This window comes from Serratia sarumanii (assembly GCF_029962605.1).
Classification (GTDB): domain Bacteria; phylum Pseudomonadota; class Gammaproteobacteria; order Enterobacterales; family Enterobacteriaceae; genus Serratia; species Serratia sarumanii.
The window spans coordinates 2,445,716-2,502,547 of sequence record NZ_CP124750.1; the positions used below are offsets into that span (position 1 = coordinate 2,445,716).

Here is a 56,832-nt window from a genome sequence, read left to right on the forward strand (position 1 = left end):
CCGCGTCGCCGTTCGCCGCCAGCTGCGCCGGACGGTAGCGGAACAGCACGCTGGCCAGCTGCGGCTGCATCACCAGTTCCAGCGATTCCTGATCGGCGATGTAACGCGCCACCTGCTGCGCCAGCGTCACGCCATGATCGATGATCTCGGCGTATTGCTTCTGCCCCAGCGCTTCCAGCCCCATCCACAGCTTCAACGCATCGAAGCGGCGGGTGGTCTGCAGCGATTTGGACACCAGGTTCGGAACGCCTTGCGCTTCGTCGAACTCGGAGTTCAGGTAGGCCGCCTGATAGCGCATCAGCTCATAGTGGCGCTCGTCTTTCAGCAAGAAGGCCCCGCAGCTGATGGTCTGGAAGAACTGCTTGTGGAAGTCCAGGGTAATGGAGTCCACCAGTTCCAGGCCGTCCAGGTAGTCGCGGTACTGCTCGGAAAGCAGCAGCGCGCCGCCCCAGGCCGCATCCACGTGTACCCAAATCTGCTGCTGCGCCGCCAGCCGCGCGATGTCGCGCAGCGGGTCAATGGCACCGGCGTCGGTGGTGCCGGCGGTGGCGACAATCGCCATCACCTGCTCGCCGTTGGCCTTGGCCTGTGCCAGTTTTTCCGCCAGGTCGTTCACGTCCATACGGGCGAAGCGATCGGTTTTCACCAGGGTGACGGACTGATAGCCGAGGCCCATCAGCGCCATGTTCTTCTGCACCGAGAAGTGGGCGTTTTCAGAACAGAACACCTTCAGCTTGCGCAGATCGCCCACCAGGCCGTCCTGCTGCACGGAGTGGCCCTGACGCGCGAAGAACGCATCGCGCGCCAGCATCAGCCCCATCAGGTTGCTCTGGGTGCCGCCGCTGGTGAACACCCCGGCGTCGCCAGGCTGGTAACCGACCTGGGCACGCAGCCACTCGATCAGCTTCATTTCGATCAGCGTGGCCGACGGGCTTTGATCCCAGGAATCCATGCTCTGGTTGGTGGCGTTGATCAGCACTTCGGCGGCCTGGCTAATTACCAGGCTCGGGCAGTGCAGGTGCGCCACGCACTGCGGGTGGTGCACCGACAGGCTGTCTTTCAAAAAGTACTCGATGGCGCGATCGATCGCCGCCTGGTTGCCCAGGCCTTGCGGGGTGAAGTCGAGCTTGATGCGCTCGCGCAGTTCGGCCACGCTTTTGCCCTGATACATCTCGGGCTGTTGCAGCCACTGCACGACGGCTTCACTGCTCTGCGCGATCGCCTGGCGGTAAGCCTCGGCGCTGTGCGCCGAGGAAGCCAGAATCGGGTTTAACTTGGACATCGCGGTCATTCGCTCCAATCAGACTGGCTTGACGCCGGCGGCCAACAGCGCCTGCTCAAATTTATCGAGGAAAATACCCAGCTCATCGTTGGTGATCAGCAGGGAAGGCAGCAGACGCAGCACGCAGCCATTGCGCCCGCCGCGCTCCAGGATCAGACCGGATTCGAAGCACTTTTTCTGCAGCAACGCGGACAGCTCGCCATCGGCCGGGTAGCAGCCCATGTGATCCTGCGCTTCGTTCGGCTTGACGATCTCGATGCCGATCATCAGGCCCAGGCCGCGGACGTGACCGATCACCGGATACCGTTTCTGCAGCTCGGCCAGTTTGCCTTTCAGCCATTCGCCCTGCGCGGCCACTTTGTCGGCGACCTGGTGCTCTTTCAGGTATTGCAGGGTGGTCAGGCCGGTGGCCATCGCCAGCTGGTTGCCGCGGAAGGTGCCGGTGTGGTGACCCGGTTCCCAGGCGTCGAACTCTTTCTTGATGCCCAGCACCGCGAGCGGCAAGCCGCCGCCGACCGCTTTCGACATCACGATGATGTCCGGCTCGATGCCCGCGTGTTCGAAGGCGAACAGCTTGCCCGTACGGGCGAAACCGGCCTGAACTTCGTCGATGATCAGCAGAATGCCATGCTCCTGCGTCACTTTGCGGATGCGCTGCAGCCACTCGGCCGGCGCCGGGTTAACGCCGCCTTCGCCCTGAACGGCTTCCAGGATCACCGCCGCCGGTTTGCGCACGCCGCTTTCCACGTCGTTGATCAGGTTGTCGAAGTAGTAGGTCAGCGCCTTGACGCCGGCTTCGCCGCCGATGCCCAGCGGGCAGCGGTATTCATGCGGGTAAGGCATGAACTGCACTTCCGGCATCATGCCGTTGATCGCCGCCTTCGGCGACAGGTTGCCGGTGACCGACAGCGCGCCGTGGGTCATGCCGTGATAGCCGCCGGAGAAGCTGATCACGCCAGAACGGCCGGTGTGCTTTTTCGCCAGCTTCAGCGCGGCTTCCACCGCATCGGCGCCGGACGGGCCGCAGAACTGCAGGCAATATTCTTTGCCTTCGCCCGGCAACAGAGAGAGCAGGTAATCGGAGAAACGATCTTTTAACGGGGTCGTGAGATCGAGAGTATGTAACGGCAAGCCGCTGGTAATGACATTTTGGATGCTTTGCAGGACGTCGGGGTGATTATGTCCAAGAGCCAACGTTCCCGCCCCGGCCAGGCAATCAAGATATTGATTATTCTCAACATCAGTGATCCAAACGCCCTGGGCTTTCGCAATTGCCAACGGCAATTTGCGCGGATAACTCCTAACATTCGACTCAAATTCGGCTTGGCGCGCCAAATAGGTTTCATTGTTTCCGTTTAATGAGTTTGCAACTAAAGTATCAATACGGACTTTATCCGTCATCATATCTCTCCTACAACCGAAGGTCTCAAGACGCAACGATTGAATTAATGAATTAGAAAAGTAACTGCCTTGTGAAAAGCGCGACCAATATATGGCTTTTTCGCCTGGGACTCAATAGCCGATTTTGTTTTGAATTGTTTAGTTTTTTCTTAGGCTCATCAATATGTTGTTGATTTGTTGACCGTTGGTTTTGCCGGCAAAAAACAACATTTCTTTAACATTGCGTAAAAATGCTTTTCTGCTTTCCTTTGGCTGCTTCTTTAATGCATTTATTATTAAGGTGAATTTCCGATTAATAACATAAATAGAAAATAGCGGCTTATTTTCATCTATTCACCACCTTAAGTCCTAAAGCGGTTATATACACAAAATTTGTGATGAATATAAGCAGCCGAGCGTTAAAAGCGCAGTATCCAGAGCGGTGATTTCTTGCAGATTTTACGTAGCGCGATCAAAAAAGCGGGATTTTTGTGCGGCCGCCGGCGTGTCTGCCGGCGCCGCGGTCATTAACGTTGCCGTAACCAGGCGTGGTAACGCTGCAGGATACGGCGGGTACGCCACTGATCGACGACCAGCGTGAACAGCGGCGAGTAGCGCACATTGCGCGGCCGATCGTCACTCAACGCGCGCATCCGGCGCTTGACCAACGCCATGCGGGCGAGCGACGCCATCACCTTGCTGCGCCAGGTGATCGGGGCAGGCAGCGCATGGGGGGCCGCACCGGTTTGCCAGCGCCGCGGCAGATCGGGCACTTCCGCCATGGCGGTAGCGATGCCGACGACCGCGACGCCGCTGTCCAGCACCCGCTGCGCCACCGACGGGCGGGCGATGCCGCCGGTGGTCATCACCGGCATGCGCGCGACGGCGGCAAGATCGCGGGCGAAGGACAGAAAATAGGCTTCTCGCGCCAGGGTGCGGCCGTCCGCCGTTTCGCCTTGCATCGCCGGGCTTTCGTAGCTGCCGCCCGACAGTTCGATCAGATCGACCGGCAGATCGTTCAGCATCAGCACCACCTGGCGGGCATCGTCCGATGAAAAACCGCCGCGCTGAAAATCGGCGGAGTTCAGTTTGACCGCCACGCAAAAGCCCGGCGAGACGCGCTCGCGCACCGCACGCACCACCTCCAGCAGCAGGCGGGCGCGGTTCGCCAACTCGCCGCCCCAACGATCGTTGCGTTGGTTGGTCAGCGGTGAGAGAAACTGGGAAAGCAGATAGCCGTGCGCCGCGTGGATCTCCACGCCGGTAAAACCGGCCCGTTCGGCGGCGTGCGCGCTGGCGGCGAAGCGCGCGATAACCTCGGCGATCTGCGCTTCATCCATCGCCTGCGGCTGGGCGAACAGCTTGCTGTGCTTGCCCATCGCCAGCGGGATGGCGGAGGGCGCCCATGCGTTGCCGCCCATGTTCGCCATCACCTGCCGGCCCGGGTGGTTAAGCTGCATCCACACCTGCGCGCCACCCTGGCGTGCGGCTTTGGCCCAGGTTTCGAACGGGGCGAGCGGCGTGTCTTGTTCCAGCACCACGCCGCCGGGGCCGGTCATGGCGCGGCCGTCGATCATCACGTTACCGGTGATAATCAAGCCGGCGCCGCCTTCGGCCCAATAGCGGTATAAGCGCCACAGCGCCGGGCCGGGCAGTTGGCCCGGGGCGGCCAGATTTTCTTCCATCGCCGCCTTGGCCAGACGGTTGGTCAGGCGGCTGCCGTTGGGCAGTGTCAGTGGGGTAAACATCGGTTTTGCGCTCCTGTCGTAAGGGGAATGGCGCTATACTAAGTTTAAAGTTAACTTTAAGGTCAATAGGGCATGAAGATCGGAGAATTGGCGCAGCGCGCCGGCGTGGCTGCCTCGGCGATACGCTACTACGAGCAGCTGGGGTTGCTGCCGAAACCGGTGCGTGGCGTCAACGGCTATCGGGTCTACAGCGATAGCGCGCTGGAGCGATTGCACCTGATCCAAATCGGCCAAAATCTGGGTTTTTCGCTGCAGGCGATCCAACGGGTGCTGGCGCTGCAGGGCAGCGCTTATCAGGATGGGTTGATACGCGGCGTCGATGAACGGCTGGCGGAGATCGAGCTGATGATGGCCACGCTGAATGAACAACGAGAAACCTTGTTGACGACCCGGCTGACCTTATTGGAGTCCGGTGTCGCCGGCCTGTGTCAAGCCAAGGGCGAAAAACAGGCCGACGCATCGCCGGCCCGGCCGGCAAAGCTTAGCGGCGTTTAAAGGCGGAACGCCCGGCATACACCGCCGAGGCGCCCAACTGATCTTCGATGCGCATCAGCTGATTGTATTTTTCGATGCGCTCGCCGCGGCTCGGCGCGCCGGTTTTCAGATGGCCGGCTCGCATCGCGACCGTCATGTCGGCGATAAAGCTGTCGACGGTTTCACCGCTGCGGTGCGAGATAAAGGTGCCCCAGCCGTTCGCCTGGCAGAGCTGTACGGCGGCGAAGGTTTCGCTCAGCGTGCCGATCTGGTTCAGCTTGATCAGCGCCGCATTGGCCAACCGTTCATCAATCCCGCGCTGGATGTATTTCACGTTGGTGACGAACAGATCGTCGCCGACCAGCTCCACCTGGTCGCCCAGGGCGTCGCTCAGAATACGCCAGCCGGCCCCGTCGTCCTCGGCCAAGCCGTCTTCAATCAGCACGATGGGGAAATCCTGCACCAGCCGTTGGTAATAGGCCGTCATCTGGGCTGCGTCCAACTCGAGGTTCTCGCTGCGCAGGCGGTACTTGCCGTCGGCGTAGAATTCGCTCGAGGCCGGATCCATGCAGATCGCGATATCTTCTCCCGGCCGGTAGCCGGCTTTCTCTATCGCCTGCACGATCAGCTCGAGCGGCTGGCGGTTTGAAGCGACCGCCGGCGCAAAACCGCCTTCGTCACCGACGCCGACCGACAGGCCTTTTTCCAACAGGATTTGGCGCAGCGCCTGATAAACTTCACTGCCCCAGCGCACGGCCTCGCGCAACGACGGTGCGCCCAGGGGGGCTATCATAAACTCCTGAAAGTCCGCCCCTTGCCAGCGGGCGTGCACGCCGCCGTTGATGATATTCATGCAGGGCACCGGCAGCAGATTGGCGCCGATGCCGCCCAGATAACGATACAGCGGCAGCTGCGACAATTGCGCCGCGAGGCGGGCGGCGGCCAGAGACACGCCGAGCAGGGCGTTGGCCCCCAATCGGCTTTTGTTCTCGCTGCCGTCCAGCGCGATCAGCCGGCGGTCTATCTCCGCCTGTTGGCGCACATCCACTCCGCGCAACGCCTCGTTGATCGCCGTTTTGACGCTGTGCACCGCCTCCAGTACGCCTTTGCCGCCGAAACGGCGCGGATCGCCGTCGCGGTGCTCCACCGCCTCGCGCGATCCGGTGCTGGCTCCCGAAGGCACCGAAGCCCGGGCCACGACGCCCGTCGCGCTCATGTCGACTTCGACGGTCGGGTTGCCGCGCGAATCCAGGATCTCTCTGGCGGTTACGCTTTCAATCTCATAGCTCATGGGGGTGTCACCTCGTTCTAGGGAGTGGGAACGTGTTTTATCAGCACGTCGATGGATAAATGGTTGATGAATTCGAAACCGAAGGAGGCAAAGACGCCAAACGGACGGTTCTGATGGCCGAGCAACAAAAGATCGACGCCTTCACGGGCAATCAGGGCTTCGACGTCTTTGAAGCGATGGATGCTGACGATTGCGCGCACCTCCAGGGGGATTGAGCAGTCTTCCACCAGGCGGCTGAGCATGGCTTTGGCGGCGATCACCTCGCTGGACTGGCGATCTTTGGTTTGCGCATCGCTGAGGTAGTCCAGCTCGGCATAGTCGGCGCTGATGTGCGCCACGGTAATGCGCGTATTCATCTGCTGATTGAGGCGTTCGGCATGGCGCAACAGCAGCCGGCCGTCGCGTTCATCCTGTACCAGCAGTAAAGCATGTTGATAGAGCGGCATGACTTATCTCCCTGCGTTAGCGATCTGGAGGGTTAACCACGGTAAAACCTCTTTTTTTCGGCTCGTCATACCGGGCAGCGATACCTGACGAATGCCGAGCACCCGGTTCGACGAGAAATACAGGGTGGAGCGGCGGCGGGTGATATCGGTGACCAATAGTGCAGCCATCTCCAGCCCGGCTTCCTGCTTCGCTTGTTCAAGCGCCTGTTGCAGTGCGGGCAACAGCGGATCGATGTCGCTCATGGCCCGCACTTCTATCTGCGACAGCAGCAGCGAGACGCTATGGATGCGGTAATCCTTGGCGTCGCGGTGCAGCAACTGCGCGGCGGATTGCCCCGAGAGATCGGTTTTGGCGGCTAGCAGCCCGGCGGTGAAGGCGTCATAGTCGACGTGAGAGATTGCGCGTAACCGGGTGACCGCCAGCCGATCCTGTTCCGTGGTGGTTGGCGCACTGAGCGCGACGGTATCGCTCAGGATGGCGCCCAGCAGCAGCGTGGCCTGGGCGGCGTTAAGTGGCATTGGCTTTTCTGTCGTCAGGATCTGCAGGATCACGGTGGCGCAACAGCCGACGGCGCGCACCCAGACATCGGGCGGGTTGCGGGTGACTAACGTGCCCAGCCGGTGATGGTCGATAACGCCGACCACGTCGCTGTCGAGCAATGAGGCCGGGCCTTGTTCGATATCGGTAAAGTCGACCAGCCAGACTTTGCGGTCACGAAGATCGCCTTTCAGCAGCGCAGGCGCCTGTACGCCGGCGGCAGCCAGTATGTAGCGGGTTTCCGGCGTCAGGTCGCCGAGGCGGAAAGCCACGGCCGGTTTGCCGAGGTGATTGAGCCAGTCCGCGACCACCAGCGCGCTGCAGATGCTGTCGCTGTCGGGATTTTTATGGCCGAAAACGTACAGGGGCATTTCCCGCGCGACGGCATCGGGCTGGAACGGAAAAGGGGTAAGACGTGAGATTTCATTCATAGCGACTCCTGACATACCTGCCTAAAAAATAAAGCGAAGTTGTATATCAGGCGTCATCATCCGGTTCGAGTGAACGCGGCGGTTGGGAAAGGTGGAACACCATCACCTTGTGAACGACTGTAGCGCAGCGCGGGGGTAAACGCAACGGCCGGCAAAGCTGGCGAGAATGCGCAATCGGATTGATACTGAGTGAGTCTATGATGGACAAGGATATTTGTCGCTGACCGACGGATAGGGCGAACGGACTCACGCCGGCTGGCTGCGCCGGATCCGTGGGTGACACAATGGGAGACAACATGCTCGAACCCTGCTTCCCCGAAAACGAAGCCGAACGCCTGTCGGTATTGAATTCGCTGAACGTGCTGGATTCAAACTCGGTGGAAAAACTGGATCGCATCACGCGGCTGGCGGCGAAATACTTCGGCGTGACCATTGCGCTGGTGTCGCTGATCGACCGGGATCGCCAATGGTTTTTATCGCGCTACGGTCTGGATGCCCGGGAAACGCCGCGCAATATCTCGTTTTGCGGCCATGCGATCTTGCAACGCGAAGCGCTGGTGGTGCCCGATACCGCCAACGACCCGCGATTTTTCGATAATCCGCTGGTGATCGGCGGGCCGCGGATCGGTTTTTACGTCGGGCAGCCGCTGTTGTCGCTCGACGGGTTGCCGCTCGGCACCCTGTGCATTATCGACAGCCACCCGCAGCCGTTTTCCCCGGAACAACTGGCCGATCTGCATGATTTCGCCGCCGTGGTGGAGGAGTATCTGCAAAGTATTGAGCGCCACGTCTATACCGAAAACCTGAAGTCCGACCTGCAGCGCACGGAGGCCCTGTTCGAACAGACCTTCGCCCAGGCGGCGGTAGGGATGGCGCTGGTTTCGCTGCAGGGGTATTGGCTGCGGGTGAACCCGCGCATCTGCGAAATGCTGCACTATTCCGAGCGCGAACTGATGGATCGCACCTTCCAGGACATTACCTATCCGCTCGATCTCAATACCGACCTGGAAAAGCTGCAGCAGCTGTTGAAAAATGAAATCAGCACCTACTCGATGGAAAAACGCTATTTCCGCGCCGACGGCTCGATCGTTTGGGTGCAGCTGACGGTGGCGCTCAATCGGTTGCCGAACGGCAAACCGGACCATTTCATCTCGGTTATCGTCGATATCAGCGAGCGCAAGGCGGCCGAGGCCGATCTGTTCGCGTTGCAGCATGAGCTGGAGGAACGCGTCGAAACCCGCACGCGGGAGCTGAACGTGGTGGTCAAAAAACTCAACGAAGAGATTGAAACCCGCGTGCTCGCCGAATATCAGCTCAGTGCGGAGAAGGAGCGTCTGCGCGCCATTACCGACAACATGCCGGCCTTAATCAGCCAGATCGACGGCAATGAACGCTACCTGTTCGCCAACAGCGCCTACAAAACCTGGTTCGGTCTGGAGGAGTCCAGCCTCAGGGGGATGACGGTGCGTGATTTCATGGGGGAAAGCGTTTATCGGATAGCAAAACCGATGATCGAACGGGCCCTCGCGGGCGAAATGGTGAGTTTTGAGAATGAGCTGCAGACCCGGCAGGGGCTGCTGATGATCCACACCACGCTGGTGCCGTGCGAAGCGCAGGGCTTTTACATTCTCGCCATGGACATCACCGAACTGAAGCGGCTGCAGCAGCGGCTGGAATATGACGCGACCCACGACATGCTGACCGGATTGACCAACCGCCGTGCGTTTCTGCGCCGGTTGTCGGGCACGCTGCAGGCTTGTTGCCATCAGCGGCAGATGGCGCTGCTGTTTATCGATCTCGACGGCTTCAAAACCCTTAACGACAGCTATGGCCATGATTTCGGCGACGCGATCCTGAAAACCTTCGCCACGTTGCTCAGCGCCTGCGCCGGCGAGCGCCACAGCGTCTCGCGTCTTGCCGGTGACGAGTTCACGGTGATCCTGTGGCCGTTGACGGATCCGCGGCGCGAGGTCAGCGAGTTTTGCGAAAACGTGTTGGCGCAACTGGCCACAATTACGCAGATCGGGCCGCAGAAGGTACGGCTTTCCGCCAGCATCGGCGCGGCCATTTCCCCACGCGGCGATGTGACGGAGGAGATGCTGCTGACCCGCGCCGACGGCGCGATGTATCAGGCGAAATCGGCCGGGAAGGGCACTTACGCCATCTGCGAGCTGTGAGCGTGCAACGGTGGCGGTCTCAGGGTAAGCGGTTTTTCTTTTCCTGTGAGCAGAACTCCGGACTGATTGCATGGCGTCAAATCATCAACATAAAGACTGGCTCGAACTGCGACGCGATGAGGAAACCGGTATTGAGAGCGTCAATGCCCACTTTCAGGGACATGCCTACGATCCTCACGATCATGATGAAATGCTGGTGGGTGTCACGCAGCAGGGTTTACAGCGTTTCCATTGCCACCGCTCGCTGCATACCAGCCGGCCGGGGCGCGCCATGCTGATCGAGCTGGGCGCGGTGCACGATGGCCATGCGCCGCAGGCCGAGGGGTTTACATGCGATGCTCTATTTGCCCCAGCATTGGGTATCCGTCGCTATGCACCGCCGTGGAATGGGGGACGCCTCCGTGCTGGAAGGTGCCTTCCACAGCACGTTGACCGACGATCCAATGCTGGCGGCCGCGATACAGCAGGCCTTTTTCTCGTTGCATCATAGAGAGGGGCGACTGGCGCGCGATCAAAGCCTGGACCATCTGCTGACGCTTTTGGCACGGCATATTCGCGTTCGGCCAACTTCCCAAAGCGATGACGCTTTAATTGAGATGAATCGCTTGCGGGACTACTTGCACGAGCACATGGCGGATAATCCCAGCCTGGATGAACTTGCTCTTCAGTGCGGCCTGGATCGTTTCCGCCTGACTCGCCAGTTCACCCGGGCTTTCGGCCAGTCGCCGCACGCTTATTTAGTTCGGTTGAGGCTGCGGGCTGCACGCTTGCTGTTGGCGCAGGGGGAAGAACCGGCGCAGGTCGCCATGCAGGTGGGTTTTGCCGATCAGAGCCATTTGGGCCGCTGGTTCCAGCGCGCCTACCGATTATCGCCGGCGGCCTATCAACGCCAGTGCACAAACGTTCTATACCGTTGACTTGCCATCTCCGATGATGCGCGTTTAACAGCACAACGGAGTAGAGCGAAATATGTTTGATACCAAGATAGCATTTATCGTGCGTGACGATCTGCCAACCTGGCAGCGGCTGAACGTGGTGGCCTTTCTGGCGACGGGCATCGCCGCCGCGGCCCCGGAAATCATCGGCGAGCGTTACGTGGATGCGCAGGGCAGACGCTACGGCGCCATTTCCGGGCAGCCGATGCTGATTTTCGCCGCGGATCTGCCGGGCCTGCAAAATGTGCATCGCAAAGGATTGGAGCGGGAATTAACGCTGATCCCCTATGTGCACGCCATGTTCGCGACCGGGCACGATGAAGCCAACCGCCAGGTTTTTCGCGCTGAAGACGCGGACAATCTGGATTTGGTCGGCCTGGCGCTGCGCGGGCCGAAGAAAGCGGTGGATAAGGCGATAAAAGGCCTGGCGCTCCACGGCTAGGGCTGGAAAGTGCGCCGCCCGGCGGCGAAAGCAGGGGGCCCGTCCCATGCCGTCTGAATGGCGGCATGGGGGTTTTGGTGGCAACACTTGAATGAGGTTCGGGCATCATTAAATGATAAGAACCGCGGTTTTTTGCGCCGTCGGCGAGGCTCTTATATATTTAGTAGCATGCCTGAGGCAGGTTAGGCATGAAACGGCGGTCGGTCGGGCCGCTGCAAGTACGACAGTTAATCCGTTCGCCAAGAGGCTGCGAGCCTGTGCTTTCGGTAGGGACAGCCGCCAATCGTTTTTACGGCGACCGAAGGCGGAGCAGCTACTCACAGGTCACGAGGACACTTACCATGCATAAGAGAACACTGGCGTCACTGCATTACGAAAACATGCCTTACGATGGGGTACACTTTCATATTTTGAAACGGGAAACGCCTGGCCATACGGCGTTGCTGAAGCTGGATGCGGGCAGCCGGCAACCGGCGCGTTTTCATCCGGGCTGGGTGAAACTGATGGTGCTGAGCGGTGAACTGAAGGTTGACGATCAGACGTTGCAACCCCATGAGATGTTAATCATTCCTGCCAATACCGCCTATACGGTACAGGCCATTACGGAAGTGATTTGTCTGGCGATTTCCGAGCTGGACGGTGCCGAGCTGGCCCGTTGATGAAATAACAACTCTGGATGGAGGAGAGCCTAGGCGCTCTCCCTATCCCTTCAGCATTAAGCCGCCCCCCCGGGCTGAGCTGCCTGCTGATTGATGCGTATACCTCCTGATTATGCCACCGCGCTTTCCCTATCCATCACTTTCGGCCACGTCGCCCCCGCAACGAGCCGCCATTGCGCAGCGCATGCGCAACGCCTGCGTTTTACGCAGAACGATGAAATTTTGGTGTAAATAGTGAGTTTCTTCGCATAAGGCCCCTGGTGTGGCTTGCGACAGCGTCACTATATGGAGGATCATGCGACTCCTCTATCAAATAAAAGACATTCGCGTTATCAAAAGGGACAAACGGCCATGGGATTCGAAGTCGACAATGCCGAAACGAAACGCATCGACCTCAGCAGCCACGAAAACTCCTCGTTCGAGGTGACGGGGCTGGTGAAACACTATCCGGCGGGCTTCGTCATTCCTTACCACTCGCATAGGCGCTGCCACTTGCTCTATTCGCAGCAGGGCGTTATGGCGGTCGAGGCGAGCAGCGGGCGCTGGATCGTTCCGCCCACCACCGCAGTTTGGTTGCGGCCGGGGGTAGAGCATCAGATCGTCATGCAGAGCAACATCTGCGTTTACGGGATTTTGGTCGATGAAATCACCGCCGCGCGTTTGCCGCTGCGCGATGGCGTCTTGCAGGTCTCACCGCTGTTGCGAGAACTGATCGCTCAGCTGGCGACGCTGGCGCCCGAAGGGGCGGAGACCCAACGCAATGCGCTGCTCAGAGCGTTGTTCCTTGAGGAGTTGAGCCTGCAGCCGCAGCTGGCGCTGCACCTGCCTTGGCCGGCAGAGGCGAGAATGGCCGAAATTTGCCGGCGGTTGGTCATCACGCCGGCCGACGATCGCGGCATTGAGGCCTGGGCCGATTCACTGTCGATCAGCGTAAAGACCTTTCAACGCCATTTCAGCCAACAAACCGGCATTACCTTCGGCCAGTGGAAACAGCGCCTGCGGCTGCTGTCGTCCATTCCGCTGCTGCTGGCCGGCCACTCGATCATCCACGCCGCCTTCGAAAGCGGTTACGAGAGCCACAGCGCCTATTCGGTGGCGTTCAAAAAACTGTTTGGCGTTTCGCCTTCGCGCTTTACGCTATAGCCTTATGGCATAGCGCGCTTCTCCTATAGATTGAAGCAACCTAATGACGTATAAAGCAAAGCAGTCAACCTCCGAGGCCGCTTCCCGTGATAAAAATTGTCGTGTATCTGATTCTCGCCGTGACGATCGCCATTATTGCGGCAAGAGTCCTCTTTCGTTTGCCGGATATTTCCCAGCGTCTGCCGCAGGCGGCGTTGCCGGCGGATCCTGCCGCCCAGTTACCGGCGCGGGCCGCCGAACTGATGGCGGCGCATCCTGGCCTGAGCGGCGTGGTGCCGCTGGCCAGCGGGCACGATGCGTTCGCCAGCCGCCTGGCGTTGGCGCGGATGGCGGAAAGGTCGATCGACGCCCAGTACTACATCTGGCATAACGACACCTCCGGGCAGATCCTGCTGAAAACCCTGTATGACGCCGCACAACGCGGCGTGCGCGTGCGGCTGCTGCTGGACGATAACGGCGTCGCCATGGACGAGACCCTGGCGGCGCTGAACGCCCAGGAAAACGTCGAGATCCGCCTGTTCAACCCATCAACCGTGCGCACGCCGAAGTTGGCCGGCTACGCCTTTGACTTTATGCGCATGAATCGGCGCATGCATAACAAGTCTTACATCGTCGACGGCGCCGTGGCGATCATCGGCGGCCGCAACATTGGCGACGAGTATTTCCAGGTCGGCGACGAAAACTATTTCCTCGATCTCGACGTGCTGAGCGTCGGCAGCGTAGTGGCAGAAACGGCCGAGGTGTTCGATCGCTACTGGAACAGCGCGTCGGTGTTCGGCGTTGAGCAAATTATCCGGGGCAAAGGTAATCTTTCTGCCTTCCTGACGCAGGCCACCGCGACCGAAAGCAGCGAACGGGCCCGCAAATTGGCGGTGCAGCTGGAAACCAGCGCGGTGCGCTTTCGCGATGGCGCCGTCCAGCCGGAATTCACCCAGGTAGAGCTGGTGGCCGACGATCCGGCGAAAGGGCTGGGCAAGGCGTCGCGCGATCGGTTGATGGTGACGCAGCTCGGCAAGATCATCGGCGGCGTCGGCCGGCAACTGGATCTGGTTTCCGCCTATTTCGTGCCGGGGCGGGAAGGGGCGAGCTTCTTTGAATCGCTTGCCAAACAGGGGAAGTCCATACGCGTGCTGACCAACGCGATGAACACCACCGACGTGCTGGTGGTGCATGCCGGCTACGCCAAATACCGGCGTGAGCTGCTGCAGGCGGGCGTCGAACTGTTCGAGCTGAAGCTGCGCGCCGGTCAACCGACCGGGCGCAAGGAACTCAAGCCGCTGGGGCTGTCCGGCGCGGCGCTGCACGCGAAAACCTTCGCCATCGATGATAAGCGGGTGTTTATCGGTTCGTTCAATTTCGATCCGCGCTCGGCGCACCTGAACTGCGAAATGGGCTTCTTGATCGACAGCCCGACGCTGGCGGCCGACACTCGCCAACTGTTTGATGGCCCGCTCGAGTACGCCGCCTACCGCCCGGTATTGACGCCCGAGGGCAAAATGGTGTGGAAAGAAGCCTTCGAAGACGGCCACACCGAGGTGCATCAGCAAGAGCCCGGCGCCGGCTGGGTAAAACGCATTATTCTCACCGTGGCCGGCTGGCTGCCTATCGAGTGGATGCTGTAACGGCGCGGCGGGAGGGAAAAGGAAGGTTCGCCGGTGTTGGCCGGCGAACCTTGCGAGGCTCAGTAGGCCAGCTTGTCACGGTGCTTGCGGATAAACGCCCTTAGCCGCATCGGCTCTCTGCCCGCGATCTGCGGGAAATTATCGAAAACCTCATCGACGCCTGGGATATCGCGAGCCGCCATGCGGCGAAAATTGTCGTAGACGCAGCTCATGTAGGCCATTTCGGCACCCGTCGCGCGCATCTCATCCAGAAAAACCTGCGGATCTTGTGATTCATAGCGGAACGGCTGCCCCAGCTCTTCCGTCATCATGGCAGCGATCTCGCCGTAGGATTTAACGTCATAGCCCATGCGGTAGGTTTGGCCGCCGTGCCGCTCGGGGTGTAGCAGCGCCAGCGCCGCCGCCTGCGCTACATCGTCGCCGTCCACCCAGCTGAACGGCGCATCGCCGGTATATTGCCGGATCACGCCGTTTTTCACCGCCGGTACGCCGTCGTAGTTGAGCAGGTTCTGCATAAAGCACTCCGGCCGCAGGTGGGTGAAAGAAAATCCCGACCACTCGATGTAACGCTCGATGAGCTGGTGCCAGGCCCAATGCGCGACGGTGGTGTCGTCACGGCCGCAGGCGCCGAGGTGCACGACATGCCGCACGCCGGCCTGGCGCGCGCGATCGAGAAACACCTTGCTTTGCCGCAGCATGTCCACCGTGTAGCCAGTGGCCAGAAATACGCGCTCGATGCCGGCCAGCGCCGGTGCCAGCGTCTCTTCCCGATCAAAATCGAGCTGGACGGTGCGGATACCCAGTTTTTCGAAGGGCGCCGCCTTGGCGGGAGAGCGCACGGCGGCAACCGGCTCGATCTCTGCCTGGGATTGTAAAAGACGCAGGGTCGCACCGCCTATCTGGCCGGTGGCGCCGGTGATCAGGATCTGGGGCTTCTTGTTCTTCATAACTTACCTCTTGCGGTTTTTAACGCTGTGAGGGAAAGTCTATAGGAATAAAAATCATGATTTGCGCTATAAATTACCGAGTTGCGGGAACTAAATTCATCAATAAGGCAGGGGAATGTTTTCTTCCGAACGTCTTAAAGGGATCGGTCTGTTTGTTTGCGTGGCCGATATGGGCAGCTTTACGCTGGCGGCGGAACGCCTGAACCTGACCGCTTCTGCCGTCAGCAAAGGGATCGCCCGGCTGGAAAGCCGATTACAGACGAAGCTGTTCCAGCGCACCACGCGGCGGCTGGCGCTGACCGACGCCGGCACCCAATTTTATCGCACCTGTACCGGCGTGTTGGCCGAGCTGGAAGAGGCCGAACTGGCGATGCAGGCGGAAAGCGCCGAGCCGCGCGGCAGGGTGCGCATCGATCTTCCCGCTTCCTTTGGCCGTTTGCATGCGCTGCCGGTGATCTTGCGATGTATTGAGGATCACCCGTTGCTGGTGCCGCATATCACGTTTACGGACCGCTTCGCCGATCCGGTCAGTGAAGGCATCGATATCCTGGTGCGTATCGGCGGTTCGGATGTGTGGCCAAATACGCTGGGGCATCACTACCTTGGTAAGCAGCGGCATATCTTCTGCGCCGCGCCCGGCTACCTGAAGCGACAGGGTGAACCCACCACCGCCGCTGAATTGGCGCATCATCACTGCGTGCTGTATCAGGAAAACGACGGCATGCAGACGCCCTGGCATTTCTCCGGAAGCGGTGCCCAGCCGGTAGAGCGAAGAACGCTGACGCCGCGGGTGGCCATTGGCGATGCGGAGGGGCAACTGACGGCGGTGCTGGCGGGGCACGGCATCGCTCAGTTACCGACCTGGCTGGTCAAACGGCAGCTAGAGGAGGGGGCGTTGGCCGAGGTGTTGCCGCATCTGGCGACCGACGGCCTGCCGATCAACGTGGTCTGGCTGAAAAGCCGCCGGGCTCAGCCGAAGGTCAGCGCCTTGCTTCAGGCGCTGATCGCCGGTTTGACGCCGGAGGGACAGGCTTAATGAGTTTCGCTTAAACTGACCGTCGCCGTGCGGCCGGCGATCAGCTCGACGCCGTGGGGAATGGTGTCGATCGCGATGCGCACCGGGATGCGCTGCGCCAGACGGATCCAGCTGAATGTCGGGTTGACGTTGGCGAGCAGATTGCCGGCGGCGGTGGTGCGCTCGCTGTCGTTGATGCCGGCGGAAAGCCCGTCGACGTGGCCATACAGCGGCTGCCGTTCCCCCATGATGCGGATCACCACCTTGTCACCGTTCTGGATGCGGCCCAGCTTGGTCTCTTCGAAGTATCCGGCGATGTAGAAACTGTTGGAATCCACCAACGCCATGATCGGCTGACCGGCGGTCGCGTAAGCGCCGGGGCGCAGGGAGAAGTTGGTGATCACGCCATCCACCGGCGCATAGAGATCGGCGCGCTGCAGGTTGATGCGCGCCAGCGCCCGATCCGCCAGGGCCTGATCCAGATTGGCCTTTGCCAGCGATTGGGCATCGCGGCGATTGTCGCGTTCCTGCTGTGAAATAGCCGACTGCAGCGCCTGATAGCGCCGGTTTTCGCGCTGGGATGACGCCAACTGGACGTTGGCGCGTTCAACGGCGGCCTCGGCCTGATCCAGCGCATTGCGCAGCCGTACTTTGTCCAGGCTGAGCAGCAGCTGCCCTTTATGCACCAGCTGGTTGTCGTGAATGTGCACGGCGTCCACCTTGCCGGAAACATCCGTGGCCAGCGGCACCACGTCGGCGCGGATCTTGCCGTCGCGCGTTTGCGGGGCATAGGTGTAATAGAGATAAAGCTGCCACAGCACGCCTGCCGCGATCAAAACGGCAATCAGGGTCAGCGCGGGGCGCAGCAGAACAAGGGTACGTTCACGAAACATGGGGTCCTCAGGGGGTGGTAAGCCATTTCAGGCCGTGGAAAAACAGCCCGGCCAGAATAAGAAACAGGGCGGTGTCGAACAGCGGGCGCTGCGCGACCCAGCGATAGACGCCTACCGCGTTGAGCGTCCAGGAAAGCGCCATGCGCGAGAAGAACGCGCACACCAGGCACAGCAGCAAGGGCGAGATGAACACGCCGTCAATGTTGATTTCACCGATCATGTCAGGGATTCCAGTGCAAAGCCGTGGGGAAGTGCAGCAGCCGCAGCCGGGTAAGCGGCCGCAGCGCGCGCCGATCGTTCTGCCGCCAGGCCTGTTGCAGACCGGCGTCGATCTGGCCCAGCAGCGCAGAGGGTGCTTCGGCGTGCAGAGAAAGTTGGCGGAACGCCGCCGGCAGACCGGCGTTCGGCGAAGCGCCAGGGGTGAGCCCGCCGGCCTGCTGCAGACGAATCAGGTCGATAGCGGTTTTTAAGCGCATCAACAGCTGTGGGCTGCGATCGGCTTGTCCAACGGCGGCCAGGCGGCTACCCAGCGCGGTGATGCGATCCAACGCGCGGGCCTGATAGCGCTGTAAGTCGCGCTCCGTGACGTGGCGATTGAGGCGCAGCATCTCTTGCGCATCCTGCCGCATCAGCCGCGCCACCACCTGATCGGTGCCCCAGCGGCGGAACAGCGCGGCGCACAGGAATGCGAAATAGACGCCGATCAGCGTGCCGGAAGTGCTTTCCAGATACAGCCCCATATTGTTCGGCGCATAGTGCCCCTGAAAGTTGACGTTGCTGAGCGACAGGGCGATCGCCAACGTCGCCAGCGGGTTGCTCGCCGCCCACACGCCGAGCGGCAGCAAAAACAGTCCCATCACGATCAGGAAACTGCCGTAATCCCCGGCCAGCGGCAGCAGCACATAGCTGAGCAGGGCGCCGAGGGCCATAGCGATAGCGGCGAAGCGGCCAAAAGTGGCGATGGTGGCGCCGGGATTGTCGCCGGCGCCGAAGAAGGCGATGGCCACGATCCCCATCAGCACCATATTGGCGCCCTGTTCCCAGCCGGTGAAATACCAGAGACCGCACAGCAGGGCGTAGGTCGTCAAAATTCCGGCGAACATGCGCACCGCCATGCCGATATCCGGCGGCGGCGAGAAGACGCGGCTGCGCATCATCTGCGCCTGCAGCGCCGCGGGCAGCGGCTCGCCGTCCAGGAATGCGTTCAACTGCTGTACCTCGGCCCACAGCGTTAACCACTGCTCAACCTGTTCAGCCAGCTCGTCGACGATCAGCGTTTCCCACGGCGACAGCGACGCCGCAGGCGGCAACAAGCTTACCGAGGGCGCAGCGTGCGGTGCGGGTTCAACGGCCTGCCGCCGGACCTCATTCAGCCACGGCTGCAGGCGGGTGCGCAGGCCGACCGGCAGTGCGGCGATGCTGCTGCCGATGGCCGAGAGCAGCGGCACGATTTGCAGTACGCGTTGCTGTATCGAAATCGCCGCCTGACGGGTGGGCTTATCGACCGAACTGTCATAGCCAAGGGTGGTCATCATCTGATTGAACGAGGCGATGTCGCCCAGCAAACGGATACGGTCCGCGTCGGCCTGGGCGTCGCTGCCCTTGCCGTCGAGGCTGTCCTCCTGCCAACGCGCCAGGTCAGCCAGCCAGCCTTTCAGCCGCGTGCGCAACACCGGCGCCAGCGACGATGGGAATAGCACGCTGTCTACCAGCGTCACCGCCAAAATACCCAGGCAGATCTCTGTCACCCGCGTGACGACCATAGTGAACATCGTGTCCGGGTGATTGATGTAGGCGATGGCGACCAGCATCATGGTGATGGCGCCCAGCTGGAAAAAGTAAGCGCGTGGCGTGCGATCGAGATAGGAGAGGCCCAGCATCAGTGACGATGACAGCCCAGCGGCGACGATCAACAGCACCGGCGTGTTGCTAAGCCAGGCCGAAAGGCCCAGCGTCAGCACGCCGGCGAACAGCGTGCCGCAAAAACGGTAGGTGGCGCGGGCGCGTACGGCGCCGCTGACCGGATTGCTCAGCACGCAGCAGGTCACCATCGCCCAATAGGGATTTTGCAGGCCGATGCTTTCCGCCAGCGCGAAGGCCAGCATGGCGGAAATAAACAGTTTCGCGGCATACAGCAGCTGCGGTTTACCGATTTTCATGGCTCATTGCCGGCCTGTTGCAGATAGTGGCCTGCGCGCTCTTCAAACAGGCGCAGAATGCGCGTGGCGGTTTCAATATCTTCCAACGGCACGTCGTGCATCAGCTCGACTCGCAGCTTATCGGCCGCGGTTTCGACCTTTTTGGCCAATTCGGCGCCGGCGGGCAGAATGCGCAGGGTTTTAAACCGACGATCGCCGGCCGATTCCTGCCGCTCGAGGAAGCCTAACGCGGCGGCCTGATCCAACAGACGCACCAGCGCACCGGGATTGACGCCGACTTCTTCCGCCAGGTCGCGCTGATTGATGCCCTGCGGATTGCGATGCACCAGAACCACGACGGTAGCCAACGACATGGAGATGCCGGATTTGGCGATCGCCAGCGTCGCAGCCTGTTTCCACACCCGGCGAACCGGTTGCAGGGCGTTGGTGAGGGCATAGAGGGATTTTTCTTTCGATGACATGGGATACCTCGGCAAACAGTGTATATAGGTTAAATGGCAACAGTTGCTTTGGCAATTAGTTTTGAACGCTCGACTCAGAGACAAAAGGCAAGGCATACGTGACGACGTCACATAAAACAAACGGGCTACATAGGCAGCCCGTTTGAAAGGTGGGTATTACAGCGCCTGAACGGGGTTCATCGCAGCGCCGGGGAAGGCCGTATCTTCACCGCGTTCACGCCAAGGCGCCAGATCGCGGCTGCGGGAGGCTACCGCGCTGTCCCACAGCTGATACGCGTCCTTACCGAGCATCAAACGCACCGGCGGGGTGGCGCTGGCCACCATATCGACGATCACGCGAGCGCCCTTAACCGGATCGCCCATCTGTTTGCCGTTCTGCGTGCGGTAATACTCCACCATGCCGGCATCCAGTGGCGCATAGGCAGCGATTTCGCGTTCGGCCTTCATGGCGGCGCTGCTGGCGAAACCGGTACGGAAGGCGCCCGGCTCGATCAGCGTGACGTGGATCCCCAGCGGCTTGACCTCGTGGTGCAGCGCTTCGGTAAACCCTTCCAACGCGAACTTGGTGGCGTTGTACAGGCCGCTGCCGGGGAAGGCCACCAGGCCGGCGATGCTGGTCAGATTGAGAATATGGCCGGACCGTTGAGCGCGCATCTGCGGCAGCACTTCACGCGACAGCTCGGCGGCCGCGAAGAAGTTCAGCTCCATCTGGGCGCGGATCTGTTCGGAAGTGAACTCTTCCAGCGCCCCGTAAGAACCGGCGCCGGCGATGTTGGCCAGTACGTCGAGGCGGCCGAAGGTTTCGACGGTCTTCTTCAGGGCGGCGGCGCGCGCCGCAGGATCGGTCACGTCCAGCTGCAAAGCCAGCGCGCGTTCGCCGTGGCCGGCGGCGATCGCCTGCAGCGGCGCCAGGCGGCGGGCGGTGAGCACCACGTTGTCGCCCTTGGCCAGCACGGCTTCAGCCAAAGCCTGGCCGAAGCCGGAAGATGCGCCTGTAATAAACCAGGTTTTGTTCATATCGAGATTCCTCGTTATCGTGGAGAGTTACAGTTGAATTTCAGTGAGTTCTGCGCCATCAAAGGCGGTGTCTTCACCCCGTTCGCGCCAGGCGTTAAGCTCCTGCTGGCGTTTGGCGAGGGTGGTGTCCCACATGGCGTAAGCGTCGCGCCCCAGCATCAGGCGCACCGGCGGGGCCGTGAGAGTGACCAACTCCAGCATGCGCTGCGCCGCTTTGGCGGGATCGCCCATCTGTCGGCCGGCGGACTGCGCCAGGTAGGTTTCAAACGGTGCAATCGACGGGCGGTAGGCTTCGATGCGCTGCGTCGGCCGCATGTTCACGTCGCCGGCAAATTCGGTGCGGAAGGCGCCGGGCTCGACCAGGGTCACGTGGATCCCCAGCGGCCTGGCCTCGATGGCCAGCGACTCCGTCCAGCCTTCGAGGGCAAATTTCGCCGCGCAATAGGGGCCGGCGGCGTTCATTGCCACCAGACCGGCGATGCTGCTTACGGTGATCACGTTCCCGCTGCCCTGGCGCCGCATCTGCGGCAGCACGGCGCGAGTCATCTCCGCCGCCGCAAAGAAATTCAGCTCCATCTGCTCGCGCAGCTGTTCGAGGCTGAACTCTTCGCAGGCGCCGGCTACACCGCGCCCGGCCAGGTTGGCCAGCACGTCGATGCGGCCGAACCGCGCCAGGGTATCGGCGACCGCCTTATCGCGCGCGGCGGCATCCGTGACGTCCACCGCCAAAGGCAGCACGCGATCCTCCTGGCCCTTAGCCAGCGCCCGCAGGCGGTCGAGACGGCGGGCGGTCACCACCACCCGATCGCCGTTGGCGATGGCCGCTTCGGCCAGGGCTTTGCCCAGGCCCGACGAGGCGCCGGTGATCAGCCACACTTTATGGTCATTGTTCATTTCAGGTTTCCTGCGAATAAATAAAACGGCGCTTAGCGCCACCAACGGCTGCCGGGGTGCGGCCGAACGATATCGACACGTTCGCCGATCATCGGCGTCGCGACCTGCACGCTAGAGGGAGCGGCATGGCGCAGTACCTGGTCGAACGGGTCTTGCCAGGCGTGCATCGCCAGATCGAAGGTGCCGTTATGGATCGGCAGCAGCCAGCGGCCGAGCAAATCCCGGTGCGCCTGCACGGTTTGCTGAGGGTGCATATGCACATAGGGCCAGCGTTTGTCGTAGGCGCCGGTTTCCATCAGCGTCAGGTCAAAGGGGCCAAAACGGCGGCCAATCTCGGCAAAACCGGTGAAATAGCCGCTGTCGCCGCTGAAGAACACCCGCAGCTCATCGTCTTCAATCACCCAGGAACACCACAGCGTGCGGTTGCCGTCGGTCAGGCTCCGGCCCGAAAAGTGCTGGGCCGGGGTAGCCGTCAGCCGCAGGCCGTCGATTTCCGTGCCTTGCCACCAGTCGAACTGGCGGATTTTGTCCGGCGCCACGCCCCAGGCCGCCAGGCGATCGCCCACGCCGAGCGGTGCGACGAACTGGCCCACCTTGCCGTCCAGCGCCCGAATGGCGGCCTGGTCCAGATGGTCGTAATGATCGTGTGAGAGGATCACCGCGCGGATCGGTGGCAGCTCCTCGATCGCGATCGGCGGCGCGTGAAAGCGTTTTGGCCCGGCGAATGGCAGCGGCGATGCCCGCTCGGAGAACACCGGATCGGTCAGCCACCATTGGCCGCGCAGCTTGAGCAACACCGTGGAATGCCCCAGACGGTACAGGCTACGATCGGGTGCCGCCTCAAGCTCGGCGCGCGACAGGCGCTGAATCGGCACCGGCGTCGCCGGCACCGTGCCTTTGGGCTTGTTGAAAAATACGTCCCACCACACGCGCAGGGTGGACTCGGGCAGGTCACCCGGCGCCGGCGGCCGCTGATTGTTAAAGCGCCGATCGCGCCATTGTGGCGATGAAGCATAGCCGCCCGCTGTCGGGCGCAATTTGGAACAACGGCTCAAAGTCAGAATTCCTTCAGCACAGCAATGGATGATTCGGGCAGCGGCGCGGTTCAGGTCGCCTTTGCCCGCACGACGCGATAAAACTTGTTGTCAAGAATAAGCCTTGAGAGGCGGACGATCCATGCGCTAAAGTACTTGTTTGTTTATCAAGAGTACGGATTTCATCATGGACCCGCTGTCAGACGTGTTGTCGCTGCTGCAACCCCAAAACCAGTTTTACGCCGGTTTCGACGCTGCCGGGGACTGGTCGTTCGAGTTTCCCCCTCATGAAGGCATCAAATTCACGGCGGTGATGCGCGGCGCCTGCTGGGGCATGACCGACGATCTGGCGCAGCCGATCCATTTCCGCGAAGGGGACTGCTTTTTGCTGAACAGTCGGCGGCGCTTCAGGGTCGCGTCCGATCCGGCGTTGCCGCCGCAGGGAGGGGAGCAGATCATGGCCGAGGCGACGCGCGACGGCATCGCCGTGCATAACGGCGGTGGTGAGGTCTTTTTGATCAGCGGGCGTTTCGGTTTTTCCGGCCAGCATGCGGCGCTGCTGTTTGATGCGCTGCCGCCGATCATCAACATCCCCAAAGCCTCGAGCCAGGCGGGCGTTTTGCGCTGGACGCTCGAACAGTGGACGAACGAGTTGCGTCACCCGCAGCTCGGCGGTGCGCTGATGTCGACCCACCTGGCGCACTTGATGCTGGTGCAGGTGTTTCGCCAGTTCCTCGAAACGGCCCATGGGCTGCCGAAAGGTTGGTTTCTGGCGCTGACCGACCGCCAGATCAGCCTGGCTATCGCCGCCATGCACGCCGAGCCGGCGCGCAACTGGACGCTGGAAGAGCTGGCCCGCATCGCCGGCATTTCCCGCACCGTATTCGCTCAACGTTTCAAAGGGCTGGTTGGCAGCACCGCCATGGAATACCTCTCGCGTTGGCGTATGCTGCAGGCGGCAGATCGTCTGCGGGCCGGTAAAGAAAACGTCGCGTCGATCGCCTACTCGTTGGGATACGGCTCGGAAAGCGCGTTCAGCACCGCCTTCAAACGGGTGATGGCGCAGTCGCCGTCGCAGTATCGGCGGCAAACGCCGGCCGGGGCGAGTGAACCGGAGGGAAAGGGGGCGCAGCGGCCGTGACCGCCGCGCCTGGCTTTACTGGCTGATGCTCTGCTGCAGCGCCTGAACGGAGGAAACGATGCCGGCATCGACCGACATGGTCAGGTCTTCCATTTCCAGCGACACCCAGTCGTTGTAGCCCATCATGCGCACCACCGAGAAGAACGCCTTCCACCACTGCAGATCCCGGCCGCAGCCGACGGCGACATAGTTCCAGGCGCGGCGGGCCACGTCGTCGATCGGTTTGGTCTCCAGCAGTCCGTTAACCTCAACGACGCCGCGCTCAAGGCGCACGTCTTTGCCGTGCACATGGTGAATGGCGGGGCCGAGGGCGCGGGCCACCGCGATGGGATCCGCACCCATCCAGATCAGGTGGCTGGGATCGAGGTTCAGACCCACCATCGGGCCAACGGCCTCGCGCAGCCGGAATAGCGTTTCCGGGTTCCACACCAGCATGGCGCTGAAGTTTTCCAGCGCAAAGCGCTCGACGCCGCACGCTTTGGCCCGGGCGACCAGCGCCTGCCAATAGGGGATTGCCACTTCATTCCATTGATAATCCAGACAGTTTTTCACCGTCGGCGGCCAGCTGACGGTATAGGTGATCCAGTTGGGAATGGTGTCATGCGGGCTAGCCGGGGGCAGGCCGCTCATCATAACGATCTTTTTCACCCCCAGCAGCCCGGCCAGCTCCAGCGTATTGTCGGTTTGGCGCTGATGGCGTTGCCCCAGTTCGCCGGGATCGAGCGGATTGCCGGAGACGTTGAGCGCGGCGATCTCCATGCCGCGGCTGGCCAGCGCCTGCAGCAGCTGCCGGCGTTTGGCGGGGTTGGCCAGCAGATCGTCGGCATCCAGATGGGGTGCCGGAGACCAGCCGCCGGTGGTCATTTCCACGCCGCACACCCCCAGCTCCAGCAGCCGGTCCAGCATCTGCTCGAAGGGTAAATGGCCCAGGCTGTCGGTACAAAATGAAAGTTTCATGGTGCTTTCCTTATTGGTAATTAACCCAGGTGGCGCCGTTGTCGGCGGAACGAACGCAGTTTTCAATCCAGCGCACACCTTCCAGCCCAGCGTCGATATCCGGGTAGATCAGCGTGGCCAGCGTCTGCCGATCGCCGCGCTGGCTGGCGCTGATGGCGATGGCGAACTTGAGGTAGATATTGGCCCAGGATTCGGCCAGGCCTTCGGTATGCAGCGCGCCGAGCCGCTCTTCGGCCAGGGCGCTGTCGTCCAGATAGGGCATGCCGTGGTGCAGGATCTGGTTGGGTCGCCCCTGGATCTCATAGCGCAATTCGCCGGGCGCAGCGTCGCTCCACTGCAGGCTGGCGAGCGAGCCCACCACGCGGATGCTTTGGCTGTCCATCGCGCCCGCATTGACGGCGGAGGCCCACATGCGGCCGACGGCGCCGTTTTCGTAGTGCATCAGCACCATGGCGTTGTCTTCCAGCGGGGCGCGGGAAGGAATAAAACTCTGGCGATCGCACAGCAGGGAGGCAATCTTCATATCGGGCATCACCAACTGCGAGATGTAGAAGGTGTGGGTGGAGATGTCACCCAGCACAAAAGAGGGGCCGGCGATTTTCGGATCGACGCGCCACTTTTGCGCCTCGAACTTGTCTGCGCTTTCGTTGGCATTGAAGCCGTGGGTGTATTGCAATTCGACCATGCGTATTTCGCCGATGTCGCCGTTCGCGATCATGACGCGCATCTGCATCAGCAGCGGATGGCCGGAGAAGCCGTAGGTTACGCCGACGATCAGGCCTTTCTCCGCCGCCAGCGCCTTAATTTCTCTCGCCTCCGCCGTGGTGAAGAACAGCGGCTTTTCGCAGATGACATGCAGGCCGGCATTCAGCGCGGCGCGCGTAATTTCATAGTGGGTGCCGTTGGGGGTGGCGATGGTCACCACCTCAACGCCATCTTCGCGGTTGGCTTCTTGCGCCAGCAACTGTTGATAGCTGTCATAGCAGCGTTCGGCGGGCACGCCGAGATTAACGCCAAACTCGCGTCCGCGTGCCGCGTCGATATCAAAAGCGCCGGCAACCAGCCGATAGGCGGTGTTGTCGCGCAGTGCGCCGGAACGGTGCTTGTAGCCCACCTGGCTGAGGCGGCCGCCGCCGATCATCGCCCAACGCAGCGGGCGAGGGATGCTTCTTTCACCATTTAACATGCTGACTCCTGATACTGTGGCTTTGCACTCGGGTGCAAAATAGGTTGAAAAAGAGAGTGGCAACGGTTTATTTCTGGTTCATCTGCGCAAATTGCGGGTAGTTTTCTCGCGTTACGGTGGCGTAAGGCACCCAGTTGTAAGGCTCGGTTTTGGCGTGATCCAACAGGGCGCGAGTCACTTGCACCGCGCCGATCGCCTGGGCTTTGGCATCCTGGAAAATGGTCACCGCCAGGTCGCCGGTTTTGATAAATTGCAGGCCGTCGGGCGTGCCGTCGATACCGGCGACCAGCACACCGCTCTTTTTGGCCTGCTTCAGCGCCATGATCGCGCCGATGGCCATCTCATCGTTGTTGGCGGCGATCGCATCGATCGCTACGCCGTTCAGCAACCAGCCGGAAACCACATCGACCGCTTCATTGCGCTGCCATTTTGCGGTCTGTTTTTCTACCACTTTCAGGTCTTTGTGTTTGGCGATCACCGCTTCAACCGCGCGGGTGCGTTCGCGGGTCTCTTCGTTGGAGAGGGCGCCCATCAGGATCGCCACGTTGCCGCGGTAATTCATTTTTTTCGCCAGGGCCTCCATCTGCAGGCGGCCGCTGAGCGCCGAATCGGAGCCGACGTAGGCCGTCGCGCCGCTCAGCGGCACTTCGGGTTTGCGGTTGACGAAGATCAGGGGGATCGCGGCGCGTTTGGCGGCCGCTATCATCGGCTGGACGCCTTGCGTATCAACCGGGTTGAGGATAATGGCGTTCACGCCCTGATTAATCAGATCGTCCACCTGTTGCACCTGCAGGGCGACATCGCCTTTGGCATCGACGAACTGGCCTTGCAGCTGCTGCGCAGCCAGTTCCCGCGCCATTTGGCTGCGCAGGATAGAGACGAAGTTGAGATCGAAGTTGGCCAGCGCTACGCCGACCTGGTAGGTCTTGGCCTGGGCGGTCACCACAAACAGCGAGCAGGCTAACATCAACAACAGTCTGGTTTTTTTCATTACGGTATCCTGTTGAGAAGAGAGGCGTTGTGTAAAAACAGTGTATTTGCAACCGGGTGCAAAGCAGGAGACAAAACGGCGATGCGTCTCTGAATGCCACCGTGAATGTCGACTATGGATAAAATTCGGTCAACAGGGGAAAGGTAAAAACAGCGCTGACGATCACAAACTGTTTATGTTTTGCACCCGGTTGCATAACGATTTGCAATCGGGTGCAAAAACGGGACATAATTGCAGCAGAAATGCCGGCGGGCGCTTAGGGGATCTGAGCGAGCGGGGTATAGTTTGACTTCACCGAAGCAGGGATCGACGCAACCATGATGAAACACCACAAAGCCACCGCCAGCGACGTCGCCGAAAAGGCCGGCGTCTCTAAATGGACGGTATCGCGCGCCTTTACGCCCGGCGCCTCGATCTCGGACAGCGCGCGTGAAAGCGTGCTGGCGGCGGCGGCCGAGCTGGGCTATCGGCCAAATCTGCTGGCGCGCAGCCTGTCGCAAAAACGCACGCACATCATTGGCGTGGCCATCGACGAGATGAAGAACCCGCATTCAATGATGATGCTCGATATGGTGACCAAACAGCTGCAAACCCGCGGTTATATGGCGCTGCTGCTGAACATCACCGCCGGGGAAAACTACCGGGCGGTGATGGCGATGGCCGATCAGCTGCAGGTCGACGGCATTTTGTTCCTGGCGACGGTGTTAACCAAGGAGTGGGCAGCGATCGCGCAAGATCTGCATCAGATACCGCTGGTGCAGGTATGCCGCAATACGGAAAGCGAACACATTGATGTGGTCAATATCGACGGCTACCGCGCCGGCGAAGAGATCGCCGCGCTGCTGATAGAGCAAGGGCATCGGCGTTTTGGTTACATGAAGGGGCCGGACACGCAAAGCAGCCATTTGCTGCGCATGGAAGGCTACCGCGACAAACTGATGGCCGCCGGCTTTCAGTTGGATCGGGTGCTCACCGCCGGCCATTACGATCGCCAACGCGGTTTCCAGCTGATGAGCGAATACCTGCAGGCAACGCCGGAAAGCGAGCGGGTTGAGGCGCTGTTCTGCGAGAACGACGTGTTGGCGCTAGGGGCGCTCGAAGCGCTCAGGCAAACGGCGCCGTCGTCCGCGATGGCCGTGGTAGGTTTCGATGATATCGACGAGGCCGGCTCAGCCAACTGGGCGCTGACCAGCTACAGCCAACGCATCGACCGGCTGGTCGAAGAGGCCTTGAATCGCCTGATCGACAATCGCGCCACGGCAGACGGCGCCTGGCGGCACGGGGAATTGCGGGTTCGGCGGTCGCATGTGAAGCAAGACGAAATTCAGATCGCTGATTGAGTGCATGGCGGATAACATTTCCGCCATGTCCGCCATGCTAAAATTATGGCGTTTTATCTGGCACAGAGATAAGCCAGGGTGTAGCAGAGCTATTTTTTATGGCTTCAATATAATTTTCCACCATAATCTGATTTCTTTCAGATATTTCACAAAATATTACCAGTTGGCCGAATAGTTCAGTGTCATCATTGATTTTATCAGGAATTACTTCCGGAATGAATGTAATAGCGCGTTTAGACAACGTTCGAACGGTGAATTTTTTGCCAAACTCAGGTTGGCTATCAAACGCATTAACGCCAATTTCCAGTAAATTCAAAGAGGGTGAACAGATGGCATACCATGTTTTTTTATAGCAAAAAATGCCGCTTTTGAATTCTGGCATTCCTTTGAAATTAATTGAATTTTCCGTTTTTATTCGCTTTATGGCAGTTAATGTATACTTTTTCGTTGAGTATACATCCTTGAGGAAAATGGCAACGCATAAAAAAATAAAACCTGCTGCAAGAAAAGAAAACATGGCAATCAGGATGCCAGTAACAGAAAGATCTGAATTGAGCAAGAGTATTATTGCAATAGCGATAACTAGATATGAAGCTATATTTATCAACCCATCTTTTTTTGTGATGTCCTTCCTGAATTTAACAATAAAATAAATTACCGCAGCAAAGGCTAAACCATAAAAAAAGAGTAATGACCGATCGGGCATGATTCCATTCGCCAAAAAATTGATATTGCGTTTAATTTATAGTAATGGTTTAAAATAAGCAATATCAGGTTTGATTTTCAACCGTTACGGCAGGAATCACATCAGCTTAAATCTGAACACTGTGAGTTTCTTGTCTCCAGATTTCACGTAGCGCGATCAAAAAGGAGGGCATTTTGATCCATTTTGCAGAGTGGCTTAGCCACATCCAGGCGCTTGAGGTTGAACTGCACCAGCCAACAACGCGCTGCGATCCGAAGCGTGTCGCGGCATTGCTGCATGAAGACTTTGAAGAGATTGGCCGCTCAGGCCTACGTTATGACAAACGCCAGACCGTTGCGGCGCTGGAGATGGAAACGGATTATCCGCAGATTTTCGCCGAAGGTTTTAAGCTGGCGCAAATCAGTGATAGCGCCGTATTGCTGACGTATAAAAGTTTTCAGCGTGACGCGCAGGGCCACGCCGTGCGTTGCACAGAGCGTTCGTCGATTTGGCTTCTGACAGCCAAGGCAGGTTGGCAGATGCGGTTTCATCAAGGCACGCCGACTGATGATTGAGCCTGGTTTAAAATCCGATCTAATGGAATGACAACAAGCCTGGCAGAAAGACAGATGTCGGAGGGATAAAGCTGCAGGTGAGGAGAGAAGATGCTCAGGGATGGCCCTGGTGCGTATCCAGTAATTCAATTTAACATAATATACATTATGCGCACCAAGGTAATGATATGTGGATTTTGCCGTCCAGGCCTGATTATGGGCTTTCTCCTGCGGCCAATCATGCCAGCGCCGGCTGCTCATGCCGCTGAACTAATTCGTTTTTCAACCGGCCATAAGCCCGGCGGTCTTCTGCTGTCTGGTGTTTGTGTTGCTCGGCAACACCATGATGCTTGCGCATATAATCTCTGAACGCCAACTGTCTGATCGCCTGTTCACTTGCTGCAGCAACGCCTGCCGGTAATGCCGTTCTCGCCACGCGGCGTAGGTCTCATGTCATGCATCTTGTCATTCACACCATCCAACGCCGCCAGCCTTTCAATCTTCAGCAAGATATCAATCGTTGGTTTGGCACTGCTGTACTGCCGATATGATGAATTGCCGTTAATACGCCAGCCAATATCTCGCGTAGTTTCAGCGCTGCATCTTTATAACGCGGATCATAAGGCTCGACCGTGATGATGCGCTCTGTCATTTTCCGCTCCAATAATGATGACCGGACATGATTTCAATGGCGCATCTCCGCCGATAAGGAGTAAAAATCCCCTGCTTTTTTGATCGCGCTACGTAAAATCTGGCAAAACGTGGCTGCTACGTACCGCAGATTTCTCCAAAATGCGTCATTTCAACGGGCACTATTTGTACGCTAAATGCGCATTGGCGTCCGTTTTCATCGTTTTCGGCGCCCACCACGGCGTTGGCTATACTGAATGGGGACACATCCCAGGAGCCTCCCCATGTTTGACCATGTGAAATTTGGCGTCAGCGACTTTGCCCTTAGTAAAGCGTTTTTCCTCAATGCACTCGCGCCGCTGGGCGTAAAGATCGTTGCCGAAGGCGAACCCGGCTATGGCGTCGAACTTTGTCACGATCGGGGTAACGTGTCATTGTGCCTGTTTCAAACCGATGAAAAACCGGCGCATCTGCACCTGGCATTTGCCGCAAGCAGCCGTGAACAGGTCGATGCGTTCTACCACGCCGCGCTAAATGCCGGCGGCAAAGACAATGGCGCACCCGGTTTGCGGCCCAATTACCATGCCCACTACTATGCGGCATTTGTGATCGGCCCGGATGGCCACAATATCGAAGCGGTGTGCCATAACCCGATGAGCTAGTAATTTTTCCAGCTAAAACAGCATATTAATCACGAGATGATGCACGCTATTTAACATAACGCAATTGTGACGTGGTCATTTAACGTTACCCCGTCACGTCAATCCACTCTGCTCCGGTGATGCTGGCCAGGCGTTGTGGCGCAATTCTCACGCCTGAGTTATCGCTGCCGCCTGCCGGAAGCACTTCACCGTAGCGGCACAGGCTGCGATCGCAGTAAATTCTTACCGCTGCCGGTGCGGCAAAGGGGCAAACGCCGCCCGGTGGATAGCCGGTCAGCGACTCCACCTCCTCCGCCGGCAGCATGCGCGCCTTTACGCCGAAGAATTGTTTGTACTTCTTGTTATCGATTCTGGCGGTTCCCGCCATCACCAACAGCACTACGCCGTCGTTCACGCGAAACGACAGCGTCTTGGCGATCTGCCCGCTCTCCACGCCAAAGGCTTCCGCCGCCAGCGCCACCGTAGCGGTATTCTTTGCCAGCACCGTCACCGCCGTTTCCGGCGCGTGCTCGGCCAGAAATCGCTGAACGCGCTCTATACTCATGCCCATCCTCCCGATGTTGTAAGCCATTGATAATGCCGCAGTGAGGGTTTCGGTTTTAACATCGCATGCTAAAAATGAGAATCAAAATTGTTCAAATCGGTGAATCTGAACAAAGCTTTAAGGGGCCAACGCCCTTTTTTACCTATCATTTTTCATGGAGATACCTGCATGACCACGCAAACGACAGCAAGGCCTTCAGCGGTCGCGGTGGCCGTCTATGAATGGCTCAATCCGATACCCTACGGATTTTTCACCGCTGCGCTGATTTTCGACATTATCTATGCCTGCACGGCGAATATTCAATGGGTCAACGGTGCCAGCTGGCTGATCGCCATCGGCCTGATTTTTGCCATTATTCCCCGTCTGATTAACCTGGTGCAGGTGTGGTTCGGCAGCGGCCGGCTGCAGGGGCCATCGGTCAAGCTCCATTTCTGGCTGAACTTGCTGGCCATCGTTCTCGCCATCATCAACGCTTTCGTGCATAGCCGGGATGCGTATGCCGTGGTGCCGCAAGGTCTGGTGCTGTCTGCGATCGTGGTCGCGCTGCTGAGCCTCGCCAACATTCTGCTGGCCGTGGGCGCCCGCGCAAAATAATAAGGAGGTTTTCATGAAGCTATCATCGATCGCGATTGCGCTTTCGGCCGTGTTGGCGCTGGCCGGCTGCGATAACAGCGCCGTCATTTCACCGGAACAACAAATGGGGCCGGATCCGACGTTGCCGGCGGCGCAAGACTTCCTGATGCCGCCGATGCAGGTGCCAAAGGGCGTCGGCTGGCAGCAAAATCAGATGCCGAAAGTGGCCGAAGGCTTGAAAATCGATAAGGTGGCGGACGGTTTGCTGCACCCGCGCCAGCTGCTTACCCTGCCCAACGGCGATGTTTTGGTGATGGAAGCCAACGGGCCGGGCACCGAAGCGGTGAGCACGCCCAAGCAGCTGATCGCCGGTTTGGTGAAGGGCCAGTCCGGTAAAGGCGGCAAAGGGGGCAACCGGATTACCCTGCTGCGCCCAACCGCCGATGGTAGCTGGGAAAAGCATATCTTCCTCGAAGGGCTCGATTCGCCGTTCGGCGTCCAGCTGATTGGCAACACCCTGTATGTGGCCAACACCGGCAACATCATGCAGTACGCCTATCAGCCGGGCGAAACGCGCATCAGCGATGCGGGTAAAGAGCTGGCCGATCTGCCGGACACCATCAACCATCATTGGACCAAGGCCCTGCTGGCCAGCCCGGACGGTAAAAAGCTGTATGTTGGCGTCGGTTCAAACAGCAACATCACCGAAAACGGCCTGGCCGTAGAGTACCGCCGCGCCGCCGTGCTGGAAGTGGACACCGCCTCCGGTGCCAGCCGCATCTTCGCCAGCGGCCTGCGCAACCCGACCGGGCTGCAGTGGGAACCGCACAGCGGCAAGCTATGGGCCATCGTCAACGAGCGTGACGAGATCGGCGCCGATCTGGTGCCGGACTACCTGACCTCGGTGCAGGACGGCGGCTTCTACGGCTGGCCTTACAGCTATTTCGGCCAGCACGTCGATCGGCGGGTGCAGCCGGCGCGGCCGGATCTGGTGGCGAAAGCCATCAAGCCGGACTACGCCCTCAGCTCCCACGTCGCGCCGCTGGGGCTGCTGTTCTACACGGCGAACGCTCTGCCGGCCGAGTATCGCGGCGGCGCCTTCGTCAGCGAACACGGCAGCTGGGATCGCTCGCCGCTGAACGGCTACCGGGTCAGTTACGTGGCGTTTGAGCAAGGCAAGCCGGTCGGCAAACTCAAAGCGGTAGTCACCGGCTTTGTCTCCGACGACGAGAAGGAACTCTATGGCGCACCGGTAGGATTAACGGTCGACAAGGCCGGCGCCCTGCTGATTGCGGATGACGTGGGCAACACCGTTTGGCGCGTCAGCGCTAAATAACGTTAACGGGCAGGTTCTGGGGAATCTGCCCGTGACATCGTCACTCAATACCCTGCGCCAACCAGACCGTTCTTCCCCCGCAGGCGGGATCTTCCACCACATGGTCAACCACGCGGAAGCCGTTCTCCTGCAATAAACGTCTGTACTCCTCCGGCGCCAGGCTGGCGTGAAACAGCGGCTGGCCTTCGAAGCTGCCGATCGCCACGCCGTCGGCTGGGCCGCTGGTGAACATCAGTGCGGCGTGCGGCCCAGCATGCCGTCTGAACAGCGGAAACATGCGACGCTGATCGTCGCACGCCAGATGAAAGAAGCTGTCCCAGGCCAGCAGGCCGTCGAACTTCGCCGGCAAATCCAGCTGGCGCATATCCATTTGTCGCCATTCCTGCTGCGGGAAACGCTGCCGGCAGCGCGCGATCATCGCCTGAGCACCATCGACGCCGGTGACCCGATACCCCTGTTCGATAAAATAGGCGGCGATCGGCGCGCCATTGCCGCAGCCGAGATCCAGCAGCCGCGCATTGGCCGGGGTGAGCTGCAAAAAGCGATCGAGCCACGGCCGTTCAAACAGCGTGGTGGGTCTGAGGCGTTCCCAGGCGGCGGCATGTTCGTCATAAAGTGGGATAATGGTGCTCGCCAGTTTTTCCGTCATTAATATTGTCCCCATCACGTTATTGGTGCCAAAAAAATAGCCTTTGGTCAGAATTAAAGCGCTTATTCGATAATATATTCATCAATAGACCGTTGACCAGAAATAAAAGGTTTTAACATTTCGACATAAACCAGTACAATTCCCTACCCTGTGTTAACCCTTTTTTTAGGTTGATTGTGTCGTTAATTCAGCGCTCTACATCGCGAAATCGGGCCGCCGCCTGGTTAGGGGTGTTTGCCATTCTGATGTTGTTCATTGCGCCGGTGGTCTCGCGATCCCTGGAGCATGTGCGCGCCGGAAGTGCTGGAACGACCGTCATGGCGGATTGCGGCATGGATATGCCGATGCATCACGGGATGCACTCGCCGCCGCCTGAGCCTGAGAAAGCCTCACAGCCACTGATGCAGCACGGCGGCGGCCACCACAACATGGCGATGATGATGGACGACAGCGCCTGCGGCTACTGCGTGCTGTTGTTGCACGCGCCGCTGCTGGACGTGAGCCACGGCCCGCTGTTCTGGTCCCAGTCGCTGGCTTCGCGCCCGCCGCCGATCCACTATCTCGTCCCTCTGTTTGCCCACGTTGTTCACACCGAATTACAGCCGCGCGCGCCCCCCATCTCTTTCCTCTGATTTAACAATAAGCCCATTGCCGTTCTCTGTATTGCCGTTGATCGTTTCAACCCGGCGGAATTAATTCGCCCAACGGTTAATCATCGAGACGACATTATTAATCCGGTTATTTCCAGGTTGATGGAATTAACCCCCGTATTTTCCGATGGTGATTTTCGCCAGGCCGCCCCACACCTGAATAATCCCTCGGCCAAGTACGGAAAAAGTTAGCTTAAGGAAAGATGATGTTTAAACCGACTTATAAAAAGAACGCCGTCACCCGCGCCATTACCACCGCCATGCCGCTGTTTCTGCTGGCCGGCCACGCGGCGCAGGCGCATCAACACCCTGCCGGCGCACAGGTTAATGATGGCGACGTGATCACCGTCACCGCGCCGCTCTACTCCCCGTTGACCATCGTCACCTCGCCGAAAACCCCACGCCAGCCGGTGCCGGCCAGCGACGGTTCGGACTACCTGAAAACCATCCCCGGCTTTTCGCAGATCCGCAACGGCGGCACCAACGGCGACCCGGTGTTCCGCGGCATGTTCGGCTCTCGGTTGAAGATCCTCACCGACGGTTCGGAAATGCTGGGCGCCTGCCCAGCGCGGATGGATGCACCGACCTCTTACATCTCGCCGGAAAGCTTCGATCTGTTGACCATTACCAAGGGGCCGCAGACGGTGCTGTGGGGGCCGGGATCGTCGGCGGGCACGGTGCGCTTCGAGCGTGAACGCCCGCGCTTCGACAAGCCGGGTATCAAGGGCAACGCCAGCGTGCTGACCGGCTCCAACGGCCGCTGGGACGAGAACATCGACGCCAGCCTCGGCGCCGAACAAGGCTACCTGCGGGTGATGGCCAACAAATCCCGTTCCAACGACTATCAGGACGGCACGAATACGCGCGTGCCATCGCGCTGGGACAAGTGGAACGGCGATCTGGCGCTCGGCTGGACGCCGGACGCCGACACGCTGCTGGAAGTAACTATGGGCCGCGGCAACGGCGAAGCGCGCTATGCCGGCCGCAGCATGGATGGTTCGCAGTTCAAACGCGAAAGCCTGGGCATGCGGGTGGAGAAATCTAACATCGGCGACGTGCTGGATAAGCTGGAAGCGCAGGTCTACTACAACTACGCCAACCACGTGATGGACAACGTCACCCTGCGCTCGCCGGGCAGCGGTGGCATGGCTGGGCACGGGGGGCATGGCGGCATGAGCATGGGGATAGGCGGCCACGGCGGGCACATGATGTCCTCCGGCATGACGATGCAGCTCGATCGCCGCACCGTCGGCGGCCGCGTGATGGGCACCTGGCAGTGGCAGGACGTGAAGCTTGAAAGCGGCCTGGACACCCAAACCAACACCCACCGCAGCATGAACCACGGCAGCTGGGAAAAAGACGCCCAGTTCAACAGCTACGGCGCCTTCAGTGAACTGACCTGGTCCACCAGCGAACAGGATAAACTGATCGGCGGCGCGCGCCTCGACCGCACCCTGGTGGAGAATTTCCGCAGCGCCAGCGCTGGGAAACGTTCGGACACCCTGCCGAGCGGCTTTATGCGCCTGGAGCATACGCTGGCCGACCTGCCGCTGATGCTGTATGCCGGCGTCGGTTATACCGAGCGCTTCCCGGATTACTGGGAGCTGTTCTCGCCGAAGCTTGGCCCGAACGGCAGCAAGGATCCGTTCTCCAGCGTCAAGAGCGAGAAAACCACGCAGCTCGACATCGGCGCTCAGTACAACGGCAAACGCTTCAACGGCTGGGTTTCCGCTTATGTGGGCCGCGTCGATGATTTCATCCTGTTCAAATACGATCCGCACAACGCGCGCCTCAGCCAGGCCGATAACGTCAACGCCAACATCATGGGCGGCGAAATGGGCATGGGTTATCAGCTGAGCGAGCACTGGAAAACCGACGCCAGCCTGGCCTACTCCTGGGGCAAAAATAGCAGCGACGGCCGGCCGCTGCCGCAGATCCCGCCGCTGGAGGCACGCTTGGGGCTGACCTATGAGTACGGCGACTGGAGCGGCACCGGCCTGTGGCGTCTGGTCAGCAGCCAACACCGCGTGGCGATCAACGAAGGCAACGTGGTAGGCAAAGACTTTGCCGAAAGCGCCGGCTTCGGCGTGCTTTCCGCCAACGCCGCCTACAAGGTGAATAAAAACGTCAAGCTGAGCGCCGGTCTGGATAACATCCTGAACAAGACCTACAGCGAACACCTCAACCTGGCGGGCAACAGCGCCTTCGGGTATTCGGCCAACAGCGCGGTGAATGAACCGGGCCGCACCCTGTGGGCCAAGGTTAACGTCACCTTCTAAAGCGTACACCGGGCGGTGGGCAACCGTCGCCCGGTCAGGCGATATGCGATCCGGTTCTTAGGATATGAGTTTTAAGTTTTTCCCATTCGGTTGAGCGGCGATTAGTATCACTCTCAATGTAATCAAGGATCCGGAGGGAATATGCAAAAGCTCACTCATTTTCTGGCCCTGCTCGGCGAGCTGATGATTGAAAAAGCCGAAGACGCCGCGCCGCAGGCTGCTCAGCCTGACGATCGTGACGACGCGTTGCCGCCGCGCCTCGAACGTGGGGTTCCGCTGGCCGACCGCTTCCTGTTCATGTAATTCCCCTCACTGTCTTTTGGTCCGGCACGTTCCGATATTTCATTATCGGACGTCTGCGTCTATCTTCTGTCGATGGTTCAAGCCGATTCATCATAGGAGAGAGCAACGCAATGAAGATCAGAACGGTAACCCCGCAAGACGCTGAAGCCCTGACGCAGTTATTGAATGAGGTGATCGGCGCCGGCGGCACGACGGCGATAGAAACGCCCCTCACCCCCGCCGAATTCAGCGAATGGTTCATCAGCGGCAGCAATGCGCTGAGCTGCCAGGTCGCGGAGGTGGATGGGCTGTTGGTGGGCTTCCAGGCGCTGAGCGCAGATGATGCCCTGCCGCCCGATACCGCAGATATTGCCACCTTCTCCCGCCTGTCGCCGAAGGTGCGCGGCGTCGGCAGTGCGTTGTTCCCTGCCACATTAGCGGCGGCGAAGTCGCACGGTTTCAAGCACATCAACGCCACCATTCGGGCGGATAACGTCGGTGGCCTCGCCTACTATCACAAAATGGGCTTTCGCGATTACGATCGTTTGCCGCAGGTGCCGCTCAGCGATGGCACGCCGATCGACAGAATCAAAAAACGCTTCTCCCTTTAACCCGCCAACCCGCTCACACTGAACGCACGATATGTTCGCGCAGCCACCGGTGAGCGGGATCCCGGTGCGATCGTTCGTGCCACAGCATGGTCATTTCAAAGCCCGGCACCGCCAGCGGCGGCTCGAGCCGTTGTAATAAAGGCTGGTTGCGCACCAGCCGCTCCGGCAGCATCGCCACCAAATCGGACTGCGTCAGCACCGAGATAACGAACAGAAAATGTGGCACGGAAAGCACCACCCGCCGCGTCAGCCCCACGTCCGCCAACGCCCTGTCGGTCATGCCATAGAACCCGCCGCCGTCCGGCGAGACCATCACCTGCTCCAATTGGCAAAATTGCGCCGGCGTCAGCCTGGCATGCAGCTTGGGGTGGCCGACCCGGCCCACCAGCACATAGCGTTCGCTAAACAGCGTGCGCTGCCGCAGGCCGGATGGCGCACCTTCTCGGGTATGAAACGCTAGGTCGATTTCCCCTTGCTCCGCCCGTTTGGCGAGGCGCGCCGGGGCGATCTCCAGCACCGCCAGCCGGGTGCCGGGCGCCGCCGTGCGTAAACCGTTCAGCGCCGGCAGCACGATGGTGGATTCGCCGTAGTCAAAGGCGGCCACGCGCCAGGTATCGGTCGCCACGGCGGGATCGAACGGCGTCGCCGGCGTCACCGCCAACTCGAGCGCCGCCAATGCCTGACGTAACGGTTCCCGCAGCTGTTCCGCTCTGGCGGTCGGACGCATGCCGCGCGGGCCGGGCAACAGCAGCGGATCGTCAAAGATCGCCCGCAGTTTGGCGAGATGCACGCTGACCGCCGGCTGGGAGAAATTGAGCCGCTGTGCCGCGCGCGTGACGTTGTGCTCTGCCAGCAGCGCGTCGAGCGTCACCAGCAGGTTGAGATCCAGCCGCCTTAAATTATTCATAGTTATACCTGGGATAACGGTAATTCATTTCTAATATACCGACTAACACCCTAACCTGCAGCTCTCACACCAAGGAGAGCTGTTATGAATGTGCTGATTGTTTACGCCCACCCGGAGCCGCTGTCGCTGACCGGCTCACTGAAAAACTTCGCCGTTGAACGCCTGACGCAGGCCGGCCATCAGGTACAGGTGTCCGACCTGTACGCCATGAAGTGGAAAGCGACGCTCGACGCTGACGACAGTCTGGAAGGCCCGGCAACGGCTCGTTTCGATCCTTCGCTGGATTCGCAGCGCGCGTTCGCCAACGGCATGCAGAGCGCCGATATCGAACGGGAGCAGCAAAAATTGCGCTGGGCGGACGCGGTGCTGCTGCAGTTTCCGCTGTGGTGGTTCTCGATGCCGGCGATCCTCAAAGGCTGGGTGGAGCGTGTGTATGCTTACGGTTTTGCCTACGGCGTGGGTGAGCATTCCGACACCCATTGGGGTGACCGTTACGGCGAGGGGTCGCTGGCGGGCAAACGGGCGATGCTGATCGTCACCGCCGGCGGCTGGGAGTCTCATTACGCCCCGCGCGGCATCAACGGGCCGATCGACGATATCCTGTTCCCGATCCAGCACGGCATGCTGCACTACCCAGGGTTCGAGGTGCTGCCGCCGTTCGTCACCTACCGCGCCGGCAAAACCGATGAGGCACGCTTTGCCGCCCTGTGCGAGCAGCTCGGGCAGCGGCTGGATAATCTGTGGAACGCCGAGCCAATCCGCTTTCGGCGGCAGAACGCCGGTGACTATCTGATCCCGCAGCTGACGCTGAAAGCGCATCTCGCGCCGGGGCAAAACGGTTTCGGCGTTCACATCGAGTAGCCGGATGCGCACGCCCGGGCGCATCCGGGGCGTGCCCTTAATTCAGGGCGGCGAGAAATGCCTGGTAGCCTTGCGCGCTGCGATCCAATTCGTGGGATTGCAGCGGCTCCACCGCCCCGTCCGATGCGGCCTCCTTGCCGTAAAAGGCGAAGAACGAGGCATAGTCGGCCCGCACGTAGCCGGCGGTGACTTCAAACGGCCGGAAGATTTCCTCCAGCGAATAACGATAGCGCCCGTCGCGCGCATAATCCTCTGCACGCACCCCCGCCGTGACCGCCAACGCCAGCTTCTTGTTTTGCATCTTGTAGCCGCTGCGGGAACCGTAGGCCCAGCCGTAGGTGAGCACGTCGTCCAGCCATTTTTTCAGCAGCGGCGGGCTGCTGAACCAGAAAATCGGGAACTGCAGTACGATGTTGTCATGGGCTTCAATCAGCCGCTGCTCTTGGGCGACGTCGATCTGCCAATCCGGATAGGCCTGATGCAGTTCGTGCACGGTATACCGCTCCGGATAGCGCCGCAGCTCCTCCAGCCAGCGTTTGTTGACCACCGAGTTCGCCATATCGGGATGGGTCACCACCACCAAGGTTTTCATATCGATTTCTCCAGTCAGGTGTCTATCGGCGCATCATAGGTTATGCTGGAACAATGTAAAATACGCACACTCGCGACACATACTTACCCTGGAGAAAGTACCTAATAACCGCCGAATCCCACTGCAGCCCAACGGGCATCAGCCTCGAAGACACCGGCTATGGCTATACGCTGTCGGTGATCAACGGCAAATATAAAATGATTATTCTCTACTGGCTGGCGTTGTATAAGCCGGTATTGCGGTTCAACGAGCTGCAGCGCTGCATCGGCACCATTTCGTACAAAACGCTGAGTTCGACGCTCAAAGAGCTGGAAAAAGATCGCCTGGTGGTGAGAAAGGAGTATCCGCAGATCCCGCCCAAGGTGGAGTACAGCCTGTCCGAGCGCGGGCGTTCGCTGATCCCGGTGATCGACATGATGTGCAACTGGGGGGAGCAGCACCGGCCGGAACAGCCGGTGCCGTGAGGGGTTAGTTGTCTGCCGCCGCTGAGGTTGCCGGCGCGGGCTCATCGTGCTCGACCAAGGCGTTCGCAGGCCGGCACTGGCGCAGCGTGCGCACGCTGAAGGCCACCAGCACGCCGAGCACGGCGGCGAATGCGCCGAACGACAGCACGCTCATCAACGGAGTAAACACCCTGCCCAGTACGCCGAGCCCCAGCGCGCCGATCGAATCGCCGGTTACGTCCTGCGCGGTGCCGAGGCTGTTCACCCGCCCCAGCAGATGATCCGGTGTGTTGCTCTGGATCAGCATGAATTGCAGGAGCGAGGCGATGGCATTGGCGTAGCCGTAGCACACCAGCGCCAGCAGCGCCGGCGCCAGGTGGCTGAACAGCCCCAGCGAAGCGATAGCGGTAAATGCGACGATGGCGGCGACCAGGATCAGCACGCCAGGTCGAGAGAAACGCCCCACCCAGCCGCTGGTCAGCGCGCCCAGCATCGCGCCGAGCGGCACCGCGGAATACATCAGGCCGATAGAGGACGCCCCGACGTGGTAAGCGTCCTGCGCCAGCGCCGGGAACAGCACCCTGACGGCACCGACGATGCTCATCAGCATTCCCAGCAGCACCACCGACCCCACCACCTTATTGCGCCAGACAAACTGGAAGCCGCTGGCGAGCGCGCGCAGCGGGTGTTCCGGCTCCTGCTGCTGCGGCAACAGCGTCGGCAGGCGCACCAGCGGGATCAGGGTGCCCAGCGTCCCGGCGGCGGCCACGGCGAACGCCAGCCCCACGCCGCCGAACACGATGATAATCCCGCCCAGCGCCGGCGCCAGGATCGCGCCGATGCGCACCGTTACCATACTCAAGGCCCCCGCCGCCGCCAGGTTTTCGCGCCCGACCAGCAGCGGGATCACCGCCATCAGCGCCGTCATGCCCAGCGCGCCGAAGAACCCGTCCCAGGCCGCCAGCAGGTAAAGCGCCCACAGCGACGGCGACGGGGCGAAGGCGTTCAGACTCAGGGCGACAAAGCCCAGCCCGCAGGTGCCGCGCGCAAACAGGATCAGCTTGCGGCGATCGTAGCGATCGGCGAGCACGCCACCCAGCATCAGGCCGATAAACATGCCCACCCCGTCCAGCGCCACCGCCACGCCCACCTGCAACGTGGAGCCGGTCATCGCCTGGATCTGAATCGGCACCCCCACCGCCAACATGCCGAGGGAAAACACCGACAGCATGCGGGCGCAGAAAATCGCGCGGAAATGCGCATTGCTTCTCAGCAAACTGAAATCAAGAAAAAAAGAAGGTCTGGCCATAGTGTCCTGCATATCATGTTTTAGTACGGGCCGGGACGCACGCCCCCCGGCCCGGTTGCGTTATACCAACCCGTATTGCTGCGTCAGCAACGAATGCAACAGCGGCCCGAGCGTCTCCAGCGAAGCCGGCGACAGAATGTCCGCGTGTTCGCAGCGCTGGTGATGGCAGATCAGCCCATCCAGATACGGCGCCCACACGGCGTCGATATCCATCTCCGGCGGCAGCGTCTGGTCGGCGACAAACAGCGTCGCCGTGCCGTCGAAACGCCGGCTGCGCGCCTGGGACAGAATGCGCACCGCGTCGCGGTAGTTGGCGACGATGCTGTCGAACATTGCCGCCTTCTCCGCCATCAGCGCCGGATCGCCATGATCTTCCGCCATAAACTCGGCCTGCTCCTGCGCCACCTCTTTCTGCGCGTCCTCCTCGCTGGGGCCGGTCCAATCCTGGCCTTCCGGCGGATAGGTATCCAGCATGCCGAGGAACGCCACCTCTTCGCCCTGCTGCTGCAGGCGCGCGGCCATCGAGTGCGCCAGCGTGCCGCCGAGCGAATAGCCCAGCAGGTAGTAAGGCCCCTGTGGCTGCAGGCGGCGCAGATTGGCGAGATGACGATCGACCATCTGCTCGATATCCTCGCAGGTGGCGATGGCGCCGTCCGGTCTTGGCGACTGCAGCCCGATGATGGGGTAGCTCCCCGGCAGATAACGGCTCAGCCCCGAGTACTGCCAGGCGAAACCGGAAGCCGGATGCAGGCAGAACAGCGCCGGGCCTTGGCCGGCCCGCAGCTGCAGGCATTCGCCGACGCCGCGGCTCTCGGCCGAGTTGGCCGCCTGCGCGTCATCGAGCAGGTGCGCCATCTTCTCCAGGCTGCGGGCGAACATGATCTGCCCGACGCTCAATGGCCGAGGGACGCGGCGACGCAGCTCCGCCGCCAGACGCATCGCCAGCAGCGAATGGCCGCCCAGCGCGAAGAAGTCGTCGTCGGCATACACCGTCTCGCGCCCCAACAGTTCCCCGAACAGCGCCGCCAGCAGGCGTTCGCTGTCGCTCTGCGGCATGCGGCCACTTTGGTGGCTCAGCTGCGGCCGTGGCAACGCCTTGCGATCCAGCTTGCCGCTGGCGCTGAGCGGGAAGCTGTCGGTCATGACATAGCTGACCGGCATCATGTGCGCCGGCAAACGCTGCTCCAGCGCCTGATGCAGCACGCCGGTATCCAGCGTCACGCCCGGTTGGGCGATCAGCCAGGCGACCAGTTGGCGCATATCGGCGCCGCCAAGCCCCGTCGCGCCCTCGCCCAGCTCGATGGCGTGCACCGCCGCTTGCGCTACCCCCGGCTGCGCCAGCAGCGCCTGCTCGATTTCCCCCAGCTCGATGCGCTGGCCGCGGATCTTCAGCTGATCGTCGCTGCGCCCTAAATACTCGACGCTGCCGTCTTCCAGCCAGCGGGCGATATCGCCGGTGCGATACATGCGCGCGCCGTTGCCGGCGGGATCGGCGACAAACCGCTGCGCCGTCAGCCCCGGCCGATGCAGATAGCCATCGGCCAGCTGAATGCCGCGCAGATAGAGATCGCCGGCGCAGCCGACGGGCACCGGCCGCAGCATGGCGTCGAGAATGCTCAGCTGGGTGTTCCAGACCGGTTTGCCGATCGGCACGCCGGCGCCGCTCACCGCCGCCAATGCCGCGCCGGACGCCGGTTGGTAGGTGACATCGACCGCCGCCTCCGTCGGGCCATACAGGTTGTGCAGCGGCGCGGTAACCAACGCCTGATAGCGGGAAGCCAGTTCACACGACAGCGCCTCACCGCTGCAGAACACGCGTTTCAGGCTGGCGGCGGCGCGCTGTGGCGCCCGCTCGTTCAGCGCCTCCACCCAGATAGCCAACATGGACGGAACGAAATGCAGCGTGGTCACGCCATAGTCGTCGATCAACGTCGTCAGCGCCTGCGGATCGCGGTGCGCCTCCGGCGGCGCCATCACCAGGCGCGCGCCGACCATCAGCGGCCAGAAGAATTCCCAGACGGAAACGTCGAAGCTGCACGGGGTTTTCTGCAATACCACGTCCTGCGCATCGAGCGCATACTCGTGCTGCATCCAGAACAGGCGGTTGACGATCGCCCGGTGGTTCACCACCACGCCTTTCGGCCGCCCGGTAGAGCCGGAGGTATACAGCACGTAGGCGGGATAATCGCCGTTCCCCGCCGGCAGACGCGCAGGCGGTTCACGCCCGCTGTCGTCCAGCGCATCGAACAGCAGCGTCGGCGCCAGCGCGGCAAAGCGGGCATCCAACGCGCTCTCGGTGATAATCAGCCGCGGCTTGGCGTCCTCCACCATGTAGGCCAGCCGCTCGTCCGGGTAGCCGGTGTCCAGCGGCAGCCAGGCGGCGCCGGTCTGCACAATCGCCGTCAGCGCCAGGCTGAGGCGCACGGAACGCGGCAACGCCACCGCCACGATATCCCCCGGCTGAATGCCGGCCGCCGTCAGCCGCTCGGCCAGCAGCGCGGCCTGGCGCTGCATGTCACGGTAGCTGAGGCTGTGCCCGGCATCCTGCAGCGCGATGCGATCCGGCGTGCGCCGCGCTTGATCGGCGATCGCCTGATGCAAGGTGGTGTCCGCCACCGCCTGCCCGGTGCGGTTGACCGCCGCGATCAGCGCCTGCTCCTGCGGCGTTTGCAACTGCCAGCGCGGCAGCGGCAAATCCGGTTGGGCGATCCACTGTTGCAACAGCGCCATCAGCCGCGCGGCGAAGCGCTCAGGCTGCGGCACCGAGGCGCGGTACTCCATCAGCAGGCGCAGACGCTCGCCCGGCAGCACCAGCAGCGTCAGCGGATAGTGGGTATAGCCTTTGTTGCGGATGGCGTCGCAGCGCAGCGACCCTGCGCCGCCCAGCAGAGCGTCGTTGTCCGGGTAGTTCTCCACCACCAACAGCGTATCGAACAGCGTGCCCGCCCCGGCCAGGTGCTGAATTTCCCCCAACCCCAAATCGTCGTGCTCCAGCAGTTCAATTTGCCGGTGCTGCAGCTCAGTCAGCTGTTCCGTCAGCGAACGATCGTGCTGCAGACGCACCCGCACCGGCAGCGTGTTGCTGAACAGGCCAACGTGTTCCTCGATCCCTTCTATCTGGCCAAAGCGGCCGGAAACCGGCGAGCCGAACACCACGTCCTGCTGGCCGCAACAGCTGGCCAACTGCAATGCCCAAATGCCCTGCATTACGGTATTGAGCGTCAACCCGCGTTCGCGACACAGGGTCAGCAAGCGCCTTTCCTCGGCCGGCGGCAGCGTCATCTCCAGCTCGTGTACGCGATCGTCCTGTGCCTCACCGAACAGCAACGTCGGCCGCACGTCCTGCAGCGTCTGGCACCAGAGGCGGCGCGAAGCTTCGGCATCCCGCGCGGTCAGGCGGCGCACGATATCGGCATAGTTCGAACGCAGCGGCGGCAACGCCTGCTCGCCTTCACGCAGAGCCAGCATCAGATCGTTGAGCACCACCGGCGTCGACCAGCCGTCGACGATCAGGTGATGCGCGTTAAGGAACAGCGTGTAGCGTTCGCTATCCCCGTGTTTGACCAACAATGCATGCAGCATCGCGCCCGGCTGGTTGAACAGATCGCGCTGCAGTTCCTGCTGCTCCAGCCGGTGCAGTGCCTGCACCTCCTGTTCTTCGGCCAGCGGCGGCAGCGCGTGGCTGTCCAGCGGCCAATGGCTTTCCTGCGGGATCAGCTGCAGCGGCTCGCCCTCGCGGTTGAATCGGGCGGCCAGCTGCGGATGGCGGCGGATCACCGCATTCAGCGCCTGCTGAAGTTGATGCGCGTCCAGTTCGCCGCAGAGGCTCAGGCGCGTCAGCGAGTTGTAGCTGCCGCCCTGCTGCGCCGTCTGCGCATGGAACAGCAGGCCGTGTTGCAGCGGCAACAGCGGCAGCGCCGCGGCTAACGGCCCGCACTCCCGCTCCCAGGCGCGCACCGCTTCATCATCGACGCCCGGCTGGGCGATTTCGGCCGCCACCAACGTCGCCGCCGCGCGTTCGGGATGCCGTTCGGCAAACTCGCACAGTGAACGCACGGCGTGCTCGATGCCGCTGTGCAGCTGCGCAATGTCGCTCTCGCTGAAAATTCCCTCCAGCCAGCTCCAGTTAATCGCCAGGCAGGCGCCGTCGCGCCGCTCCTCGACAAAGATATTCACTTCCAGCCCGTAAGACGGCGCCTGCTGCGCATCCTGCGCCACGGCGAAGGCGTCGCGGAAGCGGGTCTGGCTGCGCTGCGGCGTCCAGTGCGCCTCATCCTGGCTGAAACGCCCAAGGTAGTTGAATAAAATCTCCGGGGCGTTGCGCTGCGCCAGCGCCGCCAGATCGTCACGCTGCGGATGCAGATAACGCAGCTGGCCATAGCCGACGCCGCGATCGGCCACCGCGCGCGTCGCCCGTTTCACCGCGCGCACCGCCTCATTATGCTCGGCGTCATGCAGTTCGATGCGCAGCGGGTACTCCGCCGTCAGCCAGCCGACGGTGCGTGCCAGATCGAGGCCGTCATCCAGTTCGGCGCGGCCGTGCGACTCCAGAGAGAAACGCAGCGAAGCGGCCTGGAAACGGCGGCGGCATGCCTGAGCCAGCGCGCACAGCATGATCTCTTCAACCTGGGCGCGATAGTTCTGCGGCAATGTGCCGAGCAGCGCGGCGGTCAGCCGGCTGTCGAGCAGCGTGCGCCGTTCGCTCACCGAGGCGATGCGATCGGTCTGCGGTTCCAGCGCGCGCCGCCCCAAACGCGGCACGCCGTCCGCCAGCATCTGCTGCCAGAACGGCAGCTCGGCTTCGCGGCGTTCGACGTCGGCCCGTAAACGCGCGGACCATTCATAGAGCGAGGTTTCCTCCGGCGGCAGCGTGATCGGCTGCCCCTGCATGGCGCTGTCGGCCACTTGCCGCAGCTCGTCGAGCAGGATGCGCCAGGAAACGCCGTCAACCACCAGGTGGTGGATCGCCAGCACCAGCCCCAGGCTCTGCCCGTCACGCTGCAACAGGATCGCCTGCATCATGGCACCGGCCGCCGGATCGAGCTGCTCGAGTGCGGCATCAAACGCCTGTTCCGCCGCTAGCTCCAGTTCGCCGGATACGGTCTGAACCTGCATGAACTCAGCGGTAGCGGCTTCCTCGACCACCAACTGGCCGTCGCGGATCCTGGCGCTCAGCGCCGGGTGCGCCGCGCGCAGCTGTGCCAACGCATAACGCAGCTGTTCCGGTTGCAGTTCGGCGGGCACACGCAGGAAAACGCCGTGCGCGAAGCGGCGATGCATATCGCCCGTCTCGGCGAACCAGTGCAGGATCGGCAGCCCGTCGATCAGGCCTTGTCGCACGCTGCGTGCGGTCTGAGAGCCAACGGCCAGCGGCTGCATCGCCTGCGCCATGCGCGCGGGGGTGTGCAGCGCGAAGATCTCGCGCGGCCGCAGCAGATAGCCTTTGCGCCGCAGGGCGGTGCCCAGCCCCATCGCCGAGATGCTGTCGCCGCCGAGCGCGAAGAAATCGTCGTCTGCGCCGACGCGCTCCATTCCCAACAGTTGGGCCATCGCGCGGCAAATCAGCCTTTCCTGCTCGGTGGCCGGTTCGCGAATGCTTTGCGCCAGCGTTTCCTGCGGTTTGGGCAGCGCCTGGCGGTCAATCTTGCCGTTGACGTTCAGCGGCAGCTCCGGCATTACCACCAGGATCGCCGGCACCATATAATCCGGCAGACGCTGCGCCAGCTGCCCCAGCAGCTCGCTTTGCAGCGCCGGCGAGGCGCGACGCGCGTCATCCTGCACCGAACAGTAGCCAATCAGGCGATAGGTGGCGCCGATCGGTTCGGCGATCACTACCGCTCGCCCCACGTCCGGCAAGGCGGCCAAGGCGCTTTCCACCTCACCCAGCTCGACGCGGAAGCCGCGCACCTTGATTTGGTGATCGGTCCGGCCAATGAATACCAGCTGGCCCTCCGCGCTCCAGCGCATCAGGTCGCCGCTGCGGTACATCACCTCGCCTTCGGCGAACGGGTTGGCGACAAATCGCGCCGCCGTCAGATCCGGGCGGCGCAGGTAACCGCGCGCGATGCCCTTGCCGGAAATGTACAGCTCACCCGCCGCGCCGATCGGCACCGGCTGCAGGCGGCTGTCGAGCAACCAGACTGAGGTATTGGCGAGGGGACGGCCGATCACCGGCTGGTCTGCGGCTGTGACCGGCGCGCCGAGGGTATCGACGGTGTATTCGGACGGGCCGTAATAGTTGTGGATCTCCACCTCCGGATGCTGCTGCATCAGGTTCCACAGCGTCGGCGTCGCCGCCTCGCCGCCGATCATCACGAACGACGGCAGCGGGAACTGCCCTTTCAGCAGACCGCAGTCCACCAGTTGCGAGAAGAACGACGGCGTGATGTCCAGCAGATCGATCGGCGTCTGCTGGGTCTGTTCCAACAGCGCCCAGGGGTCGCGGCGCAGCTCCTCATCGAAGATAACCAGTTCGCTGCCCATCATCATGCAGAACAGCGGTTCCCAGGAGGAGTCGAAAGAGAACGAGGCGGTATGGCCGGCGCGCAAGCGGCGCGCGTGGCGGGCCTCGAATTTTTCGATCGCCGGGCCGAACAGAGAAGCCTGGTGCGACAGGAACAGGTTCAGCAGCCCGCGGTGCGTGGACATCACGCCCTTGGGTTTGCCGGTCGAGCCTGAGGTGTAAATCATGTAGGCGAGATGCGCCTCGTTCAGGGGCACACGCCGTTCGTCGTCCGTTATCGGCGTGGCCGCGGCGGCCGCGCAGCGCGCCAGGCACGGGGTGTCGTCCAGGCACAATACCTGCGGCAGATCCGGCATGTTGGCCCGCGTGTCACTGTGGGTCAGCAACATCACCGGCCGCGCGTCGTCGCACATCAACGCCAGACGTTCACGCGGATAGTCCAGATCGAGCGGCATATAGGCCGCGCCGCTGGCCAGCACGCCGAACAGCGCGACCAGCGTGTCCACCGAGCGTGGAATGCCGATGGCGACCACGTCTTCGGCGCCGATGCCGCTTTCGATCAGCACTCGCCCCAGCTGCATCACCCGTTCGGAGAGCTGCCGGTAGCTGAGGCGCACGTCGCCGCAGGACACCGCCAACGCCTCGGGCTGACGCTCAACCTGGCGCTGGAACGCATCCATGATCGAAACCATGCTCGCCGGCGGCGTCAGCTCAGCGCCGCGCCCCCAGGCCGCGAGTTGTCTGAGTTCCCCCTCGCCGATCAACGCCAGTTGACCGTTCGGCTGGTGCGGCTGCCGCGCCAACTGCTGCAGCCAATGGCCGATGCGTTCCGCGTGGTGCTGCAAGGTGCGCGGCGAGTATTTGGCCGGGTTGGCGACCAAAGACAGCGTCAATACGCCGCTTCGAAAACCGATCTCGAACTCCAGGTCGTCGACCGGCCCCATCGCCAGCGTATGGGTGGTGGCCGCCTGACCGTCGAACGACAAGGCGCTGTGGTAGACCTTGACGTTGACCACCGGCCCGTACAGTTCCTGATGGCCGCCGACCAGGCCGAGATCGCGTTTGATCTGCTCCGCCTCATAGCGTTGATGGCGGCGCGCCTGCTTGATCTGCGCCACGGTGGCCAGGCAGACATCCGCCAGCGACATCTCCGGCGTCACGTTCAGCAGCAGCGGCAGCACGTTGACCACCGGGCCGACCGCCGCCAGCGCCTGCGATCCCATCCGGCGCATGAAAGGAAAACCGACTGAGAAGCGGGTTTCGCCGCTCATTCGCGCCAGGTACAGCGCCAGCGCCGCCGTGACGATATCGGCCGGCTGCAGCGACTGCAGCGCGCCATCGCGCAGCGCTTCGTCAAACAGCGATTCCGGCAGCACCAGCGCCTGTTTGAGCGGCCGGGCGCCCGCCTCAACCTCCCGACTCTCCGTCGATAATGACAGCGGCGACGGCAAATCGCGCAGATGCTGGCGCCAGAATTCGGCCGCCCGCTCACGTGCGGGCGAGGTTTGCCATTGCTGAAACTCTTCCACCACCTTGCCGAACGGGGTAAACGGCGAGGCCGCCGGCGCCAGCCCGTGGCGCAGCGCGCGATAAATATCGGCGATCCGACGGGTGATGGCTTCGAAGCTGAAGCCGTCCAGGGTCAAATGATGAAAGCGCTGATACCAGAACCAGCGATCGGCGCTGACGCGGATCACCGCATGGCGATAGAGCGGCCGCTCGCCGTCCGCCGGCAGATCCTGCGCCAGATCGTCGTTCATCAGCGCCAGCGCCGCCTGTTCGGCGTCCGGCCGCGCGCTGAAATCGAACCACTCCGGCGCCTGCACGCGCGCAGGATCGGCGTTCAGCGGCAAACGCTGCACCGGCTGGCCGTCCTGCGCCTCAAAGAACTGCGCCTGAACCGTATCCGCTTCGGCCAGCCCCTGACGGATCGCGCGCTCCAGCGCCGAGCGGTCGATAGCGCCGTGCAGTTCGGTGTAGTGCGCCACCGCGAAGCCGTTGCGCCGCAGCGCGATTTGGTCGGCGATCCAGATCCCCGGTTGCGCCGCAACCAGCGGATAATCCCGATACTCGACCTGAGTATCCGGCAAAGAAAGCGTTTCTGACATGGTGTCTGTCCTTTTCCTCAAACGGAATGTATCGATGTGGCTGTCTGGCGCTTAACGCGCCGCATCCGCCGCTTTCAAGGCCGCCGGCCGCATGTCCTGCCAGTGCGTTTCGATGTAGTCGATGCATTCGCCGCGCGACGCCGGCCCCATCAGCACGCGCCACCCCTGCGGCGCGTCGGCAAACTGCGGCCACAGCGAATACTGCTGCTGCGCGTTGACCAAAACGGTGAAACGGAGGCTTTCGTCATCGAACGGGTTTTGTTGTTCCTGAGTCATTTTCATTACCTGTCTGTCAAAATGTGTGGGTTATTCCATCCCGGAAAGCAGCTGGCGTACGCCGTCCACCAGGCCGCCGCGCCAGCAGAGCGCGTCATGTCCGCCGGAAAACACGCGGTAGTCGGCGCGGTGCCCCGCCGCCGTCAGCGCCTCGTGCATCTGGCGATTGACGAATTCGATATCCGCCTCCCGATCGCCGGCCTGTTGGATCACGTTGAGCGCTGGCGCCGCCGCGTCGCGTTGCCGAACCTGGCGTATCAGCCAGCCTTCCTCCAGTTCGTGGCGTTTTTCGAATTGGGTAACGAATTGCACCGTAGGCCACCAGAAGGAGCCGGACTGGCTCAGCACGTGGCCGAAGCGCGCCGGCCAATGCAGGCCGGCATATAACGCCGCCAGCCCGCCGTAGCTCTGGCCGGCGACGACGGTGCGCGCCCCTTCCTCGCTGAACGCTTCGCGCTTCTGCGCCTGCGGCAACAGCTCATCGATGATTGCCTGCCAGAAGGCGGCGTTGCAGGGCAGCTCGTTTTCCCGGTGTTCGCCGTCGATCGCATCGATCAGCAGCCAGCATGCGGGCGGCAGCCGCCCTGTTGCGGTTTCGTTCTCGATCACCGGCAGCAGCGCGTGCCTTTCGATCCAGTTTTGGCCGTCGAGCAATAACACCAGCGGGCGATTCGCTTTCACCGCCGCGTCGCCGCTGGCATACAGCCAGACGCGCCGCTGCGTGCCGAGCCGTTCGCTGTGCCACTGAAAACGCTGTAGCCGCGCCTCGTCCAGCGGCCGATCGGCGGCCTGCCAGGCGCTTTGGTCGTCAGCATCCGGCCCCTGGGCCAGGGAAACCGGGCGCGGACGATGCGAAGGCCCCAGCGAGAGGCGATTCAACGGATCGGCGATCGCCAGTGGAAACAGCGAAATCCACCAGGCGCGCTGCTGGCGATCGCGCAGCGTTTCATCGTCGCTGAAGACGGGAGGAAGATCCCGGTCTGTGACGGGGAGCAGGCTGTAGCTGCCGCGCCAGCGGCGATCGATAACGGCCGCGCCGTACCAAACGTCGGTGCCGGGCAGCCTGGTCAGGCTGCTGGGGGACGTGCTGTGGTGATCGGTTATGCCGTTGATATCGGCATAAACGCGGCGAATCGGCGAGCGCCGCTCATCGCCGGCAGGATCGCGCCATAGCCAGGTCATTTTGACGTGGCGGTCATCGTGCGGCTCGACGATGGGCGTGCCGTGAGAGGCCACCTTCTGCCACCACTCGGGCTGCCCCGCCGCCTCTTCACGCAGCCACTGCGCCGCCAATCCCTCATGACCGTTGCCTGGCCTCTTTTCCGGCAAAAACTCCATAGCGCCCCTTACATAACATGAGTGATTTTTACAAAACCTGACAATCGTATTGATACTCATTATCGTTTTCAATACTATTTGTCGGATTTTTACCGTCGTGCGCACACGGCGTTTCCGTATCGACGGGTAAAGACCGCTCGCCGATATTTCGGGGTTTATCAGGGTTGCATGACACACAATGCAGGTATGCAGGAGAGAGAATGAAGATTAAAAACAAATGGATAGACAATTCTAATGCGGAGGCGACGGCCGCCAAGCGGTTGTTGCTGGGCTCGGCGCTGGCCTTACTGCCCTTCGCGCCACACGCGTCCGCCGCGGCGGACGAGACGATTTTGGTGACCGCCGACGCGCAAAACAGCGTGACCGCGCCGGTCAAAGGGATCGTCGCCAAAGAGAGCGCCGCCGGCACCAAGACCGCCGCCGCTCTGCGCAAAACGCCGCAGTCCATCTCGGTGGTCACGCGCGAGCAAATGAACGACCAGGAACCGGCGTCGGTCGCCGACGCGCTGAACTACACCAGCGGAGTGATCACCACCTACCGCGGCAACTCCAACCGCAATGACGAAGTGATCAGCCGCGGCTTCCGCTATGCGCCCAAGCTGCTCGACGGCCTGCACTTTGGCCTCTCGAGCCAAAACGGCGGCGCCGGGCAGATCGATCCCTGGCTGCTGGAGCGCGTGGAGATGGTGCACGGCCCGGCCGGCGTGCTGTACGGCCAGGTCAGCCCCGGCGGCGTGGTGGTGATGACCAGCAAGCGCCCTACCGCCCAGAGCATTCACGAAGTCAAATTCAGCACCGGCAACCGCCATCTGGCGGAAACGGCGTTCGATTTCGGCGGCAAGCTCAACGACGACAATACCCTGTTCTACCGCCTGAACGGTATCGCCAGAACCGAGCATGAGTTCGTCAAAGACAGCAAGCAGCAACGGGTGGCCATCGCGCCGGCCTTCACCTGGCTGCCGAACGAAGACACCAGCTTTACGCTGCTGACCAGCTACCAGAACGATCCGAAAGCCGGGTCGCGCAACTTCCTGCCGCGCGCCGGCACGCTGTTCCCGACCAGCGCGGGCTATGTACCCTACGACTTCAACGTCAGCGAACCCAGCTTCAACAAGTCGCGGCGCGAGCAGGCGTCGATCGGCTACAGCCTCGAGCATAACTTCAGCGATGCGCTGTCGTTTACCCAGAACCTGCGCTTCACCCACCGCGATGAAGACTATAAATATCTGGTTTATAACGTAAACTCTGACGTCAATGACCACACCGTCACCCGCATGGCGCAGCATGAAACGCAGATGACCAACGAGTTTGGCGTGGATAACCAGCTGAAGGGGCTGTTCGACACCGGCGAGGTGAAGCACACGGTGCTGGGCGGGTTGGATTACCGCTACAGCCATATCGATTCGAAGATGTATCGCGATCGCGGCAACGACTACCCGATCGACTGGGCCAACCCGGTTCGCCCCAGTATCGATGGCAGCACGCTGGCGTTGGCTTCCAGCGATTTGAAGACGCTGAATCAGGTCGGGGTGTATCTGCAGGACCAGCTGGAGTGGAATAACTGGAACCTGCTGCTGTCCGGCCGTCAGGACTGGTCGCAGGTCAACACCCGCGATCGCACCAGCGGCGGCAAGGAGCAGACCTACAACGACGCCCAGTTCACCGGCCGTGCGGGCCTGCTTTACGCCTTCGACAACGGCATTTCGCCGTATGTCAGCTACAGCACCTCGTTCGATCCTAACCTGTACCCGAGTGCGCCGGGCGCCGATCCGCTCAAGCCAACCACCGGCAAACAAACCGAGGTGGGCGTGAAGTACCAGATCCCGGGCGGCAACACCCTGCTGACCCTTTCCTGGTTCGACATTACCCAGCGCAATGTGGCGTCTTACAACCGTCTCACCTCCGCCTACGAGCAGATCGGCGAGGTGAAATCCAAAGGGATTGAGGCGGAAGTACATGCCCAGCCGACGCCGGAGATCAAGCTGACCGCCGCCTATACCTACACCGACGTGGTGACCAAAGACTCCAACTCGGCGGACGAAATCGGCCACAGCCCGGCGGGCATCCCGCGTCACGCGGCTTCCGCCTGGGGCAGCTACAGCTTCCTGAGCGGCGCGCTGAACGGCCTGACCGTCGGCAGCGGCGTACGTTACATCGGCGATGCGCCGGCCGACGCCATCGGTCAGTACGATGTGCCGCACTACACGCTGTACGACGCCATGGTGAAATATGACCTTGGCCAGGCCTCGTCGGCGCTGCGCGGTGCGGCTCTCCAGCTCAACGTGCAGAACCTGACGGACAAGAAATACGTTTCATCCTGCAGCGGCGAGTACGCCTGTTTCTACGGCAGCGGCCGCAGCATCATCGCTTCGGTCAACTACCGCTGGTAACGAAAATGGGCGGCCAGCGCCGCCCATTTTTCCACCTTTCCCGCCGCCTTTACTCCTGCTTCAATTCTCGCAAGTGCTTGTACACCGTGGCGCGCCCCATCGACAGCACGTTGGCGATGTAGTCCGCGGCGCTTTTGGCCTTGAACGCCCCCTGATGATAGAGATCGCTGACCAGCCGCCGTTTCTGTTCGCGGCTCAGCGCGCCGAGCGCGGCGTTTTCGCGCCGCAGCCAGTCGTGCAGGAAGGTGTTGATCTTCTCCTGCCAGTCATCTTTGAACAGCTCTTGCGGCTGTGGCTGCAGCCGCGTGACCGACAGGAACATGTCCAGCGCGTTGCGGGCGTCCTCGAACATCGCGGTGCTCAGGTTGATGCACAGCAGATAGCTGGGCTTGCCCTGCTCGTCGCGCGCGGCGATGCTCACGGAACGCATCTTTTTGCCGTCCCAGTTCAGCTTCTCATAGGGGCCGGTCACGCCGGCGCCGCCATCAAGCTCGAAGTCCTCCAGCCCGGCGTCATCGCCCGGTTTGCGCTTCGACAGGTTGTTGGCCAGATAGGCAATCTTGTTGGTGGCCAGATCGTGGATCACCACTTCCGCATTCGGAAAAAACAGCGCCGCGATGCCGTCGGCGACCGAGCGCAAAAGTTCGAGTTGAGAAGAAGAGTTCGGCACGCTGGGGGGTCTCCGTATAGCCCGGTTTGGTTTGCGGTTCAGCCGCTTAGCATACCGCAGTTGCCGCCGCTTGCCGAGTGGATGGCGTTGGCGTCTCCTTCACCGACGGCTGCGCCGCAAGCGCCTTTATTGTCCTTGCCGGGGATCGGTCACCCGTCCGTTTCTGGTGAATAAGCTTTTCAGCCCACTCTTCTGCCGCAACACATTAAAACAGCCTCGAATCATGCTCCTCTTTGCCAGGTAAAACACGGCGGCAGACGGCGTTTTAACAGGATTTTAACGCTGCCGAGGGGAAACGCCATTGTCAACATGGCTGTTAAATAAAATGAAACTTTTTGATCACATTCAAGCTTCTGAAAAATAGATAAAAAGGGTTTTTATGCGCTTTACATGCATAAATTATGCATGTGCTCGCTCACTGCCGACAAAAAGTAATTAACTATTCATTTATCGCCCTGCAGGCGGCGAAAAACCGCCCGCTGGCCCGATGAGCGGGGGGCTAACAACCGGCATAATTAGTGGTAAATTTAGCGTCGCAAAGTGTTATGCGCTTGCTAATCCACGGTTAAACGAAATAAATACCTCTAATATATAAAGGTTGGTTATGGAAAAGCTATCCTACGCTTCAGACAGCAGCACCACCGCTTGGGCTACATATCTGCAACAAATCGATCGCGTCGCCCCTTACCTCGGCGAGCTGTCACGCTGGGTTGATACGCTGCGTCACCCTAAGCGCGCTTTGATTGTCGATATCCCGCTGCAGATGGACGATGGCACCATCCGTCACTTCGAAGGTTTCCGCGTACAGCACAACCTGTCGCGTGGGCCGGGCAAAGGCGGTATCCGCTTCCACCCTGACGTCGATCTGAACGAAGTGATGGCCCTGTCCGCCTGGATGACCATCAAGTGTGCCGCGGTCAACCTGCCGTACGGCGGCGCCAAGGGCGGCATCCGCGTCGACCCGTTCAAACTGTCTGAAGGCGAACTGGAGCGACTGACCCGCCGCTACACCAGCGAAATCGGCTTCATCATCGGGCCACAGAAAGACATCCCTGCGCCGGACGTCGGCACCAACGCCAAAGTGATGGCCTGGATGATGGACACCTACTCCATGAACCACGGCACCACCATCACCGGCGTGGTCACCGGCAAGCCAATCCACCTCGGCGGCTCCCTGGGCCGTGAGAAAGCGACCGGCCGCGGCGTGTTCGTCACCGGCAGTGAAGTGGCCAAGCGTCTTGGCGTGCAGATCGAAGGCGCCAAAGTGGCGGTGCAAGGCTTCGGTAACGTGGGCAGCGAAGCGGCTCGCCTGTTCGTTGGCGTCGGCGCGCGCGTCGTCACCATCCAGGACCACTCCGCCACCCTGTTTAACGCCGACGGCATCGACCTGGCCGCGCTGACCGAATACCAGACCAAG

49 protein-coding genes, 1 pseudogene and 1 riboswitch (2 of these 51 only partly in view) are annotated in these 56,832 nt (G+C 61.3%); of the genes and pseudogenes, 22 read left to right on the forward strand and 28 right to left on the reverse strand.

The window, feature by feature from the left end:
• The 3 genes from SSARUM_RS11695 to SSARUM_RS11705 all read right to left on the reverse strand — a co-directional run.
• A protein-coding gene (locus tag SSARUM_RS11695; protein WP_033638493.1) for a pyridoxal phosphate-dependent decarboxylase family protein crosses the window boundary here: on the reverse strand, positions 1-1,282 show its 5' portion. 188 nt of this gene lie to the left of the window's left edge; only the first 1,282 of its 1,470 coding nucleotides appear in the window; it begins with the start codon at positions 1,280-1,282; the stop codon falls past the left edge of the window.
• An 18-nt stretch (positions 1,283-1,300) separates the two neighbouring features.
• Positions 1,301-2,683 carry a diaminobutyrate--2-oxoglutarate transaminase gene (locus SSARUM_RS11700; RefSeq protein ID WP_072010260.1) on the reverse strand — a complete coding sequence of 461 codons (1,383 nt, stop codon included), beginning with the start codon at positions 2,681-2,683 and terminating at the stop codon, positions 1,301-1,303.
• A gap of 506 nt (positions 2,684-3,189) precedes the next feature.
• A complete protein-coding gene (locus SSARUM_RS11705; protein ID WP_049212154.1) occupies positions 3,190-4,410 on the reverse strand; it encodes an NADH:flavin oxidoreductase/NADH oxidase family protein in 1,221 nt (406 codons plus the stop codon).
• A gap of 72 nt (positions 4,411-4,482) precedes the next feature.
• On the opposite strand from SSARUM_RS11705, the gene SSARUM_RS11710 reads away from it, so the two are divergent.
• The gene (locus SSARUM_RS11710; protein ID WP_048321571.1) at positions 4,483-4,905 is read left to right on the forward strand and encodes a MerR family transcriptional regulator; all 423 of its coding nucleotides are present in this window, start codon (positions 4,483-4,485) and stop codon (positions 4,903-4,905) included.
• On the opposite strand, the gene eno is transcribed toward SSARUM_RS11710, so the two are convergent.
• Genes eno through SSARUM_RS11725 form a run of 3 tightly spaced genes read right to left on the reverse strand, consistent with a single transcriptional unit; the run spans position 4,892 to position 7,590 of the window.
• Positions 4,892-6,175, reverse strand: coding sequence for a phosphopyruvate hydratase (gene eno / locus SSARUM_RS11715; RefSeq protein ID WP_060430071.1), 1,284 nt, complete (start codon positions 6,173-6,175; stop codon positions 4,892-4,894). The genes SSARUM_RS11710 and eno overlap by 14 nt on opposite strands.
• Positions 6,176-6,192: 17 nt before the next feature.
• A complete protein-coding gene (locus SSARUM_RS11720) occupies positions 6,193-6,621 on the reverse strand; it encodes an adenine nucleotide alpha hydrolase family protein (RefSeq protein WP_033648314.1) in 429 nt (142 codons plus the stop codon).
• A 3-nt stretch (positions 6,622-6,624) separates the two neighbouring features.
• Positions 6,625-7,590 (reverse strand): DHHA2 domain-containing protein, encoded by a 966-nt coding sequence (locus SSARUM_RS11725; protein WP_033648315.1) that lies wholly within the window; start codon positions 7,588-7,590, stop codon positions 6,625-6,627.
• Between the two features lie 40 nt (positions 7,591-7,630).
• Positions 7,631-7,706: riboswitch (Fluoride riboswitch) on the reverse strand.
• A gap of 180 nt (positions 7,707-7,886) precedes the next feature.
• Here SSARUM_RS11725 and SSARUM_RS11730 point away from each other — a divergent pair.
• From SSARUM_RS11730 to SSARUM_RS11755, 6 genes and pseudogenes are all read left to right on the forward strand, one after another.
• Positions 7,887-9,767: a diguanylate cyclase domain-containing protein gene (locus tag SSARUM_RS11730; protein ID WP_033634542.1), complete on the forward strand. Its 1,881-nt coding sequence runs from the start codon at positions 7,887-7,889 to the stop codon at positions 9,765-9,767.
• 70 nt (positions 9,768-9,837) lie between these two features.
• Positions 9,838-10,684: pseudogene (locus tag SSARUM_RS11735) on the forward strand (AraC family transcriptional regulator).
• A gap of 52 nt (positions 10,685-10,736) precedes the next feature.
• The gene (locus SSARUM_RS11740; protein ID WP_033653160.1) at positions 10,737-11,144 is read left to right on the forward strand and encodes a DUF2000 domain-containing protein; all 408 of its coding nucleotides are present in this window, start codon (positions 10,737-10,739) and stop codon (positions 11,142-11,144) included.
• A gap of 341 nt (positions 11,145-11,485) precedes the next feature.
• The gene (locus SSARUM_RS11745; protein WP_015377878.1) at positions 11,486-11,803 is read left to right on the forward strand and encodes a cupin domain-containing protein; all 318 of its coding nucleotides are present in this window, start codon (positions 11,486-11,488) and stop codon (positions 11,801-11,803) included.
• Positions 11,804-12,154: 351 nt separating this feature from the next.
• Positions 12,155-12,946 carry an AraC family transcriptional regulator gene (locus tag SSARUM_RS11750; protein ID WP_043147468.1) on the forward strand — a complete coding sequence of 264 codons (792 nt, stop codon included), beginning with the start codon at positions 12,155-12,157 and terminating at the stop codon, positions 12,944-12,946.
• An 86-nt stretch (positions 12,947-13,032) separates the two neighbouring features.
• On the forward strand, positions 13,033-14,568 hold the full coding sequence (locus SSARUM_RS11755) for a phospholipase D family protein (protein WP_039566127.1): 1,536 nt from the start codon (positions 13,033-13,035) through the stop codon (positions 14,566-14,568).
• A 59-nt stretch (positions 14,569-14,627) separates the two neighbouring features.
• On the opposite strand, the gene SSARUM_RS11760 is transcribed toward SSARUM_RS11755, so the two are convergent.
• A complete protein-coding gene (locus SSARUM_RS11760) occupies positions 14,628-15,515 on the reverse strand; it encodes an SDR family oxidoreductase (protein ID WP_039566125.1) in 888 nt (295 codons plus the stop codon).
• A 115-nt stretch (positions 15,516-15,630) separates the two neighbouring features.
• Between SSARUM_RS11760 and SSARUM_RS11765 the strand changes: the two genes are divergently transcribed.
• Entirely contained in the window at positions 15,631-16,551 is a 921-nt protein-coding gene (locus SSARUM_RS11765) for a LysR family transcriptional regulator (protein WP_039566122.1), read from the forward strand.
• On the opposite strand, the gene SSARUM_RS11770 is transcribed toward SSARUM_RS11765, so the two are convergent.
• The 7 genes from SSARUM_RS11770 to SSARUM_RS11800 all read right to left on the reverse strand — a co-directional run bounded on the left by SSARUM_RS11770 (position 16,548) and on the right by SSARUM_RS11800 (position 23,009).
• Complete coding sequence (locus SSARUM_RS11770) at positions 16,548-17,423, reverse strand: efflux RND transporter periplasmic adaptor subunit (RefSeq protein ID WP_043147470.1); 876 nt, start codon at positions 17,421-17,423, stop codon at positions 16,548-16,550. The genes SSARUM_RS11765 and SSARUM_RS11770 overlap by 4 nt on opposite strands.
• A gap of 7 nt (positions 17,424-17,430) precedes the next feature.
• Positions 17,431-17,643: a DUF1656 domain-containing protein gene (locus SSARUM_RS11775; protein WP_038871631.1), complete on the reverse strand. Its 213-nt coding sequence runs from the start codon at positions 17,641-17,643 to the stop codon at positions 17,431-17,433.
• Position 17,644: 1 nt separating this feature from the next.
• Entirely contained in the window at positions 17,645-19,582 is a 1,938-nt protein-coding gene (locus tag SSARUM_RS11780) for an FUSC family protein (RefSeq protein ID WP_043147472.1), read from the reverse strand.
• A complete protein-coding gene (locus SSARUM_RS11785) occupies positions 19,579-20,043 on the reverse strand; it encodes a MarR family winged helix-turn-helix transcriptional regulator (protein ID WP_015377885.1) in 465 nt (154 codons plus the stop codon). The genes SSARUM_RS11780 and SSARUM_RS11785 overlap by 4 nt, the downstream gene beginning before the upstream one ends.
• Before the next feature lie 156 nt (positions 20,044-20,199).
• On the reverse strand, positions 20,200-21,060 hold the full coding sequence (locus SSARUM_RS11790; RefSeq protein WP_043147473.1) for an oxidoreductase: 861 nt from the start codon (positions 21,058-21,060) through the stop codon (positions 20,200-20,202).
• A 27-nt stretch (positions 21,061-21,087) separates the two neighbouring features.
• A complete protein-coding gene (locus SSARUM_RS11795; RefSeq protein WP_049212157.1) occupies positions 21,088-21,954 on the reverse strand; it encodes an oxidoreductase in 867 nt (288 codons plus the stop codon).
• A gap of 32 nt (positions 21,955-21,986) precedes the next feature.
• The gene (locus SSARUM_RS11800) at positions 21,987-23,009 is read right to left on the reverse strand and encodes an MBL fold metallo-hydrolase (protein ID WP_049212159.1); all 1,023 of its coding nucleotides are present in this window, start codon (positions 23,007-23,009) and stop codon (positions 21,987-21,989) included.
• Between the two features lie 166 nt (positions 23,010-23,175).
• Between SSARUM_RS11800 and SSARUM_RS11805 the strand changes: the two genes are divergently transcribed.
• Positions 23,176-24,129 carry an AraC family transcriptional regulator gene (locus SSARUM_RS11805; RefSeq protein ID WP_033648328.1) on the forward strand — a complete coding sequence of 318 codons (954 nt, stop codon included), beginning with the start codon at positions 23,176-23,178 and terminating at the stop codon, positions 24,127-24,129.
• A gap of 15 nt (positions 24,130-24,144) precedes the next feature.
• Here the strand turns inward: SSARUM_RS11805 and SSARUM_RS11810 are convergent, their stop codons facing one another.
• From SSARUM_RS11810 to SSARUM_RS11820, 3 genes are all read right to left on the reverse strand, one after another.
• Entirely contained in the window at positions 24,145-25,086 is a 942-nt protein-coding gene (locus tag SSARUM_RS11810; protein ID WP_033648329.1) for a sugar phosphate isomerase/epimerase family protein, read from the reverse strand.
• A 10-nt stretch (positions 25,087-25,096) separates the two neighbouring features.
• Positions 25,097-26,272 carry a Gfo/Idh/MocA family protein gene (locus tag SSARUM_RS11815; protein WP_060387759.1) on the reverse strand — a complete coding sequence of 392 codons (1,176 nt, stop codon included), beginning with the start codon at positions 26,270-26,272 and terminating at the stop codon, positions 25,097-25,099.
• A 67-nt stretch (positions 26,273-26,339) separates the two neighbouring features.
• On the reverse strand, positions 26,340-27,263 hold the full coding sequence (locus SSARUM_RS11820; RefSeq protein WP_043147476.1) for a substrate-binding domain-containing protein: 924 nt from the start codon (positions 27,261-27,263) through the stop codon (positions 26,340-26,342).
• A 317-nt stretch (positions 27,264-27,580) separates the two neighbouring features.
• On the opposite strand from SSARUM_RS11820, the gene SSARUM_RS11825 reads away from it, so the two are divergent.
• Positions 27,581-28,603, forward strand: coding sequence for a LacI family DNA-binding transcriptional regulator (locus SSARUM_RS11825; protein WP_039566105.1), 1,023 nt, complete (start codon positions 27,581-27,583; stop codon positions 28,601-28,603).
• A 43-nt stretch (positions 28,604-28,646) separates the two neighbouring features.
• Here the strand turns inward: SSARUM_RS11825 and SSARUM_RS11830 are convergent, their stop codons facing one another.
• The gene (locus SSARUM_RS11830) at positions 28,647-29,309 is read right to left on the reverse strand and encodes a hypothetical protein (protein ID WP_039566103.1); all 663 of its coding nucleotides are present in this window, start codon (positions 29,307-29,309) and stop codon (positions 28,647-28,649) included.
• Between the two features lie 173 nt (positions 29,310-29,482).
• Between SSARUM_RS11830 and SSARUM_RS11835 the strand changes: the two genes are divergently transcribed.
• Positions 29,483-29,863, forward strand: a complete 381-nt coding sequence (locus SSARUM_RS11835; protein WP_039566101.1) for a nuclear transport factor 2 family protein — start codon at positions 29,483-29,485, stop codon at positions 29,861-29,863.
• Positions 29,864-30,344: 481 nt separating this feature from the next.
• Here the strand turns inward: SSARUM_RS11835 and SSARUM_RS11840 are convergent, their stop codons facing one another.
• On the reverse strand, positions 30,345-30,494 hold the full coding sequence (locus SSARUM_RS11840) for a GrpB family protein (RefSeq protein ID WP_080281293.1): 150 nt from the start codon (positions 30,492-30,494) through the stop codon (positions 30,345-30,347).
• A 262-nt stretch (positions 30,495-30,756) separates the two neighbouring features.
• On the opposite strand from SSARUM_RS11840, the gene SSARUM_RS11845 reads away from it, so the two are divergent.
• Positions 30,757-31,134 (forward strand): VOC family protein, encoded by a 378-nt coding sequence (locus SSARUM_RS11845; protein WP_033648335.1) that lies wholly within the window; start codon positions 30,757-30,759, stop codon positions 31,132-31,134.
• Between the two features lie 85 nt (positions 31,135-31,219).
• On the opposite strand, the gene SSARUM_RS11850 is transcribed toward SSARUM_RS11845, so the two are convergent.
• A complete protein-coding gene (locus tag SSARUM_RS11850; RefSeq protein WP_033648336.1) occupies positions 31,220-31,678 on the reverse strand; it encodes a YbaK/EbsC family protein in 459 nt (152 codons plus the stop codon).
• Positions 31,679-31,846: 168 nt separating this feature from the next.
• On the opposite strand from SSARUM_RS11850, the gene SSARUM_RS11855 reads away from it, so the two are divergent.
• Positions 31,847-32,272 (forward strand): DUF2231 domain-containing protein, encoded by a 426-nt coding sequence (locus SSARUM_RS11855; RefSeq protein WP_033648337.1) that lies wholly within the window; start codon positions 31,847-31,849, stop codon positions 32,270-32,272.
• A 13-nt stretch (positions 32,273-32,285) separates the two neighbouring features.
• Entirely contained in the window at positions 32,286-33,587 is a 1,302-nt protein-coding gene (locus tag SSARUM_RS11860) for a PQQ-dependent sugar dehydrogenase (protein ID WP_060387762.1), read from the forward strand.
• 40 nt (positions 33,588-33,627) lie between these two features.
• Here SSARUM_RS11860 and SSARUM_RS11865 read toward each other — a convergent pair whose 3' ends face one another.
• Positions 33,628-34,236 carry a class I SAM-dependent DNA methyltransferase gene (locus tag SSARUM_RS11865; RefSeq protein WP_043147480.1) on the reverse strand — a complete coding sequence of 203 codons (609 nt, stop codon included), beginning with the start codon at positions 34,234-34,236 and terminating at the stop codon, positions 33,628-33,630.
• Positions 34,237-34,481: 245 nt separating this feature from the next.
• On the opposite strand from SSARUM_RS11865, the gene SSARUM_RS11870 reads away from it, so the two are divergent.
• From SSARUM_RS11870 to SSARUM_RS11885, 4 genes are all read left to right on the forward strand, one after another.
• Positions 34,482-34,868, forward strand: a complete 387-nt coding sequence (locus SSARUM_RS11870) for a DUF2946 domain-containing protein (RefSeq protein WP_229601686.1) — start codon at positions 34,482-34,484, stop codon at positions 34,866-34,868.
• A gap of 278 nt (positions 34,869-35,146) precedes the next feature.
• A complete protein-coding gene (locus tag SSARUM_RS11875) occupies positions 35,147-37,165 on the forward strand; it encodes a TonB-dependent copper receptor (RefSeq protein ID WP_323768651.1) in 2,019 nt (672 codons plus the stop codon).
• Between the two features lie 141 nt (positions 37,166-37,306).
• The gene (locus SSARUM_RS11880) at positions 37,307-37,468 is read left to right on the forward strand and encodes a hypothetical protein (RefSeq protein WP_180548622.1); all 162 of its coding nucleotides are present in this window, start codon (positions 37,307-37,309) and stop codon (positions 37,466-37,468) included.
• A gap of 110 nt (positions 37,469-37,578) precedes the next feature.
• A complete protein-coding gene (locus tag SSARUM_RS11885) occupies positions 37,579-38,058 on the forward strand; it encodes a GNAT family N-acetyltransferase (RefSeq protein WP_060430075.1) in 480 nt (159 codons plus the stop codon).
• A 13-nt stretch (positions 38,059-38,071) separates the two neighbouring features.
• On the opposite strand, the gene SSARUM_RS11890 is transcribed toward SSARUM_RS11885, so the two are convergent.
• Complete coding sequence (locus tag SSARUM_RS11890; RefSeq protein WP_060418861.1) at positions 38,072-38,965, reverse strand: LysR family transcriptional regulator; 894 nt, start codon at positions 38,963-38,965, stop codon at positions 38,072-38,074.
• A gap of 84 nt (positions 38,966-39,049) precedes the next feature.
• Here SSARUM_RS11890 and SSARUM_RS11895 point away from each other — a divergent pair, with 84 nt between their 5' ends.
• Positions 39,050-39,826 carry an NAD(P)H-dependent oxidoreductase gene (locus tag SSARUM_RS11895; protein ID WP_060430077.1) on the forward strand — a complete coding sequence of 259 codons (777 nt, stop codon included), beginning with the start codon at positions 39,050-39,052 and terminating at the stop codon, positions 39,824-39,826.
• A 37-nt stretch (positions 39,827-39,863) separates the two neighbouring features.
• On the opposite strand, the gene SSARUM_RS11900 is transcribed toward SSARUM_RS11895, so the two are convergent.
• On the reverse strand, positions 39,864-40,418 hold the full coding sequence (locus SSARUM_RS11900) for an NAD(P)H-dependent oxidoreductase (protein ID WP_060430079.1): 555 nt from the start codon (positions 40,416-40,418) through the stop codon (positions 39,864-39,866).
• Between the two features lie 104 nt (positions 40,419-40,522).
• Here SSARUM_RS11900 and SSARUM_RS11905 point away from each other — a divergent pair, with 104 nt between their 5' ends.
• Complete coding sequence (locus SSARUM_RS11905) at positions 40,523-40,882, forward strand: winged helix-turn-helix transcriptional regulator (RefSeq protein ID WP_025302868.1); 360 nt, start codon at positions 40,523-40,525, stop codon at positions 40,880-40,882.
• A gap of 4 nt (positions 40,883-40,886) precedes the next feature.
• Here the strand turns inward: SSARUM_RS11905 and entS are convergent, their stop codons facing one another.
• From entS to fes, 4 genes are read right to left on the reverse strand one after another with little or no spacing between them, the layout of a single operon-like run.
• Positions 40,887-42,170, reverse strand: a complete 1,284-nt coding sequence (gene entS, locus SSARUM_RS11910) for an enterobactin transporter EntS (protein WP_060430081.1) — start codon at positions 42,168-42,170, stop codon at positions 40,887-40,889.
• A gap of 60 nt (positions 42,171-42,230) precedes the next feature.
• Complete coding sequence (locus tag SSARUM_RS11915) at positions 42,231-50,741, reverse strand: non-ribosomal peptide synthetase (RefSeq protein WP_140926776.1); 8,511 nt, start codon at positions 50,739-50,741, stop codon at positions 42,231-42,233.
• Between the two features lie 51 nt (positions 50,742-50,792).
• Positions 50,793-51,017, reverse strand: coding sequence for an MbtH family protein (locus tag SSARUM_RS11920; RefSeq protein WP_033638494.1), 225 nt, complete (start codon positions 51,015-51,017; stop codon positions 50,793-50,795).
• Positions 51,018-51,047: 30 nt separating this feature from the next.
• Complete coding sequence (gene fes, locus SSARUM_RS11925; protein WP_223182084.1) at positions 51,048-52,355, reverse strand: enterochelin esterase; 1,308 nt, start codon at positions 52,353-52,355, stop codon at positions 51,048-51,050.
• A 200-nt stretch (positions 52,356-52,555) separates the two neighbouring features.
• On the opposite strand from fes, the gene SSARUM_RS11930 reads away from it, so the two are divergent.
• Positions 52,556-54,745: a TonB-dependent siderophore receptor gene (locus SSARUM_RS11930; protein ID WP_060430086.1), complete on the forward strand. Its 2,190-nt coding sequence runs from the start codon at positions 52,556-52,558 to the stop codon at positions 54,743-54,745.
• Between the two features lie 49 nt (positions 54,746-54,794).
• Here the strand turns inward: SSARUM_RS11930 and SSARUM_RS11935 are convergent, their stop codons facing one another.
• On the reverse strand, positions 54,795-55,415 hold the full coding sequence (locus SSARUM_RS11935) for a helix-turn-helix transcriptional regulator (RefSeq protein ID WP_016927684.1): 621 nt from the start codon (positions 55,413-55,415) through the stop codon (positions 54,795-54,797).
• Between the two features lie 604 nt (positions 55,416-56,019).
• Between SSARUM_RS11935 and SSARUM_RS11940 the strand changes: the two genes are divergently transcribed.
• Positions 56,020-56,832, forward strand: the 5' portion of a protein-coding gene (locus SSARUM_RS11940) for a Glu/Leu/Phe/Val family dehydrogenase (RefSeq protein ID WP_033648348.1). Its footprint extends 462 nt past the window's final position; only the first 813 of its 1,275 coding nucleotides appear in the window; it begins with the start codon at positions 56,020-56,022; its stop codon lies beyond the right edge, outside the window.

Bases quoted from the DNA above. Each gene is read 5' to 3' on its own strand.
- SSARUM_RS11700 (WP_072010260.1), bottom strand. From the start codon at position 2,683: ATGACGGATAAAGTCCGTATTGATACTTTAGTTGCAAACTCATTAAAC.
- SSARUM_RS11705 (WP_049212154.1), bottom strand. From the start codon at position 4,410: ATGTTTACCCCACTGACACTGCCCAACGGCAGCCGCCTGACCAACCGT.
- SSARUM_RS11710 (WP_048321571.1), top strand. From the start codon at position 4,483: ATGAAGATCGGAGAATTGGCGCAGCGCGCCGGCGTGGCTGCCTCGGCG.
- eno (WP_060430071.1), bottom strand. From the start codon at position 6,175: ATGAGCTATGAGATTGAAAGCGTAACCGCCAGAGAGATCCTGGATTCG.
- SSARUM_RS11720 (WP_033648314.1), bottom strand. From the start codon at position 6,621: ATGCCGCTCTATCAACATGCTTTACTGCTGGTACAGGATGAACGCGAC.
- SSARUM_RS11725 (WP_033648315.1), bottom strand. From the start codon at position 7,590: ATGAATGAAATCTCACGTCTTACCCCTTTTCCGTTCCAGCCCGATGCC.
- SSARUM_RS11730 (WP_033634542.1), top strand. From the start codon at position 7,887: ATGCTCGAACCCTGCTTCCCCGAAAACGAAGCCGAACGCCTGTCGGTA.
- SSARUM_RS11740 (WP_033653160.1), top strand. From the start codon at position 10,737: ATGTTTGATACCAAGATAGCATTTATCGTGCGTGACGATCTGCCAACC.
- SSARUM_RS11745 (WP_015377878.1), top strand. From the start codon at position 11,486: ATGCATAAGAGAACACTGGCGTCACTGCATTACGAAAACATGCCTTAC.
- SSARUM_RS11750 (WP_043147468.1), top strand. From the start codon at position 12,155: ATGGGATTCGAAGTCGACAATGCCGAAACGAAACGCATCGACCTCAGC.
- SSARUM_RS11760 (WP_039566125.1), bottom strand. From the start codon at position 15,515: ATGAAGAACAAGAAGCCCCAGATCCTGATCACCGGCGCCACCGGCCAG.
- SSARUM_RS11765 (WP_039566122.1), top strand. From the start codon at position 15,631: ATGTTTTCTTCCGAACGTCTTAAAGGGATCGGTCTGTTTGTTTGCGTG.
- SSARUM_RS11770 (WP_043147470.1), bottom strand. From the start codon at position 17,423: ATGTTTCGTGAACGTACCCTTGTTCTGCTGCGCCCCGCGCTGACCCTG.
- SSARUM_RS11775 (WP_038871631.1), bottom strand. From the start codon at position 17,643: ATGATCGGTGAAATCAACATTGACGGCGTGTTCATCTCGCCCTTGCTG.
- SSARUM_RS11780 (WP_043147472.1), bottom strand. From the start codon at position 19,582: ATGAAAATCGGTAAACCGCAGCTGCTGTATGCCGCGAAACTGTTTATT.
- SSARUM_RS11785 (WP_015377885.1), bottom strand. From the start codon at position 20,043: ATGTCATCGAAAGAAAAATCCCTCTATGCCCTCACCAACGCCCTGCAA.
- SSARUM_RS11790 (WP_043147473.1), bottom strand. From the start codon at position 21,060: ATGAACAAAACCTGGTTTATTACAGGCGCATCTTCCGGCTTCGGCCAG.
- SSARUM_RS11795 (WP_049212157.1), bottom strand. From the start codon at position 21,954: ATGAACAATGACCATAAAGTGTGGCTGATCACCGGCGCCTCGTCGGGC.
- SSARUM_RS11805 (WP_033648328.1), top strand. From the start codon at position 23,176: ATGGACCCGCTGTCAGACGTGTTGTCGCTGCTGCAACCCCAAAACCAG.
- SSARUM_RS11810 (WP_033648329.1), bottom strand. From the start codon at position 25,086: ATGAAACTTTCATTTTGTACCGACAGCCTGGGCCATTTACCCTTCGAG.
- SSARUM_RS11815 (WP_060387759.1), bottom strand. From the start codon at position 26,272: ATGTTAAATGGTGAAAGAAGCATCCCTCGCCCGCTGCGTTGGGCGATG.
- SSARUM_RS11820 (WP_043147476.1), bottom strand. From the start codon at position 27,263: ATGAAAAAAACCAGACTGTTGTTGATGTTAGCCTGCTCGCTGTTTGTG.
- SSARUM_RS11825 (WP_039566105.1), top strand. From the start codon at position 27,581: ATGATGAAACACCACAAAGCCACCGCCAGCGACGTCGCCGAAAAGGCC.
- SSARUM_RS11830 (WP_039566103.1), bottom strand. From the start codon at position 29,309: ATGCCCGATCGGTCATTACTCTTTTTTTATGGTTTAGCCTTTGCTGCG.
- SSARUM_RS11840 (WP_080281293.1), bottom strand. From the start codon at position 30,494: ATGACAGAGCGCATCATCACGGTCGAGCCTTATGATCCGCGTTATAAA.
- SSARUM_RS11845 (WP_033648335.1), top strand. From the start codon at position 30,757: ATGTTTGACCATGTGAAATTTGGCGTCAGCGACTTTGCCCTTAGTAAA.
- SSARUM_RS11850 (WP_033648336.1), bottom strand. From the start codon at position 31,678: ATGAGTATAGAGCGCGTTCAGCGATTTCTGGCCGAGCACGCGCCGGAA.
- SSARUM_RS11855 (WP_033648337.1), top strand. From the start codon at position 31,847: ATGACCACGCAAACGACAGCAAGGCCTTCAGCGGTCGCGGTGGCCGTC.
- SSARUM_RS11860 (WP_060387762.1), top strand. From the start codon at position 32,286: ATGAAGCTATCATCGATCGCGATTGCGCTTTCGGCCGTGTTGGCGCTG.
- SSARUM_RS11865 (WP_043147480.1), bottom strand. From the start codon at position 34,236: ATGACGGAAAAACTGGCGAGCACCATTATCCCACTTTATGACGAACAT.
- SSARUM_RS11870 (WP_229601686.1), top strand. From the start codon at position 34,482: ATGTTGTTCATTGCGCCGGTGGTCTCGCGATCCCTGGAGCATGTGCGC.
- SSARUM_RS11875 (WP_323768651.1), top strand. From the start codon at position 35,147: ATGCCGCTGTTTCTGCTGGCCGGCCACGCGGCGCAGGCGCATCAACAC.
- SSARUM_RS11880 (WP_180548622.1), top strand. From the start codon at position 37,307: ATGCAAAAGCTCACTCATTTTCTGGCCCTGCTCGGCGAGCTGATGATT.
- SSARUM_RS11885 (WP_060430075.1), top strand. From the start codon at position 37,579: ATGAAGATCAGAACGGTAACCCCGCAAGACGCTGAAGCCCTGACGCAG.
- SSARUM_RS11890 (WP_060418861.1), bottom strand. From the start codon at position 38,965: ATGAATAATTTAAGGCGGCTGGATCTCAACCTGCTGGTGACGCTCGAC.
- SSARUM_RS11895 (WP_060430077.1), top strand. From the start codon at position 39,050: ATGAATGTGCTGATTGTTTACGCCCACCCGGAGCCGCTGTCGCTGACC.
- SSARUM_RS11900 (WP_060430079.1), bottom strand. From the start codon at position 40,418: ATGAAAACCTTGGTGGTGGTGACCCATCCCGATATGGCGAACTCGGTG.
- entS (WP_060430081.1), bottom strand. From the start codon at position 42,170: ATGGCCAGACCTTCTTTTTTTCTTGATTTCAGTTTGCTGAGAAGCAAT.
- SSARUM_RS11915 (WP_140926776.1), bottom strand. From the start codon at position 50,741: ATGTCAGAAACGCTTTCTTTGCCGGATACTCAGGTCGAGTATCGGGAT.
- SSARUM_RS11920 (WP_033638494.1), bottom strand. From the start codon at position 51,017: ATGACTCAGGAACAACAAAACCCGTTCGATGACGAAAGCCTCCGTTTC.
- fes (WP_223182084.1), bottom strand. From the start codon at position 52,355: ATGGAGTTTTTGCCGGAAAAGAGGCCAGGCAACGGTCATGAGGGATTG.
- SSARUM_RS11930 (WP_060430086.1), top strand. From the start codon at position 52,556: ATGAAGATTAAAAACAAATGGATAGACAATTCTAATGCGGAGGCGACG.